This is a genomic window from uncultured Nitrosomonas sp. (assembly GCF_902826915.1).
Taxonomy (GTDB): Bacteria; Pseudomonadota; Gammaproteobacteria; order Burkholderiales; family Nitrosomonadaceae; genus Nitrosomonas.
Genome location: NZ_CADEGP010000001.1, coordinates 1 through 57,671 on the forward strand (window position 1 = coordinate 1; position 57,671 = coordinate 57,671).

The following is a 57,671-nucleotide window of genomic DNA, read 5'->3' on the forward strand; positions in this document are numbered from 1 at the left end:
CAGGCTACACCGCTTTCTCCTCACTTGTCATACACCAGAAATAATCATAGCTCGTATGTCGTGTCTGTTGTGTATAAAACAACTTTCTCCAACTCCCTGATCGGATTCAATCTTAAATAAAAATTGCCACAAATTATTTTTTATTCTGACAAATAATAAAAAAATTTGCAGCAATAAAATAATTTGTGGTGTACTATCGGTGCTGTGGTAATTGTCTTTAACCACTATATGTAGTGGTTTTATGAGAATCATACTATTTCATTGAATACATGGAAATTTGTATTTTCTTTGATGAATATTCAGTCAGGAGGAATCATCAATGCAACTTGCGACAGAACATACCAACCTCAAGCCTGTATCCGGAACTTCAAGTTTTAACGATACGCCGACACAAAATTCCCGCTTTTCCCAACATAGAGTTATTCGCCGTAATGGTGCCGTGGTCACGTTTGAGCCCGGTAAGATCTCGGTGGCTTTGACGAAAGCTTTTATCGCAGTCGATGGCGGTCAGGGTGCTGCATCGGTCAGGGTGCGCGAAGTAGTGGTCAGCCTAACTCAGGATGTGGTGAATGCCTTACTGCGCCGGCAGCCCGATAGCGGTACTTTTCATATTGAAGATATCCAGGATCAAGTTGAATTGGCTTTAATGCGCTCCGGCGAACACGATGTGGCGCGCGCTTATGTGCTGTATCGCGAAGAACGTGCGCGGGAAAGAGCTAAGCTGAAGCAAAAATCAACCGCAGAGACCGCGGCTGAAGTGTTGTATGTGATGGATAACGGGCAAAGAATGCCACTGGACGTGGCTAAATTGTCTGCATTGATTGAGTCTTCCTGCGCAGGATTGGGAAATACCGTTGATCCTTCATTGATTCTGAAAGCCACATTAAAGGATTTGTACGACGGCGTGCCTATTGAAGAAGTCAGAAAATCCGTGATTTTGTCGGCGCGCGTGTTGTTCGAGAAAGACCCGGCTTACAGTTATGTCACGGCACGTCTGTTGTTGAATAATATATGTCATGAAGTGCTTGGCGCAGAGGTTTCGCAGCAGATGATGGCGTCGCAATATAAAGAGTATTTCCCGGCTTTCATCAAGCGCGGTATTGAAGCCGACCTGCTGGATCAGCGCCTGGCGCAATTTGATTTGGCGCGTTTGAGCGAAGCGCTGGATGCGGATCGCGACCTGCAGTTTGATTATCTGGGATTGCAAACTTTGTATGACCGCTATTTTCTGCATATCAAAGAACAACGCATCGAATTGCCGCAAGCGTTTTTTATGCGCGTGGCGATGGGGTTGGCGTTGAATGAAATTGACCGGGAAGCGCGTGCGATTGAATTCTATCATGTGCTGTCGAGTTTTGACTTCATGAGCTCGACACCGACATTGTTTAATTCCGGCACCTGCCGCTCGCAATTATCATCCTGCTACCTGACCACAGTGCCGGATGATCTGGATGGCATTTATGAATCCATCAAGGAAAATGCGTTACTGGCCAAGTATGCGGGTGGATTGGGCAATGACTGGACAGCGGTGCGCGCCATGGGCGCACGGATCAAAGGCACCAATGGTAAATCGCAGGGCGTGGTGCCTTTCCTGAAAGTGGTGTCAGATACCGCTGTCGCGGTTAATCAAGGCGGCAAGCGCAAAGGCGCGGTTTGCGCCTATCTGGAATGCTGGCATCTGGATATCGAGGAATTTCTCGAGCTGCGTAAAAATACCGGTGACGATCGTCGTCGCACGCACGACATGAATACCGCCACCTGGATTCCCGATTTGTTTATGAAACGTGTCATCGAAGGCGGTGACTGGACCTTATTCTCACCTTCGGATGTTCCGGATTTACATGAAAAATTTGGCCGGCAATTTGAACAAGCGTATTTAGATTACGAAACCAAGATTGAGCGGGGCGAACTGGAGTTGTTCAAAAAAATTCCGGCGGTGCAATTGTGGCGCAAAATGCTGAGCATGTTGTTTGAAACCGGACACCCGTGGATTACCTTTAAGGATCCTTGCAATATCCGTTCACCGCAGAACCATGTCGGCGTGGTGCACAGCTCTAATTTGTGCACGGAAATCACGCTGAATACCAACGATAAGGAGATTGCCGTTTGCAATCTGGGTTCGGTCAATTTGGTCGCGCATTTGAAGGATGGCGCGCTGGATATGGACAAACTGAAACGCACCGTTCATGTCGCCATGCGCATGCTGGATAATGTCATCGACATCAATTTCTACGCCGTCGCCAAAGCGCGCAATGCTAACTTGAAGCATCGCCCGGTTGGATTGGGCATCATGGGATTCCAGGATTGCCTGCATCAACTAGGTATTCCCTATAGTTCGCAAGAGGCGGTGGAATTTGCCGACCGTTCCATGGAAGCGGTGGCTTATCAGGCTTACTGGGCTTCGACTGAATTAGCGCAGGAACGCGGTTGTTACAGCAGTTATCAAGGCAGCTTGTGGGATCGCGGCATTCTCCCGCACGATACGCTGACAGTCTTGCAACAGGAACGCGGCGGCTATGTCGAAGCGGATCTTTCGGCGACGCTGGATTGGGATGCATTGCGGCAGCGCATCAAACTGCATGGCATGCGCAATTCCAACTGCCTGGCGATCGCACCCACTGCGACGATATCTAACATTGTGGGCGTTTCTGCGAGTATCGAGCCGACTTATCAGAATCTGTACGTTAAGTCGAATCTATCCGGCGAATTCACGATTGCCAATCGATCACTGGTTAACGATCTGAAGAAGCTCAATCTATGGGATGAAGTCATGCTCTCCGACTTGAAATATTTTGACGGCGCGATCAGTAAAATCGACCGTATTCCAGAAAATATTCGCACCCTGTACGCGACCGCATTTGAGATGGATCCGCTGTGGCTGATTGAAGCGGGCGCGCGGCGGCAGAAATGGATCGACCAGTCGCAATCGCTGAATATTTATATGGGAGGCGTGTCCGGCAAGAAATTGGATGAAACCTATAAATTGGCATGGCTGCGCGGTCTGAAAACTACCTATTATTTGCGCTCGATGGGTGCCACCGCAGCGGAGAAATCGACCGTGCGTGCAGGTTCGCTGAATGCCGTGCCTGCCGATGGCGGGGTGGTTAAGGCGGCGGTGGAAGTATCCACGGTTGAAATTAAATATTGCGCGATCGATGACGAAAGCTGCGAATCGTGTCAATAATCTAAAAAGATCAAGAGAAAGGAGTCAATTATGCTGACATTTGAAGACGAATCAACCAAAGCTGAAATGCCATCAATTCCAGGTTTGGATGGACCACTACAAGGACTGTTTAAGGATTCTCACACTGTGGCAGCCAGTGATGCCACGGATGAGCAAGCCATTGCCGGCAGCGCCAATCGCCGCATTGCGGTGGAAGATAAGCAAATCATTAATTGCAATGCGGACGTGAATCAATTGGTGCCGTTCAAATATAAATGGGCCTGGGATAAATATCTCGGCGCCTGTGCCAATCATTGGATGCCGCAAGAAATCAGCATGAGCCGGGATATTGCGTTGTGGCGAGATCCCAACGGCCTGACCGAAGATGAGCGCCGCCTGGTCAAGCGTAACCTGGGTTTTTTTGTTACGGCCGATTCACTGGCGGCCAACAATATCGTATTGGGAACATACCGTCACATTACCAATCCCGAATGCCGCCAATATCTGCTGCGCCAGGCGTTTGAAGAAGCCATCCACACCCATGCGTATCAATATATCGTTGAGTCATTGGGCCTGGATGAAGGTGAAATCTTTAACGCCTATCATGAAGTATCTTCGATTCGCGACAAAGACGAATTTCTGATTCCATTTATTGATACGCTGACTAATCCACACTTCAAGACCGGCACCTTGGAAACGGATCAGCAGTTGCTCAGAAGCCTGATCGTGTTTGCCTGCATTATGGAAGGCTTGTTTTTTTATGTGGGCTTCACGCAGATTCTGGCGCTGGGGCGGCAAAATAAAATGACCGGATCGGCCGAGCAATATCAGTATATTTTGCGCGATGAATCGATGCATTGCAATTTCGGTATCGACGTGATCAACCAAATCAAAATGGAAAATCCACACCTATGGACCAAAGCATTCCGCGAAGAGATTGCCGGGCTGATGCAAAAAGCCGTGGCGTTGGAATACCGTTATGCGGAAGACACGATGCCGCGTGGCGTATTGGGAATGAACGCGCCGATGTTCAAGGAGTATTTACGCTATATCGCCAATCGCCGTTGCCAGCAAATTGGTTTGGATACGCTGTATCCCAATGCCAATAACCCGTTCCCGTGGATGTCTGAAATGATGGATCTCAAAAAAGAAAAGAATTTCTTTGAAACGCGCGTGACCGAGTATCAAACGGGTGGTGCGTTGAGTTGGGATTGATGGTTGCAGCAGCCGGTGCAATCAATTTATGCGAAATTTTTTGATGTATATATTACGTTAGCCCTTTCATATGCACATCCCAAGCGCTCGCGTATACAAGGAGATGCGATCTGAGGTCGCAAGCATCTGGTTTGTTCCGACCGTTGGGAATGGGGATGTCGCACTGCTCCTAAAAAGTACTAACGCGAGCCTAAAAGCACTGGTCGCAGGCTGCCCCATGTCCTTAATTTTTGGCACCCAGAACAACTTCTTGTGCGCTGGAGCCAGAATTCATGACATTCCAAATCATCCCCTGTTTGTTTGCGGCGTAGAACTTCACGAAGAAGATGTTCCGGCATTGAACAGAATACTCGACCTCCGCAACGTTCCAATATTTTTGTTTAACGAATTGGACGTGAACGTGGCTTGGAGCAATGTCATGTTGGCTGAAGCGGATGCGCAAAAAATAAGAGAATTTCTATCAAGCTCAAACTTCTACATTGGACCCTTCAATAAAGCTGCATCATATGCGCTGGACTGTTTTTGCTACAGCACCGATAGAACTCAGGGGGCAAATGGCGTCGCACTTATCGACTTTACAGAAGTACCTGTCACATTTGAGAAATGGCACGCGAACCACATCTCGTTTATTGGCGTGAATGATAAACAAACGGTAAAGATCAACGACCCAAATGAAGGCGTTGTTCTTGAGCGTGCCACTTGGGCCTCTTTGGAGTCTGTGTTCCCTTTGACCCTTCACATGTCGCCGCAAATAAAGGTCGGCGAAAAAGATAGAGAACTAACGGATGTATTAGCTTTTCATGAGTACGGCTCATTTTTAATAGAAGCAAAAGACCTATCAATTCTTCAATCTAGCATTTTCAGAGAGCAAACAAGGCGAACAAAAGGCGTACAAAAGCAGACCAAAAAAGCCATTACGCAACTTGTCGGCGCCGCCAAGGCAGCAAAGAGAGGCGATTCAATAACGGATAAAGACGGAAAATCATTATCAATCAATCTGGAGCAACCGTTTCACTGCATTGTTTTATTGTCCGAACTAATGTACGACGGCGATTGGCAAGAAGTCGAACAGCAACTCATGCAAGCGATGGTTGATACAGGCGATTTTTTTCATGTTCTGGATTTGCAAGAATTAATCACTATCCTGAAATGCAGCGGAGGTGACCCAAAGCTATTTGACTACAACCTAATTGATCGATGTACGCGCTTCGCTCAGTCGGGAACAGTCCTTATGCGTAGTCGTTTTGCTCCTCCTCAAGAAAATGATGACACCGGCAGCATTCCACCATCTTGACTCAGGGGCAAATTGGCGTTTCAACGCGGACACCAACATGGGTCATCGCTTCGCGATTCTAATGGTCGATGTTGGTGCCCTCCGCGCTTTGTGCTCCGGCACCGATTAACTTGGGCGTTATATATATGCAATGAATGAAATGTCAAATGGGAATCCTAGTAAACTAATACTCAAATTTATCCAAATTGACGAGGTAAGTACTCATGCAAACCCGTGAAGAACGCGATACGATGGGCGTGGTGCAGGTGCCTGCTGCGGCTTTGTGGGGAGCGCAAACGCAACGCTCATTGCAGAATTTCAAGATTTCCAATGAGCGCATGCCGGTGGAGCTGATTCATGCACTGACTAGGGTCAAGCGCGCCGCCGCCAAGGTCAACCATGATCTTGGGTTGCTTAGCGCTGCCAGTGCCGCGGCGATCATCGAGGCTGCCGACGAAGTCTCTGCCGGTCATTTTGACGATCAGTTTCCGCTGGTGGTATGGCAAACCGGTTCCGGTACGCAGACCAACATGAATGTCAACGAAGTACTGGCGAACCGGGCTTCGGAAATTCTCGGCGGCGAGCGCGGTGCCAACCGGATCGTGCATCCGAATGACGATGTCAATAAAGGGCAGTCGTCCAACGATGTGTTCCCGACTGCGATGCACGTCGCCGCGGTGCAGGAAATGCAGCAGCGGCTGATTCCCGCCATGCAGCAATTGCGCGGCACGTTGGCGGCTAAGTCCGAAGCATTCGGCAGCATTGTCAAAATAGGCCGCACGCATTTACAGGACGCCACGCCGTTGACGCTGGGGCAGGAGTTTTCCGGTTACGTGGCGCAATTGGATCATGGTCTACGTCATGTCGAAGCCGCGATGGCGCATGTGTGCGAGCTGGCCTTGGGCGGCACGGCGGTCGGTACTGGTTTGAATGCGCATCCGGAGTTTGCGGTGCGCGTGGTGGCGGAATTGTCGCGTTTGACCGACTTGCCGTTTGTGACCGCACCGAACAAATTCGAGGCCTTGGCCAGCAACGATGCCTTGGTGCATGCTCATGGCGCATTAAAGACGCTGGCCGCGTCATTGATGAAAATCGCCAATGATATCCGCTGGCTGGCTTCTGGGCCACGCTGTGGCATCGGCGAATTGCGCATTCCTGAAAACGAACCGGGCAGTTCCATCATGCCGGGAAAAGTCAACCCGACGCAATCGGAAGCCATGACCATGGTGTGTTGCCAGGTGATGGGGAATGATGTCGCAGTCAACATGGGCGGTGCGTTGGGAAATTTTGAGTTGAATGTGATGAAACCGCTGATCATCCATAATTTCCTGCAAAGTGTGCGCTTGCTGGCGGATGCCATGGTCAGTTTCAACGATCATTGCGCGGCGGGTATCGAAGCCAATCGGGAACGCATCGATATGCTGATGCATAACTCGTTGATGTTGGTGACCGCGCTGAATCCGCATATCGGCTACGACAAGGCCGCTGAAATTGCTAAAAAAGCACATCGTGAAGGCACTACCCTGAAGGCTGCGGCGATTGCGACTGGCTATGTGACGGCGGAACAGTTCGATGCCTGGGTGGTGCCGGAAACCATGACCGGAAAATAAACACGCTGCATTTATCGACTCATCTGCTTTTGCTATGGCATTAACCCCCCATCATTTCGATCCGGCCACGCGGCGTGAGCGTTTTGCCTGGTGCATGTACGATTTCGCCAACTCCGGCTATACCACGGTTATTCTGACCGCTATTTTCAATGCCTATTTTGTCGGCGTGATCGCTGCCGAGCATGGCAGTGGCGACGCGACGCTGCTGTGGTCACTCACCATGGCGGCCGCCAACGTACTGGTATTGCTGAGCGCGCCAATTGTAGGGGCGATCGCGGATTGTTCCGGCGCCAAGAAACGATTCCTGACGGTAACCACGATCGGTTGCGTGGTGTTTACTGCGCTTTTGTATTTTGCTGGCCCCGGCGATATCGCTTTAGCCGTGATACTAGTGATCCTGGCGACGTTCATGTTTGCCAGTGGCGAAAATCTGATCGCGGCATTTTTGCCGGAAATCAGTACGCCGCAAACGATGGGACGGCTTTCCGGCTATGGCTGGGCGCTGGGCTATTTCGGTGGTTTGCTGACGCTGGCGCTGTGTTTGGCCTATGTCACGTATGCGGAAAAGCAAGGACTGGAAGCCGCACACTATGTTCCGGTCACCAACTTAATTGTCGCACTATTATTTGGCATTGCGGCATTGCCCACTTTGCTTTGGTTGCGCGAGCGGGTGGACGTATCCGAATCTGTTGATAGCAGGCACATCATTCGCGCAGGATTTAGTCGTTTAGGCGACACCTTGCGTCAGGCCCGGCTACATATCGATTTATTCCGTTTTTTGTTGTCATTGACGGTTTATTATGCCGGCATCTACATCGTGATCGTGCTGGCGGCGGTGTATGCGCAAGAAGTGATGGGATTCAAGACGCAAGACACCATCGTGCTGATTATGGTGGTTAATGTCACGGCTGCCATCGGTGCTTTTTTGTTCGGTCACCTGCAAGATCGCATCGGCTCAAGCCGCTGCATTGCCATCACATTGCTGATCTGGATTGCAGCGATTGTCTGCGCTTATCTTGCCACCGATGAATGGTTATTCTGGGTCGCGGCCAATTTGATCGGTACCGCACTCGGTGGAGCGCAATCGGCAGGACGGGCCTTAGTGGGTCAATTCACACCAATTGGACGGCAAGGGGAGTTTTTCGGGCTGTGGGGCTTGGCCACGAAACTATCAGCGATCATCGGTCCGCTGACGTATGGCGGCATGGTCTACCTATTTGCGGGCGATCAACGCATCGCGTTACTCAGTACCTTGGTGTTCTTTGTTGTGGGTTTATTGCTACTGGCAACGGTGGATGAGTCAAGAGGGCGTAAATTAGCAGGAATAAGATATTAACTAACAGGCTGTTGAAAAACTATCTGCATTGCCGGAAAGTTTACCTGCTGTTAACTAAGAATTGACCAGCTCTGCTAATTCACAGTTTGGATGAAATCAAATGCAACAGAGCCAATTAAATCATTACAGAGTCAAGCTGCTTCACTTTATGCTGCGGCAATTTGTCGCATTGAAAAAGGATGTAGTCTGGTAAAACCAGAAACCTTTGGCTTGAGGTATGCTGATGATCAAGGAGTCCAAACCCAACACTAGCCCGCTAACGCAAAGGCGATTAAACATAACAGGGTATTAAACTTTCAACTGACTGAATTCCAACATTCAAATGAACGTGCATAAGTCTTTTTGCGGACAAAACCGCTGTCCGTTCCGGTTTCTGTCATCAGGTGTAAATTACGCTTGTGATAAATGGTTTCTTGAAGCAGAATCATTTCCAGTCTCGAGTAGAACTTATTACTGAATATCAATCAAAGTATTGTCAATGCGTCATCATGGACGATGCGAGAATCTCAATATTGAGAATTTATTCTGTCTATTAACTGCCTGTTTGTAATAAGCAAGCAGATTCTCGACTAAACAATTTATTGAAAGAAACAAAATGACCACTAATCAAACCATAATTCTTATTATTCTAGTGTTCACAATGGCGATGTTCTTATGGGGGCGTTGGCGTCACGATATGGTTGCAGTGGCCTCGTTGCTTGCTTGTGTGCTTACCGGATTGATTGCGGCGGCTGATGCTTTTGCTGGTTTCGGCCACCCAGCGGTGATCAGTGTGGCTTGTATTCTGATACTGAGCCGGAGTTTGCAAACCTCGGGGGCGGTCAATGTGCTAGTCCGCCATACTTTGCCGAAAAATGCTGGTCCGACGTTGAATTTGGTGGCTCTGGTTGGATTGGGCGCAGCACTTTCCGGCTTCATGAATAATGTTGGAGCAATGGCGCTTTTGATGCCGGTGGCGATTCAGTTGGCTGAGCGTCTTGAACTGCCTCCCGGACGAATATTAATGCCATTGGCTTTTGGTACCATTCTCGGCGGCATGACGACTATGATTGGAACACCACCCAACTTGATTGTTTCAGGCTTTCGTGCCCAGAGTGGCGCTGGCAGCTTTGGTATGTTTGATTTTACGCCTGTTGGTTTGGCTGTTGCCTTGAGTGGAGTAGTTTTTATAGCAGTTGTCGGCTGGCGACTGGTTCCCATGCGTAAACAAACTGGCATGGAAGGTTTTGAGACAGGTGCTTACATCACTGAAGTGCGTGTGTCGACCGATAGTAAAGCTGCCGGGATGGTCATGCACGAGCTTGAAACTATACTTGATGGACATGCCGCACAAGTCGTAGGTTTAGTGCGAAATGAAGCACATTTCACTGCGCTTCGAGCTGGGTTCAAGATATTGACTAATGATATCCTGATAATTGAAGCTGAAGCTGAGGTTCTGGCGCACATTCTATCGGATCTTGGGCTAAGTCTGGAGGAAGCGGATACTCAACACAACGATAGTGAAAAGGATCAAAGTGAGGCGGATCATACTCCGCGGCATGATGACATTAAAGTGAGTGACAAAAAGGCTGATGCTTTAGAATCAGATGAAGCAGAAGAAGAATCTTCGCAAAGTGATGAGATCATTTTGATGGAGTTTGTGGTTCGCCCGGAATCAACGATCTCAGGTCGATCGGCTGCGGACATGCGGCTACGCACCCGCTATGGGCTCAATCTACTGGCAGTATCACGCGAAGGTTCACGTGCTAAGACGCGGTTGAGAACGCTGAAAATTCAACCTGGCGACTTGTTGTTGCTTCAGGGTACCGCAGAAGTATTAGCTGAGTTTGCAGCTGATTTCGGTTGTGTGCCATTAGCCAGTCGCGAGCTACATATTCCGGATAAGCGCAAAGCACTAATTGCCGGCGGTATCATGGCTGCCGCAGTCGGTGGCGCAGCTTTTGGTTTGTTGCCGGCAGCCATTTCATTTGCTCTCGGCGTGTTGGGCGTAATGGTTTTTCACATCATCGCGCCCCGAGCGGTTTATGACGCAATTGATTGGCCGGTAATCGTCTTGCTCGGAGCACTTATTCCCGTGGCCGGCGTATTAGAATCTACCGGAATGGCAGATCTGGTGGCACGATTCATGATCGACAATATTGTGCAAGGTCATGCCATTATGGGACTTGCACTCATTCTGATTATTACCATGTTTCTATCCGATTTAATGAATAATGCAGCCACTGCAGCCGTGATGTGTCCAATCGCTATTGGTACCGCGACTGCGCTTGGAGTGAATGCCGACTCTTTTCTAATGGCGGTGGCGATCGGTGCTTCTTGTGCTTTCCTGACACCAATTGGGCATCAGAATAATACCCTCATACTGGGCCCTGGTGGTTTTCGCTTTGGTGACTACTGGCAACTTGGATTGCCGCTCGAGATATTAGTAATCGTTGTCAGTATTCCGCTGCTATTGATCTTTTGGCCACTCTAACTGACAACGTTAAATAAAACCGGAGGCTGAGCGAGAATGACTTTTGAGATCGTGTTGGTACTTGGGATTCTCTTTTCGTGCCTCATTCTTTTTGTCACTGAATGGGTGCGCATGGATGTGGTGGCGCTGATGGTGTTGTCAAGCTTGGCGATTTTTGGACTGGTATCGCCAGCGGAGGCAGTTAGCGGCTTTAGTAATCCGGCGGTGATCACGGTATGGGCGATGTACATTATGAGCGAAGGACTCACTCGTGCCGGTATTGCCGATCAAATCGGCGGTCTGGTGATGCGCGTAAGCGGACGAAGCGAAGTACGTATCATTACAATTTTTATGATCGCAGCAGGCGTACTATCAGCTTTTATGAATAATATTGCTGTTGCGGTATTAATGCTGCCGGTGGTAATCGAGGTGGCTCGACGTTCCGCAATTGCACCGTCTCGAGTGCTGATGCCGTTGGCTTACGGCACATTGCTCGGTGGGCTCATGACGCTCATCGGAACTCCTCCGAATTTGCTCGTGAGTAGTGCATTGCGCGAGGCTGGAGAAGTAGAATTTGGTTTCTTCGATTTTGCCTATATCGGGGTGCCAATCTTGTTGATTGGTACCGCTTTTGTCGCACTATTGGGTCGTCACTTGCTACCGACAACTGATACCACGAAGTTAATTGAAAAGAAACGAAACTTACAGGCTGAATACGGATTGCAGGAGCGTAACTTTGTTTTGCAGGTTCCCACCGATGCTCTGCTGATTGGCAAGACGATCGCTGACTCCGGTATGACCTGGGCTGCAGGTTTGGTGATCATTGCACTAACTCGCGCAGGCCGGACAGAAGTGCTGCCCAGGGCAAATACTGTGTTGCAAGCGGGTGATATTTTGCTTACCCAAGGTCGTTTTGATCACTTCGAGCGATTACGCAGTTGGAGTACGCTCAAGATTGAGCGCGAGGCACCAATCCTGCATGAGAGATTGTTGGTCGACAACAAGCTTGCCGAATTGACGGTGGCCGACAATGCTTCCCTGATTGGTAATCCGCTGCGCCACCGCGCATTTCGCGAGCGTTTTGGAGTCAATATATTGGCAATTCGACGTGAAGGATTATTGCGTCGTACACGGCTAGCGGAGATGGTGATCGCTACAGACGATCGTTTATTGGTGCAGGGTACGCCACAGGCGCTGGCAGCATTACATGATGTAGCGGAATTTTCCACTGTGGGGCCGGTTACGCCCGAGGAAATGCGGGAAAGCTATCAGCTCGACGCACGCTTGTTCGTATTGCATGTGCCGAACGATACGCCATTGTCTGGCTCTACATTGGCCGAGAATCAGTTAGGGGATGCTTTTGATTTTCGTTTGCTCGGCATTTTTCGAGAGGGTGAGGTGTTGGAGTCGCCGGTCTCAGAAGAGATTATTCAAGCGGGAGATTTATTACTGATCCAGGGGCGGGAAAGTGATTTGGATATGTTGCGCGGTTTGCAGCAACTGGAGCGGCTGGACGATGTATCTCCTTATCTGGATGTATTCAAGCAAGGTGAGCTCGATTTAGTCGAAGCAACGTTATATCCACATAGTAAATTTGTCGGCCGCCGCGTGGAAGATCTGCAGTTCGATGAACATTATCAGGTGGAATTGGTTGCCATTTGGCGTGCAGGAAAACCGCACCGATCAAGCCTGCGTGCAATGACACTGCAATCGGGTGATGGGCTGCTCTTTGTAGGGCCGAAGGTACGTTTGGCCGGACTTAATGACATTGAAGATTTATTGATTCTTAATCCGATACAAGTCAAACCAATCAACACACATAAGGCACCGCTTGCCGGTGCGCTGATGTTGCTAGTCGTTGCTGCGGTAATTATGGAATTACTGCCCATTTCGATTGCAGCTATTGCGGGAGCCACCTTGATGGTGCTGAGCGGCTGTCTCAGCATGGAACAGGCACACCGCGCAATTGAGTGGCGATCAATCTTTCTGATCGCTGGTATGCTGCCACTTGGCATTGCAATGCAACATACCGGCGCAGCCACTTTGCTAGCTCAAAACATGCTCGATCTACTAGGTCCTGGCGGGGCGTGGGTCGTTATCGCTGGGCTCTATATTGTCACTACACTCGGCGCGCTAATCATGCCAACCGTAGCACTTGTACTCATCATGGCACCGATCGCTTTGACGCTCAGTTCAACGCTGGGTGTATCCGCGCAAACTGTTATGATGGTGGTTGCAATTGCCGCAACCAGTCTTGCTAGCCCGGTGTCACATCCAGCCAATACCCTGGTAATGGGGCCGGGTGGATATCGATTTATCGATTACTTGAAGCTTGGCATCCCGCTCACTATAGTTGTGTCTCTGGTTACGGTTTTTCTACTGCCAGTATTTTGGCCACTGTAGATTCAATAAAGATCCTCCAATAACAGTACTTGATAAAGCGCTGTTATTGGGATGAATAATTTATAATACGACCTGAAGAAATCGAACTCACAGTTTTAGAATGATCAGGTGCACAATAATGTAGTTATAGCAATATGCTCAAACCTAATAGGATCCTATATAAGTTATTTCATGATTATGGAATCGGGAGCAAGATAATTCTTGTTCTAGTCTTAAGTTGCACTTTTTCTGTGCAGGCCGCAAGTTCCCTGCATATACAGGATATCATCCAGCAACTTGGAATTTGGCAGCAAGACCTCGTAAATTTGGAACAAGGGAAAGTTGTTTCCTTTCAGATTACTGAGAATGACGAAAAAGAATTGGCTGCCGGTGTTGCTATCTATATTTCGTCAACACCAGCCAAGGTTATCGAATTTCTCAAGAATCGGGGCATGGCATCGGTGGATACTGAAATTATTTCTCAATCCATTATTTCTCCGCAAACAACGTTGAATACTTTCAATGAATTATATTTTAAGTTGGGTCGTAAAGAGGAAACGGATCTTCTGACGGCCAAACCGGGTAGCAAATTCAACCTGTCCACTCAGGAATTCAAGACTCTTCAAACCATAAACTCAGCACAGATTGATTTGATATCGCGGACTTACAAAGAGATTTTATTCGATCGATGGCAAATTTATCGTACTGAAGGTTTGAAGGGAATCGCGCTGTATGATCGCGGTGCTGGCAGGGTTTCTGACCCAGGTAAAGAACTGCGTGCTGCCATATTAAACAACAAAGTATTAGTCAATCATTTACCCGAACTGTATCAGACCTGGCTTAATTATCCTGCAGCCATGTCTACAGATGCTGAAGAACGATTTTTCTTGATTAATCGTCAAGTTGAGAATCGCCCAACGGCAGTTCTGCTGCATCGCATCATATTAGCTGAGGATGCCGGCGGGATAATTCTTTCCCGGCAGTTTTATGTCGGACACTCCTATAATTCAAACCAGTTAATTATTGGTTGTTTACCCTATCGTGGTGGCTCATTAATTTTTTATACTAATCGGACTTTTACTGATCAAGTTACCGGTTTTGGCGGTGGTTTAAAGCAGTCAATCGGACGTGAACAAATGCGTCGCAGAATGGACAGGCACTTAATAAATCTAAGAAATGCCTTAAGATGAAAGTATGAATGATTGGCAATTTAAGGCGTCAAAGAAATCGATTGCTAATCATTGTCGTTATTAGCATATAACTTTGGGGCTGCACAAAAATATTGCTTAAACTATGTCTGAGAAGGCTTTCTTTCATGCGTATAATTGGTCTTGATGCTGATTCTTCGTATATTTTCATTTAACACATTGTGCTAGAGTAATTATCAAGAGTTTTATTCGTAAATGAATTCTAAGGTCATCATTCGGAACACCGGTGTTTGCGATATCAAGCCACTTATAGATCTGCAGAAAAGAGTCTATCCAACCATCCCTTCCTGGCGTGAAGATTTGTTGAGACACCAACTCGAGGTGTTTCCACATGGGCAGCTGGTGGCAGAGATAAATGGTCAGTTGGTTGGCGCAGCTAGCTCGCTAGTAGTGTCGTGGAATGAGTGGGAAGTGCAACATACGTGGCAAGAGATCACTGCGCGCGGCAGTTTCGATACCCATAATCCGCATGGTTTGACGCTCTATGCTGCGGAGGTTTTTGTCAATCCACGACTGCAAGGTTCTGGGATCGGTCACGCTCTTTATCAAGGACGGCGGAGGCTGTGTCGGAAGTTTAACCTCAAACGTATCATTGCCTGCGGTCGCTTGCCAGGCTATCATCATTATGTTGATCAGACGCCGGTCGAGCTTTATGTGCAGAAAGTTATATGGGGCGATATTCATGATCCTGTGCTCAGCTTTCAATTACATGAAGGTTTTAATTACTGCGGTATAGTCAGCGGGTATATTCCAGAGGACCAAGAGAGTCTCGGTTATGCCGCGTTAATTGTCTGGCTCAATCCTCGCTACAACAGAAAAAAACCTACATTGATTTCTGAAGGAAATAGCTTATGAAAGTACGTATCGCTGCAGTGCAATATTTGTTAAGGTCTATCGATGGCTGGGGTGGTTTTGAAAACCAGGTTCGTTTCACTCTCAAAGCTGCTGCCGAATATAAACCCAATTTCGTCATGCTGCCGGAAATTTTTACCAGCCAATTGTTGTCCTTTCTCGATACCGATAATGATATCAAATCTGCCGTGCGCCGCATGCATGACTATACGCCGCGTTACCTGGATCTAATGACTGAGTTAGCGAAAAAATATAATTTTTATTTGATTGCTGGCACCCATCCCAATCTGCGGGATGGCTTGCTTTATAACACGGCGTTTATGTTCACACCTAACGGCGAGATGTTTACCCAGGACAAAATCCACCGTACTCGCTGGGAAAAAGACAAGTGGGATACTGCCGCTGGCAATAAATTGCATCTGTTTCAAACTGACTACGGCGCCATCGCCATCCTCATCTGCTACGACATTGAGTTTCCAGAGTTGGCTCGTCAGGTATGCGAAGCGGGTGCAGATATCCTGTTCGTACCTTCATCCACTGATGATCGACAAGGCTACCTGCGTGTGCGCTACTGCGCTCATGCGCGTGCGATCGAGAATCAAGTTTATGTGGCAGTGGCCAGCACTGTAGGCAACCTGCCGGTAGAAGGGCTGGGCCTGAATTATGGTCAGTCCAGCATCATGACTCCATCTGATTTTCCGTTCTCGCGTGACGGCATTGCGGCAGAAGGAGAAGTGAACTTGGAGCAGGTGGTTATCGCCGATGTCGATCTTGATACACTGGCGCAGAATCGCATCAACGGTACAACCATTCCTTTATATGACAAGCGGCGAGAAGTGTATCAAAACCCGGTGGAGATTGTGACCTCACTGTGCGACCCCAGGAAATCGTAATCTTTTCTTGGAAGGGGTTCGAAATATAAATCGCGGGATTTGGGTTTTTAGATTACCATTTATCTTAATGTGATCTGCATTAGGATTTATCTGACATTTGTCAGAGTTTCTTGGCAACGGTATGCTAATCTCTTTAAAGATTAGCATCTCGATTCTGCATGTTTTTGCTATATTTATCAATCTTATGGATACATAAAGACCGATGCAAAATTTAATCAACAAACCCATTCATATTCTGGGAATAGGGGGTATTGGCGCAGCACTTGGCTGGGCGCTGGCGCAGCAAGGTTATGTCGTGATTCTGGTGGACAGTGACCGCAGTAAGGTGGCTGAGGGTAAAAAGCATGGTGTGACGGTGGTTGCATTAGGGACACAAGTCGTTCCGTTCGTTTCATTTGATGACTGGATACCACCGGAGGAGGGATTCATTCTGCTTTGTACCAAAACCTATGATAATCCAGAAATATTGGCCCGCTTATCGGCAGATGCTTTCTTGGTTCCGGTGCAAAATGGTTTTGACCCGGAACTTGATCGGCGCAATCATGCGTGTGAAGGTATTGCCTCTTTCGTGTCGGAATGTCAGCGTGATCGCCCGATGACACGAATCACCCGGCCTGGCAGTCTGCACATTGGGAAGCGGCGCCCCATTACAGATGAAGAGCATGTTGAGATAATATCATTGGTGCTGGCTCTGGGAAAAGCCAAGTTATTTCCTGTTGAATATGTGGCGGATATCCGGCCTTATAAGGCAACAAAGCTTATGTACAATGCCGCTATATCACCACTTGCTGCTGCGGCTGGTGTGGATAATGGAGAATTGCTGACCGATAAATTGGCAAAACTGCTTTTTTTTGCATTGCTGCAAGAGAATTATGCGATTCTTCAAAATGCCAAAATATCCCTTGCCCGTATTGGCCCTTTTCATCCAAATACCGTGTCTTTAATTTTACGCACGCCTTGGTTGCCGGCAGTGATGGCTGTGTTTTTCCGCCCATCGTTGCGTGGTACCTACTGCTCTATGGCTCCGGATATGCACGTTCATCATGCGCGCACTGAAATCGATGCGTATACTGGTCATCTGATTCGGCTTGCGGGAGAATTTCCATGCCCCTTGAATCGCGCCGTGCTTGCACTCATTATGAAGATCACCACTGAAGATCTGAAACCACAGTATCAGCATTTACAACATTTGGCAGGCCATTTGCCGGAAGGGATTCGCTCTTGATTTTAGTCACCGGCGGTGCTGGTTTTCTGGGTTCACATTTAGTCGCGCAATTATTGGATGCGGGTCAATCAGTTCGTGTTCTGGAACGACCGGGAGCCGGCGTTGCCCATCTGCCACTGAACCAGATTGAGTTGATCAGCGCTGATATTCGTGATGAGTACGCGGTTAGGAAAGCCACACATGATTGTGAATATGTTTATCATTTGGCTGCAGATCCCAATCTCTGGCGCCGTGACCGGCGAGAATTCGATAGTATTAATCGCCTCGGTACGCTTCACGTCATGCGTGCTGCACTTGAGAGCGGCGCCAAACGAATCTTGTATACAAGTACCGAAAGCATTTTGACATCCCGTAGTCCTAAGGGAGGCGCTGTTGAAACACTTCGGTTCAAAGCAAGCGATATGCTGGGTCCGTATTGTCTTAGCAAGTTTCTAGCAGAGGAAGAAGTATTTAAGATGGTGTCAGAAGGCGCTCCCATTGTGGTGGTTAGCCCCACTTTGCCGGTAGGGCCCGGAGATCGATTGCAAACGCCACCCACTCGATTATCGTTAGCATTCTGCAGAGGAGAGTTGCCAGCCTTTTTGGATTGCCAGTTTAATCTCATTGATGCGAGAGACGTAGCGACGGGTATGATTGCAGCAATGGAAAAAGGTAGGCCGGGAATTCGTTATTTGCTGGGAGCAGAAAATCTTTTGCTTTCAGATTGGTTACGCATTTTAGGCAGGGAGACGGGGCAACCTTTGCCACGCTGGCGGGTTCCTTATTTGCTTGCCCTGCTTGCGGCAGGAATTAGTGAAGCATGGGCCGATTATGTTAGCGGTAAAATGCCGTTAGCTACGCTAACCGGGGTGCGCTTGACTCGCCGCAGCATGTTTTTTGATCCTTCTGTCAGTCTGCATGAACTCGGATTGCAGCCACGTTCTATACATGTGGCTGCTCATGATGCCATAACTTGGTATCGCTCCCAAGGTTGGCTCTAGTTAGCAACGAAGATTGTACCGACTATGTTGTGGAATCGGGTTAGAATTAATTCAAAATTGATGGGTTGTCAGTAATTAAAATACTCGCAAGTAAGTGTCATGATTTCTTGTCAGGTCAACAGAGTCGTGGCAAATTTCCAGTTTTGTTCATACCATGTGATAAATCAAATAGAATTAATAGCGCTGAGGAAATTTCTAATATTTGATCAAATCTTCAAATCCAGTTTTCAGTTTTCCGTTGATCGTTTTTATATCCGAATCTGGGTACTTATCTTGTTACTCCTTAACCTTAATCCGGGCATCGTTACAGCGCAGGAAGCACAGAGTATTACAAAGAATTCGACGGTAATTATCTTGTCGGCACCTGATAACATCAAAGAATTTCTTGTTAAATATTTTAAGCTTCCATCAGAACCTTTTGCTGATGCTGCTGCTGAAGAAATCTTTTTGTACCGTGCGCAAAAAGAAATCCGCGATTTGTTGGCAACCGAAGGTTATTTTTCTCCATCGATTTCAGTGTTGCATCAAATTCAGGATAATGTTGCTACACCTGAAATCAAAATTGATCCTGGCGCATTGACGCGTATTGGCAAGGTTTTGATTACATTTCAAGGCGAGGTTGCTCGCGAAGAAACAAAATACCAGGAGCGTATCAAGCAACTTCGTGCCACATGGCCGCTGAAAGTAGGCTTGCCCTTTCGTTCTTCCGAATGGGAGAAAGCAAAAGCGACTTTGTTGTCGAAGGTAACAGAAGAAGAATTTGCTGCGGCGCATATTGTGAGTAGTCAGGCTACTGTTGATCCCGATAATGCGCGCGCTGATCTTTCTGTCATTATCGATTCCGGACCTGCTTTTTACTTGGGTGAAATACAGATCACTGGATTGGAGCGTTTTGATTCCACATTAATCACCAACCTTGCTCCTTTTAAAGCGGGCGATATTTATCGGCGGGATGTATTGCATCTTTATCAAATTACGCTGCAGAAAGGGTCGCAATTTAGCTCTGTTTCGGTCAGTGTTACGCCGGATGTCGCGCAACATCAGTCCGTACCCGTTCAGGTTATGTTGACGGAAGCTCAATCGCAGCGTTTTGCCTTTGGCGTTGGTTACAGCTCGAATAATGGCGCACGCGGTGAGATCAATTACCGCAATCACAATCTCATGGATCGCGCCTGGAATTTAGCCAGTATGCTGCGTCTGGAACAAAAGCGGCAAACTTTTTTTGCCGGGATTGATACCTTGCCTAATCAGAATCATGTCAATTATTCGTTGGGCGCCAGTCTGCAAATGACGGATATCGAGAGACTAAAGACTATTGAAGAAAAAGTTGGTGTTACGCGCAATTACCAAACACAAAAAATTCAAATGCATTTTGGTTTGAATTGGCATCATGAAAACAAAAAGCCTGACGGTGCAATTAACCAGATTAATGAAGCACTCGTTCTCGATTGGCGCTGGAGGCGCCAGGTTTTTGATGATCCAGTTAATATCCGGCGTGGTGACGTAACAGAGCTGCGTGTCGGCGGCGGTAGTCAGCTACTTTTGTCAGATCAGGATTTTCTTCGTACCTATGCGCGACATCAGACTTGGTGGCCCGTTGGTTCTAAGGATGTCTTTTTTTTGCGCGCAGAAGTTGGCTATACGTTAGCCTCGTCACGCTTTGGCATTCCGCAGGAATATCTATTCCGCGCCGGTGGAATTCAATCGCTGCGCGGGTATGATTTTAAAGGCATAGGCGTGCAAGAAGGCAATGCGGTTGTGGGCGGTCTCGTTATGGTTACAGGTACCGCTGAATATACGCATTGGTTAACGCAGCAGTGGGGCGCTGCCGCCTTTGCAGACATCGGTGGTGCTGAGGATAGTTGGCAAAAGATTCACTCTTTTTTAGGCTATGGCGCTGGTGTCCGCTGGCGTAGTCCGGCGGGGCCAGTCGCACTTGATTTGGCCCGGGGGCATGAAACCGGTTCGCTACGCGTGCACTTCTCAATGGCTGTGGCATTCTGAGCGTACATGACCAACCCATCCGTTGACAATCAGATGCCGGATAATCGCCAACATCGGCTTAGATGGCTTACAGGTTCGATGTCTGTGATGCTAATTATTGTTTTGCTTGCGGGATATTGGCTTGTGAATAGCCAAGCCGGGCTGCAATGGACTTTTTCCATCATTCAGCGGCTGAGTTCCGGTGCAATCCATTTTGCCGATGTTCGAGGAACACTACATGACATGCGGATTGAGAATGCCCATTTTGCTGCCGATGAATTTGAGCTGGAAGTGCAAGATATCCGTATCGTTTGGAGCCCAAGTGAATTATTTCACAAGCAGATAACGATTGATCAGTTGACAGTGGGGGCATTAAAAATTCGTCAATTGACTTCTGAAAAAGATACTTCGCCCAGTACATTACCCGAAAGTTTGGATCTTCCATTTGCGTTGTCGATTGGTGCATTGACGATCCATTCGATGTATCTAACCATGGCAGAAAATGAAACCGCCGAACCCATCATAACCAATCTTACATTGGCATTGGAAAGTGATGGTCATACCCATCAACTGAAGCACCTCGATTTCCATACTCCGTGGGTTTCTGTCAACGCATTAGCAGAATTTAACGGTGATTCTCCGTTTGACTTGTCAGCGCAAATCGGCTTGTCGGGCGCTGATCCGTGGGGTGATACCCAGATGGTCATCGCAGGCAGCCTGGAACACATGAAAATTCAAGTCAATGGGGTACAACCGGAGATCACAAGAGATTTGCAGATGCATTTGCGTCCTTTTGCAGATAATCCGGTGACACAACTGGATGCAAATATCGAACAGCTGAATCCTGCCAGTTTTATTCCTGCAGCACCCAATGCCAATCTTTCGCTATCCGTGCATTTTACGCAAAATGATTCCGGGCAACTGGAGGGCAATGTGCGGATCAAGAATCATGCGGCGGATACATACAATGCTGGTGGCCTTCCTTTGACCATGTTCAGCACGCAAGCATCAATTACCTCAGAATCTTTGAGATTGCAGGATATTCACGCGCAAATCGATGATGACGGATTTCTTCGCGGCGATTTAATTTGGCGTTGGGAGGAACAATTCGTATCAGCCGATGTGTTCGTCGAACAGGTAAATCCACACCATATTGATAGCCGCCTGCAAGCGGCGCAGGTTTCTGGGAAAATTGGCTTGTCTGGTAATGCACAAAAACAATCTGCGCGTATTCATCTCAAGGATAAATCGGTAAATTTAGCAGCCGCTATCGCTCGGTCTGGCGAGAATGTCACGCTTGAACAATTTAATCTGCAACGCAACAAATCTCGATTAACCGGACAAGGGAAGCTTACACTGGGTCATGAGCAATTGTTTGAACTGTCAGGTGAGCTGGCAAATTTTAATATTGCGGATTTTATCCAGATGGCAGATTCAGATCTGAATGCAACTCTTCAACTATCGGGGCAATTGTCATCACAAATCTCTGGTGCATTAAAATACACGATCCAAAATAGCCGCTTAGCGAAATCTCCGGTAAGCGGTTCTGGTGAAATCGTATTTAACGGTTTTGATGCATTTGACGGTAAAGCAGAGCTAAAAGCAGGATCCAATCATTTACTGGTGCAGGGTGGTATTGGCAAGACGGGAGATATATTTCATCTAAATCTCACCGCGCCAGATTTGGCGCAACTGGGAGTCGGATTGGCGGGGGATTTACAAACAAGCGTGAATTTTAGCGGTAGCCTGGAAGCGCCTAATCTTGCTTTGAAGCTTGCCAGCAAGCATTTGCGTTTGCAGGAAAATCACAACATTGCGGGCGTTGCGGCCGATGCACGTTTACACGAGGATATAATCTCACTGAAAGTTTCGGTTGATCATTATGCGGTAGATGAAAAAACTGCCGTCAAACATCTGGCGATCGATACCCAGGGAAAAATTTCGGACCACATCCTATCGGTTAAAGCACAGATCAATGAGGATGTTACCTTCCGGCTAGCAGCAGCAGGTGGAGTGAATCCTAAAGTGCCTCGGCAATCGTTGCGCTGGGATGGTCAGCTTACTGATTTTTCGACTGCCGGTGAAATGCCGATACACTTGCTATCACCTGCGACATTCTCAGGCAGTGCCCAATTGATTTCTTTAGATCAGGCTAGATTCTCCATATCGGGTGGATTTATCAACATTGATCAGTTGCACTGGACACCGAAGAACTGGAAGACTCAGGGTGACTTTTCCGGTGTTACTTTACTTCCTGGTTCGCAGCAAGCTATCAATCAACCTCACTTGCAATTGGGTGGTCACTGGAATTTTGTTTCTGCTGCACAATTAACTGGCAATTTAAAAATCTTTCGGGAGCAAGGTGACTGGTATTTTCCCGGCGAAGTGCCGCAGCCATTAGGTTTAGAAAAACTGCAGTTGGAGGCGACTGCTGCACAGGGAAAATTAATTAGTGCATTCGAATTCTTCAGCCAGTCTATCGGCTCCGCCACAGCTGATTTAACAATACCGCTTCAACCATCCGATTCCAATTGGTCTATTTCCCGTGATTCAACACTGCACGGCAAGGTGGACGTGGATGTCAGTACCTTAAAGTGGCTTGATGTCATGCTTGGCGATAGCATCAATACAGACGGGCAGATTGAGGTTCATGCCGATATTCAAGGTACGCTGAAGCAGCCAGATTTCAGTGGAACAGTATCCGCTAAAGAATTGAGCGTGGCATTACTGGATCAGGGAATCAATTTGCAGCAAGGTACGCTGGCGGCAAGATTTCAGCAGACGGATTTAAAGATTGATCGACTCCATTTTATTGCACCTCATGAAGCTCCTCCAGACAAGCGCTTATTTGATGATTTCGACGTGGATAGCATGCTGGGATCGTTAACAATTGCCGGTAATATTGGGCTCGTTGGTAATGAAAGTCAGATCAATTTTACAATCAATCAATTACCGTTGGGGCATAAAACAGAGTACTGGGTAGTCGCATCTGGTTCTGGAGAAACTAGGTTTCAGCACAACCGCTTGCGTGTGAAAGGAGATTTATGGGCCGATGCTGGATTGTTGCTGCAACCGCGGGAAAACCGCCCGGAATTATCAGAAGACATAGTTTTTGTGAACGCCCCGGAACAGGCTAAGCAAAACCTGTCGGTACTGTTAGACATGAACCTCAATTTAGGTGAGAAATTTCATATCCGAGTAGCCGGTCTGGAAGGACGCCTGACAGGCCAATTGAAAATGCAGAGTGATAAAAACAATAAGTTAAGGCTCAATGGCGCCATTGTGGCGCAAGATACCTCGTTCAAAGCTTACGGTCAGAATCTCTCGGTAAAACGTGGTATTGTTAGTTTTCAAGGTCCATTGGATGATCCGGGTTTGAATATTCTAGCGGTTCGGGAAGATTTGGCAGTTGAAGCCGGAGTTGAAATTATGGGCTCAGTGCGTCATCCGCGCGTAAAATTGATATCGACTCCAGATGTTCCTGATACTGAGAAGCTTTCATGGATCGTGCTGGGAAGAAAACCGGATGCAGGTGGTTTGGATACATCGGTCTTACTGGCAGCTGCCGAATCGGTATTAGGCGGTCAATCTGGGGGAGGCATTACGGAAAAAATCAGTACTGCTTTGGGTGTTGATGAAATCTCGTTCAGACAGGCCGGTGTCGGCAGTTCATTGAGTGGACAAATTGGTGTGGTTGGGAAACGCATTTCATCGCGTGCGTATCTGAGTTATGAACGAGGATTGACTGCAACTACAATGGGTATCACAAAATTAACCTACAATCTTATGCCTAAAGTGACTGTTGTCACCCAAGCAGGTGAGGACAGCGCAATTGATCTGTTTTATACGATCCAGTTTGATTGAGCTGGTTGCACGTTGCTAAGCTTTATGATTTTCGTCGCGCTCTTCAGGGTCGTTCCGGGCACAAAGTTATGGACATTGATTTTTTATCATTCCCCTGGCTGCAAAGTGACGGCTACTTCGATGGTTTCATTTTTTCGCAATACCGTGATCTTGATAGTATCTCCGACCTTATAGTGATCAATACGGGCGAGTAATTTGTCGACTGAATCAATGGGTTTATCCTCGACGGCTACAATAATGTCGTTCGCGATGATATTGCCTTCCGGCGTGATCGTTGCGCCCTGAAGCCCGGCAGTATCTGCTGCGGATCCGGGGCTGATGTTCAAGATGACAACACCGGTTAGTTTCAGATGCTGGGTCAGGCGGTCATTGAGTTTGCTGTCGACCGTAATGCCCATCGCCGGGCGGATATATTTGCCGCGACTGATGATTTGTGGAACTACGCGGTTGACGGTGTCGACCGGTACAGCAAAGCCAATCCCAGCACTGGCGCCACTGGGGCTATAGATGGCGGTATTAATGCCAATCAGGCGACCTGCCGAGTCCAGCAGAGGTCCGCCGGAATTGCCCGGATTGATGGCAGCGTCAGTCTGAATCAGATTGTCGATAGTGCGGCCGTCACCGCCAGGGAGTGATCGGTCCAACGCCGAAACAATACCCGTAGTTAAGGTCCAATCCAGGCCGAAAGGATTACCGATTGCGAATACTTTTTGTCCAACTTTGAGGTCGTGGCTGGTACCCAAGGGAACCGGGGTCGGTCTTTGGAAACCGATACCTATTCGCAAGACTGCGATATCATGCGCCGGACTTGCGCCTACCAGTGAGGCTTTGTAATCGCGCCCATCGGCCAGACGCACGGTAGCTTCGCTGGCACCCTTGATTACATGGAGATTAGTAATAATGTGGCCGTGATCATCCCAAATAAAACCTGAGCCAGTTCCGCTAGGGACCGAGAAGATATTGCGCGTCCAGGCATCCATTACACGTTGGCGGGTAGTGATAAATACCACTGATGCGCGTGAGTTTTCAAATAACTCGATCGTGCTTTTCTCGTCTTCAGCCAGATTGCCGCGTGCTTGGACTACCCGTGGCTCAGCGCTTTGATGTTTGTTGTCAGCGGAAAAATAACCCGGCTGAAGCGCATCTGGAAAATAGTGGTACAGAAAGCTGTGAGAAAACAGTACCAGCAATACGATAATGAATGAGATCCAGATAAAGCGGGGCAGCGTGGGCATGAATGGTTGCTCCTGTAGTTTTTTAATGTTTGCGTCATTGGATTGTGGATTTTGCCCAGCGTATTATATCCTGTTCGCCCATTGCGCCGGATTGTCGGGCAATTTCTCGACCGTCTTTGAACAGTGCCAGAGTTGGAATGCTGCGAATCTGGTAACGAGTAGCCAGAGTTTGTTCTTCTTCAGTATTTACTTTGGCTAGACGTATTCCTGGTTCCAGCATAGCAGCCGCGTTCGCAAAAGCCGGGGCCATCATGCGGCATGGGCCGCACCACGGCGCCCAGAAATCGACCAGCACCAGGATATCATTGTTGGAAATATGCCGGTCAAAGTGATCTTCTGTCAATTCAACTGGGAGTGCGGTGAACAATGCCTGATGACAGACACCGCATTTTGGCGCTGCAGTCAGACGGTCTGATGGTACGCGATTGGTCGCATGGCAGTGTGGACACACGATGTGTAACGACATGAGTGGCTCTCCTCGCTAATTCGGTAATATAAAATTAATTGCTAGCTTTCGTTAGGTCCAGATGCTTTCAGGCGGGTGCGCAGCAGTTCAACTTCTTCGATCAGATCGGCAACCAAGCCGGCCAATTCGGGATTGCATTCAAAATCGCGTTCAATGGCAACAATCCTTTTAATGCGTACGAAGCTGCGACTATCAAATATCCACACATTCGGATCCGCTCCAATGAGGTTTTCATTTTGCAATAAGCCCCATTGAACGTGTTCAATGACCCATTCCCGGCTAACCCGACAGCTTCGTGCCAGTTCATCCAAACTGAGCCTAGCATCTTCGAGTAAAATGGCATCGATTTCTTGTGACATAGTTTAGACTCCAAGATTCTGGCGCGGGTTGAACGCGAGTTCCTGCGCCATGGTTTGGTAAAATTCACGCGCTTTTTCTGTCGTAGCGGATGGCAGCACTACTTCCAACACTAAATATAAGTCACCAGGCGTTGTCGCGGGAATACCGCGACCTTTCAAACGCAGTTTGCGGCCTGTTTGAGAGTTTTCCGGTACTCGTACATCGACCAGACCATCGGGGACTGGTATCTTAACTGTAGCACCCAACGCAGCTTCCCATGGAGTGACGGGCAATGCGGCATAAATATCCTTGTTCTCGATCCGGTAACGTTGGTGTGGTTTAAAATGGACTTCCAAAAATAAATCCCCTGGGGATTCTCCAGCATGGCCGGGGCCGCCTTGTCCGGCGAGACGGATCACTTGTCCGGCATGCACTCCTTTGGGAATACGCACATTCAGAGTATGCTCCACGAGTATGGTGTGCCCCTGGTTGTTCAGTTTGGGCATGCGCAGTGTCAGACTGCGCGTTGTGCCGTGATAGCTGTCTTCCAGGTCGAGCATAATTTTGGCGTGATGATCTTCACCGCGCATTTGACGGGCATGCCGGGTACCCGCGCCCATTTGATTTTTAAATAGTTGTGAAAAGAAATCACTGAAATCGGCTGTCTGCGCATCACTAAACCCTTGTCCTGTGAATTCAAAACCCGCGTCCCAACCGGGGGGCGGTTGAAAGTCGTTGCCAGCCTGGAATCCTTGCCGTTCCAATTGATCGTAAGCAGCACGTTTCTCCGGATCAGATAACACGGCATTAGCCTCATTTATTTCTTTCATTTTTTGCTCGGCATCTGTCTCTTTGGAAACATCGGGATGATATTTGCGCGCCAAACGACGGAATGCTTTTTTGATTTCATCAGCGGTTGCATCGCGCGAGATGTCAAGCGTTTTATAATAATCCTTGAATTCCAAGTTAGTTCTCCCCCGGTTCAATGCGTTGTTACGTTATGAACATTATTGCTGCTTTGAGCTAAATAGTGAAGTTCTGGTTGCGAGAAAATCTATTGTATTGATTTTATTTCATGACGACATATAGCACGATTTAAAAGTCACATAACCAATATATTTGATCGCTCAATCCAATTGCATCAACCAAGAATTATATGGCAGGATCATTTCAGATTGATTATGTGCGTTCAATAATCAATTAAATTTTGACGGATGCGGCAATTTGCCACATTCCATGAATCTTGCGTATTGTGCATAATCGATAGGTTTATTCAAAAAGTTTGTAGCTCAGCGATTTAAATTAAGATAATACGTTTTCTCAGATTAACTCTGTTTCCATTTTTATTCTAAGAATAATCGTGTTACCTAGATTCTGAAAAGAATTTGAAAGATGTCACTCAGAATTGACAGTTATTGCTTTTAACAGCAGCAAAGAGCTAAGCAATGCAGCTTAACCGCAACATACAATAAAAGTGGAGTTGTTATTATGAAGAAACAGTCGTTAAAAAAAGCTGTCGTTCTCATCGGCATCGTCATGGCCATTTGCCAGGCAGGTGTTGTTTCGTCCCATCAATTGATTAATAGCCTTACCGCAGTTGATGCTGTCGATCATTTCCTGGTTACTTGTAGTGAAGCAGATAATCATCATCTGTATGCGCAGATCGATGATCTCAGGGTGGTTGATAATAGACAATTCAATTTGCTGGTTGCCAAAGACAAGGTGGCTTCCAGTGCCACTAATCCCGATGGAGAATCAAGCCCTGTCATTCGACTGGCAGGAGGTGTAGGTGTTTATCATGTGTACGTCAGTCAAATCGTGGGTGGTGATAAAGCAGCTAATTATCAATTAATTTTTCATTGCGAAGATGTCGATAATGCGCATTTTGAAACATCGGTGCTAACTAAAATTGACCAACCATAGTATGTCTGAGTCTATTGATTGCTGTCGTCATCGGATTGCCTGATCGGAATTAAACGAAAGCCGGTATCCATACTGTTCCAGGATAGAAAAATTTGCTTGCCGTCAGTGATCAGTGCAGGATGAGCGGACTGAGTTGCTGTTTCGGCAACTACTTGCGGTTTTGACCAGTGCAATCCACCATCTGTAGAATACATAGCTTCCACGCGGGTCTGAGTGCCGTCAAACACCTTCCATGCAAGCGCTACCTGTTTGCCCAAAGCCAGCACATCGGCTCGACCGGGTAGTTTATCTTGATCGCCCACTTGCATTGGATTGGAGAAGGTTTTTCCTTGATCATCGGACCATGCATAAAAAATTCCGCTACGTTTTTCTCCCTGAGTAAACCAAACCATGTGATACCGTCCATCAGCGCCGATCGACAAGGCAGGTCCGTGCGCAGGACAGCCTTCAATTTCCCAGTCATCGAATGTTACTCGCCACGGTTCGCTTGTTTTTCCGTCGGGTGATAGCTTAAGTAAACCATGATCGCGGATATTTCCGGGATAGACATAACGGGCCAGCATGACCAGACTGCCATCGACATCCTCAGCCATGGCTGTACGGCAGCAGGAGCAGATGTTTTTCGCAATGCGTTGATCCGTAGGAAGGTTAATTATTCTGCCGGTTTTTGCAGATACATGGTAGATCGATAGATCTCCATCGCCCTGTTTTTTGTATTCGGCCCGATCACGCACATCGTGCCAAGTAAAATGCACGCGATTGTTCGTGTCTATTAGCATCTCCGCCTGATAGTGATACCAGGTATTGGCTTCAGAACTAATTTTGACCGGTGTGCTGAACTGGGTGCCGTTGTCGGAATGGCTGAAAAAACTGGTGCTGGATTGTTTATCATCGGCAAAGTAGAGCACATACACTCTTCCTGTTTGATCAACGGCTAAGGTGGGCGGATTTTCATCCCATGCATGTATCGGCATACCTGCCGAGTTGACGCGAACCGGTTGACTGAAAGACTGGCCAAAATCGATTGAATAATCAACAGAAATGGATTTCTGGGCAGAAAGAATGCGCCAAAGCCGCCCATCTGGCCCAAATGTCGCTGCGGTATAGATTTTTTGTTCAGGCAGTAATTTTTCGGTTTCAGCAACCAGATTATGCGATAAAGCTAGTAATAATAGAGTGCTGCAGATCAAAGCAAAATGATTCATGTGAGTATATTTTGTGTAGGCGCGATTCTGAGTTAACCTCTCCTATTTGCTTGGGACAAGTATAGTAAGGGAAGTGCATCAAATTAAAGAGAGTGAGGGGGATTCCTGTTTCAATTTACACTACCTTAATAGAAAGAAACTCCGAACAGAAGCAGGTCTAATTGATAATTGTCTTGAGCATGGCTTCGAGCGTTTCGCGTGATACAGAACCACTGATGCCGACACGCTGGTGATCTTTGTCGAGAAAATAGGTGCGAGGGACTTCACCATACCATTTAGGATCAATTTCATAACGAAGTTTTTGGGAGTTGGCGTCAGCAAAGATCCAGTTATCTGCATTATTCAGTTCATTTCCAGTCAGTATAGACAGCGCTTGATTAGAAGCTGAAGCATCATCAGTTGCTAGCATGATCAGGTTAATATCCGGCATATTTTTGCGAAGCTCACTAAGTAATGGCATCTTTTTTTTGCACGAAGTGCAGTTGATAGACCAAATCATCAATACGAATGGCTTGTCGGCATATTCATTCAGTAATTGTTGATAGCTGCCAGAAGTAAAATGCTTCAAATTAACTTGCTCAGCGCGAGCGGGGAAGGCAATGCTGCACGACAAGAATAGTAAGTAAGTAATTAGAATTTTAGGTGATTTCATGATGATGCCTCTTAATGTTTGCGATATCGGGATCCCTAAGTATCAAAATTTCAGTGTGAAATTGTGTAAAACCAGATTGCTTGATCAGTGTTATTGTTTTCTGCGAATAGGGTATGAAAAACTATCCGTCAATTCTTTTATGATTATCTACAAAATTTGATTGTTTGAACATGCGACTAATTGTCGCAGCTTCTTTTGTTCGAAAACTGTCAGCGATTACTTAAGAGTAATGTAGTTGAAAGGGTGGGGTGGGTTGATTTCATTTCATTCTGTAAACGAGACAATGAAATTTGATTCGCATAAGTTGTTGAAACAGACATCATCCCCAGAATCTAGATACTATTTCTGAGGGGAGGCCGCTTAAAAACTATCTGTACCGCCACTGCGGTGTTAAAAACAGGCTTAAAATGCTCATTTATTATGCATAAATTGCGCTTTTTCACCTGTTTTTGCCTTGCATCAGCTGCTTCGAAAATGTTTCTTAACGGCCATATGCCGCAATTTTATTTTTTCAAGGCATCACATTGATCAAGAAATGCTTGTCGTGCAGCTTCGTCGTCCTTCAAATCAGAAAGTGAGGATTCCAATCCTTTTCCCGCGCAATTGACCGAACTTGCTTCGGGTACTCCACCGCAACCGAACAGAGCGAAACAAAGGCCAATCATACAAACGATGCTATATTTTTTAAAATTCATCTAAAATCTTCCTTTATAAAATATTCATTATGGCTTGATGGTGATATCCGATTTTTTAATCGTTTGACGTCGGCTCGGCCACACGAACCTAACGATTTATTTTACCTGAATCTATGCTTTTTGTATTTTTACTATGTTTTGAACCATGCAGGGTGCACTGATGACGCATCGAATATGTTCATTAGCTGTAGCTTTGTGCATTGCTACTCGGTATATTGTGCTTAATGTGCGCAGCAATCCAAAAAGCTAAACCAAAATATGATAATCTGCCTTCAAATCTGTATACTTCATAATATTTTGAGAGATTCCTATCGACTATAAGCAGTATTCAAACCCACTGGAGCAGGCCAATGAAGTTTTCGATTTACCGCTATGATCCCGATAAAGATGAAAAACCATACATGCAGGATTATGATGTTCAGTTGGCAGCGACCGATAAAATGCTATTGGATGCATTATTGCGTATCAAGTCGATTGATGACAGTTTGAGTTTACGCCGCTCCTGCCGCGAAGGTGTGTGTGGATCGGACGCGATGAATATCAACGGGCGCAACGGATTGGCGTGCATTACACCGATTAAAGGCCTGAAAGATCCGGTGGAAATACGTCCATTGCCTGGATTGCCGGTTATTCGCGACTTGATCGTGGATATGACGCAATTTTTTCAGCAATACCATTCGATTAAGCCTTATTTAATCAATAATGACCCGCCACCTGAAACGGAACGGTTGCAGTCGCCGGAAGAAAGAGCTGCTCTGGATGGCGTCTATGAGTGCATTTTATGTGCTTGTTGTACAACATCCTGTCCTTCCTTTTGGTGGAATCCAGATAAGTTTGTCGGACCAGCTGGACTACTACAGGCCTATCGTTTTCTAGCCGATAGCCGCGATCAGGCAACCGCTGAGCGATTGGATAATCTGGAAGATCCTTATCGGCTGTTTCGCTGCCATTCCATCATGAATTGTGTAGATGCGTGCCCTAAAGGCTTGAATCCTACCCAGGCAATCGGCAAAATCAAGGACATGATGGTCAAGAGAATGGTGTGAAAGAATTCGAGCGCGCACTCTGGCGCTGTCGGCGTGGTATGCTTGAATTAGATATCGTGTTGCAGCGATTCATGGATCATAATTACCGTCAACTTGATGAGACGGGGTTGCTGCAATTTGAACGATTATTGGCATTGTCGGATAATGATTTATGGGATCTGATCAGCGGAAAGCAAGTCAATTGCGACACGCAGTGGCGGTCGGTATTGGAATTACTGCAAAAGAGCTAGGTTTTGAGTGTTATTCCTTAACACTATCAATCTATTAACCATGCATACTGTTAATATTGCAATTTGTGGAGATGTATTATGGCACAAGAAGGCACAGCGACTCTGAATTTGAATAATGGTAGCGACCTTATCGAGCTGCCGGTTTTATCCGGAACCATGGGTCCGGATGTGATCGATATTCGCAAGCTGCACGGACAGAGTGGTTTGTTCACTTATGATCCCGGTTTTTTGTCAACCGCTAGTAATAATTCCGCGATTACTTTTATCGACGGTGATGAAGGTATTTTGTTGTATCGCGGCTATCCGATTGAGCAATTGGCGCTGCATTGTGATTTTATCGATGTATGTTACTTGTTGTTGCAGGGTGAATTACCAACACCTGAGCAAAAAAAAGAATTTGATCTTGCAATAAAAAGCCATTCCATGTTGCATGAGCAGCTGGTGAAATTTTATAGTGGTTTTCGTCGCGACGCTCACCCGATGGCGGTGATGGTCGGAGTGGTCGGCGCTTTATCAGCTTTTTATCATGATGCTTTGAATATTTCTGATCCGGTGCATCGTGAACAATCCGCATTGCGACTGATTGCAAAGTTGCCAACGATTACTGCTATGGCGTATAAATACAATATCGGACAACCATTTGTTTATCCATATAATAACTTGGGTTACGCTGAGAATTTCTTGCATATGATGTTTTCTGTGCCGACAGAGAAATACGAAGCCAACCCGGTGATTGTGCGTGCGCTAGATCGGATATTGATTTTGCATGCAGATCACGAACAGAATGCTTCTACCTCCACTGTGCGCTTGGCGGGATCCAGTGGTGCTAATCCATTTGCCTGTGTATCTGCCGGTATTTCTTGCTTGTGGGGCCCGGCACATGGCGGGGCAAACGAAGCTTGCTTGCGCATGTTGGAAGAAATCGGCGATGTTTCTCGCATTGATGAGTTTATTCAACGCGCAAAAAGCAAAGAGGATAACTTTCGGTTGATGGGTTTTGGCCATCGCGTCTATAAAAATATGGATCCGCGGGCAAAGCTGATGCGTGAAACTTGTCATGAAGTTTTGAACGAATTGGGATTGCAGAATGATCGGTTGTTCAAACTTGCGCTACAACTCGAAAAAATTGCACTGGAAGACGATTATTTCATTTCGCGTAAGCTCTATCCTAATGTCGATTTTTATTCCGGCATCGTGCAACGTGCATTGGGTATTCCAACCAGTATGTTCACCGCGATTTTTGCGATGGCAAGAACGGTCGGTTGGGTGGCGCAATGGAGCGAGATGGTTTCTGATCCTGATTATAAAATCGGACGTCCACGTCAGTTATATACTGGCGCAGCCATGCGGGATATTCCCGACTCGTTTTCCCAAAAATAGTTTTTATTAAGACTGCCATTTTATGAAAAAACTGTTGATGGAAGAAACTCTTTTGTTTGGAACTAATGCGAGTTTCATAGAAGCGGTTTATGAAGAATATCTGCACAATCCTCATTCTGTTACATTAGTGTGGCGGGAATACTTCGATAAGTTGACCCAGCAACCGGAACACATAGCTAGTAAGGTATCAGTCACTGCTTCAGCTACTAAATCTTCCGGCTTAGGAATTCAAGCTGCGCTTCCTGAGGTAATGTCGATTGATTCAGATGATCGCAAGCAAGTGGCGGTGTTGCAACTCATCAACATGTATCGCAGCCTAGGGCTGAATCAAGCCAATCTTGATCCGCTGGGACTCAAGCAACAATTGACCATTCCCGAATTGAATCCTGCGCATTTCGGATTGACCGATGTGGACATGGATAAAGTGTTTAATACTGGTTCATTAGTTGGACCTGATCGTGCTTCGTTGCGTGAGATTTTGCAGATCCTGCATGAGACCTACTGCGGTTCGATTGGTGCCGAGTATATGTACATTTCTTCGGTTGAACAAAAGCGCTGGATACAAGCACGATTGGAAGGGCAGCGCTCTAACCCGGGTTTTTCGACTGACGTTAAGTATCATATTCTTGAGCGACTCACTGCAGCAGAGGGATTGGAAAATTACCTACATACTCGTTACGTGGGGCAGAAACGTTTCTCGGGAGAAGGTAACGAGAGTCTGATTCCATTGCTGGATAGTTTGATTCATCGTGCAGGGAAAGCGGGCATTCAACAAATCGTAATGGGAATGGCGCATCGCGCTCGGCTTAATGTGCTGATAAATACTCTGGGAAAAATGCCAGCCGAATTATTTCGCGAATTTGAAGAAAAACAGCCGCAAGACTTGCCGTCGGGCGATGTGAAATATCACCAAGGTTTTTCTTCTGCTATCAAAACATCTGAGGGTATCGTACGTCTAGCATTGGCTTTTAATCCTTCACATCTTGAAATTGTTAATCCAGTGGTTGAGGGCTCGGTGCGTGCCCGTCAACATCTGTTAAACGATAAACTTGGGGATCGCGTATTGCCAGTATTGATTCACGGCGATGCGGCGTTTGCAGGGCAGGGCGTAGTGATGGAAACGCTGAATTTATCCCAAACTCGTGGCTATGGTACTGGTGGTACAGTGCATATTATCATTAATAATCAAATCGGATTTACCACTTCAGATCCGCGTGATAGCCGCTCCACGTTATATTGTACCGATGTTGCCAAAATGATTGAAGCGCCGATCTTTCATGTCAATGGCGATGATCCAGAAGCGGTCGTGATGGTGGCTGAACTGGCGTTTGATTTCCGCATGCGGTTTCATAAGGATGTCGTAATCGATATGGTGTGTTTTCGTCGCCTTGGCCATAATGAGCAGGATGAGCCGATGGTGACGCAACCCAAAATGTATCGGATTATCAACCAGCACTTGGGTACTCGCAAGTGCTATGCCGATAGGTTGGTTGCCGAAGGGGTGATAAAGTCGGAGGAAGCGGACAATCTCGTCCAAGCTTATCATGGCGCTATGGATGAAGGGGTTAATCCGAACAAGACAGTTTGTTATGACTATAAATCTCCGTATTCCATTAACTGGGAGCCTTTTTTAAAACCATTCAAATGGAATAAACGGATTAAAGCCGGTGTTGCGATGCAAACGCTGAAACAGCTTGCCATAAGGCTGACCGATATTCCTCAAGGGTTCAAATTGCATTCGCGCGTGGAAAAGATTATTGCCGATCGGCGTTTGATGGGCACAGGGGAATTGTCGCTAGATTGGGGAATGGCGGAGAATCTGGCTTACGCGACTTTGCTGAAAGAAGGATATCCAGTGAGATTGTCTGGGCAGGATTCGGGCCGTGGTACATTCTTTCATCGTCACGCGGTATTGCATGACCAGGTAGCAGCGGATCAGAATGAACGTATTTATGTGCCGTTACGCCATCTTTATCCCGAGCAACCGGATTTTGTTGTGATTGATTCGATGTTGTCGGAAGAGGCGGTGTTGGGCTTTGAGTATGGGTATGCAACAACGCAACCTAATGAATTGATTGTCTGGGAGGCACAGTTTGGCGATTTTGCCAATGGTGCGCAGGTGGTAATCGACCAGTTTATTGCCTCAGGTGAAGCCAAGTGGGGCCGTATCTGCGGTTTGGTGATGATGTTGCCGCATGGCTATGAAGGGCAGGGCCCCGAGCACTCTTCTGCGCGCTTGGAGCGTTTTCTACAATTATGCGCGGACTACAATATTCAGGTTTGTGTACCATCGACACCGGCACAGATGTATCATTTGCTTCGTCGACAAATGATCAGACCGATACGTAAACCGTTGATCATCATGAGTCCAAAGAGCATGCTTCGGCACAAAGAATCGGTTTCGAGCCTGGACGAGTTGGCGCGTGGATATTTTTATCCGGTTATTTCCGAAGTCGACAAATTAGACCCGAAAAATGTTAAGCGGATTATTGTTTGCAGCGGAAAAGTATACTATGAATTATTGGCTTACCGTAAGGAACAGCGCATCAAGGATATGGCAATCATTCGACTGGAGCAATTGTATCCATTCCCGCACGAGGAATTTCAGGCCGAAATCGATCGTTTCAGCAAGGCCAAAGATGTCATTTGGTGCCAGGAAGAACCTGGCAACCAGGGAGCATGGCATCGCATTCAGCATTATTTGTTGCGCCATATGCGATCCGATCAGGAGTTGGGTTACGCGCTGCGCGCTTCTGCAGCTTCACCGGCCGTTGGTTATCTGGCAAGGCATAAATTTACGCAGAATGAATTAATTGTGGCAGCATTCAGAGATAAAATATAGAAAGAGGACACCATGTTAGTTGAAGTCAAAGTACCCGTGCTATCTGAATCCGTAGCTGATGCTACATTAATCTCTTGGCATAAAAAAACAGGAGATTATGTTAATCGATCAGAAAATTTGATTGATATCGAAACCGACAAAGTCGTGCTGGAATTGCCTGCACCCAATGCGGGTGTATTGACTAAAATTCTAAAAAATGACGGCGCTATCGTAACCAGTGGTGAAGTTATCGCCATGATTGAAACCGAATCTACCGATACTAAACCTAGTCAATCGGATAATCAATCAACTACTGTTGCTGAAAAAGAAACAAAGGTTGCTCCTGAAAAAGACACAGAAGATCGTGCTGCTGAGGATATCCATCAAGAAAAACCCATGTTGATGCCGGCTGCGCGTAAGTTGGCAGAGGATAACGATCTGAAAGCCACAGAAATATCTGAGATAAAAGGCACCGGCTTAGGTGATCGTATCACCAAAGAGGATGTGCAAGCCTATATGGAACGCAGATCCAGCGTGTCCTTGAAAGTTGAATCCAAACCTGAAGCCAGTGTTACTTCCACATCAGGAGCGCGTACTGAACGTAGAGTCGCCATGTCACGACTCCGGCAACGCATTGCAGAACGTTTGGTTGAATCACAATCTACCGCAGCGATTTTGACCACCTTCAATGAAGTGAACATGCAGGCGATCATAGACTTGCGTGCACGCTACAAAACTGAATTTGAAAAGGAATATGGCGTAAAATTGGGTTTCATGTCGTTCTTCGTCAAAGCTGTTATTGCCGCGCTCAAGAAATACCCGGTTATCAACGCCTCGGTTGAGGGCAATGAGATCATCTATCACGATTTTTATGATATCGGCATTGCCATTGGCAGTCCACGTGGACTGGTAGTGCCGATCATCCGCGATGCAGATCGTTTAACGCTGGCGGAAATCGAGCTGCAGATCGCTGATTTTGCCAAGCGCGCGCAAAACGGTAAACTCAGCATTGAAGAACTTAGCGGCGGTACTTTTTCAATTACCAACGGAGGCGTATTTGGCTCTATGTTGTCGACTCCAATCATTAATCCCCCGCAAAGCGCTATTCTCGGTATCCACGCTACTAAGGAAAGGCCCGTGGTGGAGAACGGACAAATTGTGATCCGCCCAATGAATTATCTCGCCTTGTCCTACGATCACCGGATCGTCGACGGTCGAGAAGCGGTTTTGTCGCTGGTAGCAATGAAAGAAGCGCTGGAATATCCGATGAGTCCGTTACTGGAAGAATAAATAGTGCATTGCAAGTGCAATGTCCACTAGCTCACACGAGAACTTTAACCGCGTGAGATCAATTTTACGCTTGTGTTAGTAACGTGAAGTTTGACTGAAGAGTGTGTTACGTTTCAATAAGCTGATGTGGCGCAACATTTCAATTTCTTGCAGTTCCTCATTGCAATGGATTGACCGCAGTGCAGTGTTCGCCTATCCAGCGCCCTGATGTTTCAGCTGATGCATGTACCGGATTGCCGCCGATAGTACTATCGAATTCGGTATTTCCCACGAAGCTTTCCGGGCTAGTAAAACTGCCTTGGGCAAAGCCATCTCCTTGAAAATGTTGATTGGAGCATACCAAATCGAGCTGATAGCGATTGCCAGTGTGAGTGGCATTTTTCACCGCGCAGCCGGAACGGTTCTCATGAAAATAAGTAGGAATTTCTTGCTTTGCCATTTCCTCGGTGATACAGACTTTTGACGTGGCCGCGCCATTTTCTATTGCGGGTAGTTTAAGGCCGTAGCGGTTGGCGATGGTGCTGAGTTGCTGCATCTGTTCTGACGGAATATGTGGTACTAGTGCCAGAAGATCGGAGCGAGTAGTAATTTCCCATAAACCTGGACGAATGTGCTCATGTGCAACAACAGGTGTTGTGATGGTGAGTGTCAACAAACTTGCAATAAGAATTTTACGCATTAAATGTCCGTAAAGTATTTCTTGAAAAGATTAGCTTGGCAAAAGTTTTTTTAAATTGCGCCGATAAATAGCGGCTTGGATAACCAATATTGATTGCCAATTTTAGTAAGTTTAGCCGATTCGCGATTAGCTTCCCAGTATAAAAACAAGATATCCAGATTACTTGGCGGTACGGCATATAAATTGTGGTCATATCTTTATAATAATTGATTATTTATGTTCATACTATCAACTGCTGTATATTTCACACTTTTGTTTGGGATGTAAAACATATGGAATGGCAAGGCTGGTTTACATTGGGTTTATGTGTTGCGGTGCTGGCGACACTTATTTCTACTCGAATTGGTCCTCATTTGGTCATGATTGGAGCGCTGACGATATTGAGTGCAACTGGGATCTTGAGTAGTTCCGATGCATTGAGCGGTTTTAGTAATTCAGGTTTGATTACAGTTGCGGGTATGTTTGTGGTGGCGGCTGGTATGCATGCTTCCGGTGCGATTGATCTGCTGGTCAACACATTATTGGGCAGACCTGCGACTTCGCGCGCAGCGCTAAATCGCATGTTTTGGCCAGTTGCATTTTTGAGCAGCTTTCTTAACAATACGCCAGTGGTAGCCACGATGATTCCAGCAATTTATAGTTGGTCGCGGAAAATCGGAATTTCACCTTCCAAGCTTATGATCCCGCTGAGTTATGCGGCAATTCTAGGCGGCACGGTGACGCTGATTGGAACGAGTACCAATTTGATTGTCAATGGTCAATATCAGGCACTGACCGGTGGACCGGGCTTTTCTTTATTTTCGATCACTGCGGTTGGAGTACCGGTTGCGATAGTGGGTTTTCTATACATGTGGTTATTTTTCCCTAAATTGTTGCCGGACCGCACGCAAGGCCAGGCTTTCTCCAATTTGCGTGAATTTACATTGGAAGTGTCCATTGCGCCGGACGGTCCCTTAGTCGGGAAAACAATCGAGCAGGCTGGGCTAAGACATTTGCAACGGGTTTATTTAATTGAAATTGAGCGTAACGGCATTATATTGACCGTTGTAACCGCGGATGAAGTGCTTCAAGGTGGGGATCGTTTGGTATTTGCTGGCGACACCGACGCAATTTCTGATTTGCTCCGTATTAAGGGAATTGTGCCATCTGCCGAGGAAGGGCAAACACAAACATTTGCTGAGCGGCATCCTGAAAGGCGTCTGGTCGAAGCAGTAGTGTCACCGCATTGCACTGCGGTGGGATATGCCATCCGCGACGCGCGTTTTCGTGCCCGTTATGGTGCTGCTGTTTTGGCTGTAGCAAGACATGGCGAGCGTATCAAAGGTAATCTCGGAAGCATTACTCTGCAAGCGGGGGATACGTTACTGCTAGAAGCAAGACCAGCCTTTGTCACTCGGCAGCGCTACAACAAGGATTTTTTGCTGATTAATGACCTGAACACAGAAGCGCCACGCCATGAACGAGCTTATGTTGCCTGGATGATTTTATTGGGCGTGATCACAGCTGCTAGCTTCGAAGTGATTACCATGCTTAATGCCGCGCTGATTGGCGGCGGATTGATGATTCTTGCCGGTTGCTGTACTGCCAATCAAGCTGAGAGAAGTCTTGATTTAAAGGTCATCATTACGATCGCAGCATCATTTTCACTGGGCATGGCGTTGGAAAAAACCGGCGTTGCTAAATTTCTTGCTGAGAATATTGTTGATCTAAGTGGAGGTACACCGTGGCTGCTGCTGATTCTGACGTACATAACCATTTCATTGTTGACCGAAGTCATTACCAATAATGCTGCAGCGCTTTTAATGCTGCCGATTGTGTTGGAGATCACCGAAAAAGCCGATTTGAACAATACACCCTTTGTATTTGCCATCATGATGGCAGCTTCTGCTAGCTTTGCAACGCCTCTAGGATACCAAACCAATATGATGGTCTATGGGCCTGGCGAATATCGTTTTACTGATTTTCTCAAAGCTGGCGTTCCGATGAATATTGTCGCAGGTATTGTCACTATCACGGTTTTATTGATTGGGTGGCCGTTGACTAAGTGATTTGGATGAAAACAATTAGAGAACGAAAAAAGTGTATATTCCGTTTATTCCAAGCGATGCTGATGAATGCTTATCTAAGCTATAGGAGATTAACTGTATATGTCATTAAAAAGATCCATTAAGGAATTTGGTGCTTATTTAGGCGATAAAGAATCGCTGCTGGATAAGAATCACCCAAGAATTGCAGAAATGATCATATTACACTGGGGATATAAAGAGATTTATCAATATATCAATAAATTGCTCATTGTTGATAAGGATAGAGACCGACAGGGATTCCCCGTAGAAGTGCTGCAGGAAATCTATAAATTACAAGAGATACATGAAAAGCTGTTTCCCGGCTTAAAAACGTTATTAAATGGCTAATTGCAATATTGTTCTTGAACATGCAAATGAAAACGCAATCTTTTAGCTATTTCTCTACCAATATCAATCACGATAGCGGATCTTATTTTTTCAGTGACTGCTGTTTCTCTGAATAAGATGAGTTTCGTATTCTGACTGATAGAGCTGCCGAATATTGCGGTAAGGCGTACTACCGAAACAGCCCTGCAAACATTAATTGACGAAAAAGAGATATAACACGGTAGAATCACTACTTTGAGCAGCCGAATCTGATTTGACAGTTATTTTGTCAAATCGGGGCGCGATTACTACAAGTAAGTGAATATACTTTTCAACTAATGTTAGTTGCATTTCTGATTATAACTGTAACATTTGCCATTCTGACAATGTTGCCACTCAGCCGCCATGAGGCATGGTGGATACGCGGACTTGATTTTCCACGACTACAGCTTTTTATGGCATTGCTGTTTACACTTGCCTTGGAATTGCTGCTACTCGACTTATCATCGAAGCAAACATGGGGATTCGTGGCGGTTGCATTGGCTTGCTTAGTCTATCAAGCATGGTGGATTGTGCCCTATACGCGGGTTTTCCCACGAGAAGTAAAGGCTGCAAATAACTCTGATAGCAGAGGCCGAATCAAAATTATTACCGCCAATGTCTTGATGACAAATCGAGAGGCAAAGGCATTCATTGCGCTGGTTCGCGAATTTCAACCGGATATTCTGGTAACTCTAGAATCAGACCTGTGGTGGCAATCGCAGCTGGATATTCTGGAAACTGATTACCCTTATACGATCAAATGTCCGCTGGACAATCTTTATGGTATGCATGTCTATTCCAGATTTCCAATGATGAATAACCAGATCGAGTATCTGGTGGAGATGGACAAGCCATCAATGCACGCGCTTGTTCTCTTGCCATCCGGACACAAAGTTCGGGTTCATTTTTTACACCCGGCACCGCCCAGCCCAACTGAGAATGCTGAATCTTCGGAGCGTGACGCAGAGCTTTTGATTATTGCTAAAAGTGTAGCTGAAACGAATGTGCCGGTTATTGTGACTGGGGATTTGAATGACGTAGCTTGGTCTGAAACGACACGGTTATTCAGGAAAATAAGCGGATTGCTTGATCCAAGAGTGGGGCGCGGTATGTTTAATACTTTTCATGCAGATTACTGGTTTTTGCGTTGGCCGCTAGATCATCTGTTTCACAGCAAACACTTTACGCTCCAAAGTATAAAAAGACTCAGAAGCTTTGGTTCGGATCATTATGCACTTTTTACTGAGCTCGTACTTACAGCTGACACCAATAGTGAACATAATGGACTGGACGCAGATGCTGATGATTTGGCCTGGGCTAAACGCAAAACAGAGGATCAGAATGTCGATAAGAGCGCTGTTCCCCAACCTGAAAAACATTCAGTGGCCTAATCATTGAATGTTGCTAACATTTATACAAACGGTAAGTGCTTAGATGCTTTTTCTTACACAACTTCTTTCAACTAAGTTAGGATGTCGTAATCCTTAGTCCGGCGTACCTTCCCGGTCACGAATGGACCATGGTTGCAGTTTTTGTAGCTGTCTTTCTTATTTACTGTGCTGTCGGCAGATTGCGAAACCGGAAATGAAGATTCTTATCAACGCAGGTTTAGCTGAACATGACCATTCGTAATTATATCTAACAGCGTATCTTTGGCTAAACTGGTATCAGCATTGTTGGATGAATAAAATCTGATGTTTTTTGGCTCCGATCAAGAAACGTTGGCTGGAGATTGAGAATAATTTGCGATTGTAAGGCAGGAAAGATTCACGCTCATGTTTTGCATTGCTCTTCTGGAAAGCCGAGTGCTGGATAAAATTACAGAATGTCAGATGGTTATGGACTAGTGTCCCGAAATACCTAAATTAGGTATATACTAAAAGGGCATTGGTGGTTTTAGTAGATATTTGAGAGTTATTTTGAAGCCAATCCAGTCGCTGAGATTTCTCAGAAATATTCGTGCTAGTAACGTATTGTCATAAAAAAGGAGAAATGATTATGAAATCTATATCAACTGCAATCGTAGCAGGAACATTCGCACTTTTCATTGGTACCCAGGCTTGGGCATCCGATGCCGGACATACCTCGGAAGCCATGGAGCATGCAGGAAAAGCTCAGGCCCATGGTGAAATGGGGCATGCTAAAGAATCACTTTCGCATGCGAAGGAAAGTTTAGCGCATGCAAAAGAAGCTGGTAAGGAGCATGCTGAAGCCCATAAGCATATGGATGAAGCGATCAAGCATCTTGAGGAAGCAATTAAGCATGCTGAAATGGGACATGGCGAGGAGTCTGCTAAACATGCTGAAGAAGCTATGAAACATATGCGTCAATCCGGTCATTAATGAGTTAAAGTCATTTCCCCTCGAATTATCGAGGGGAAAAATTTTGTTGATTAGTTTTTTGCTCCCATTTCCAAAGCTAGTTTTCTTGATAACTGAGCCGCTACTTCGGAAACATCACTATCCAGCCACCCTTGCAAATGGGTACAAGTAATATCCGACAATGCTTGAATCCAGTCGTTTCGCTCATTCAGACAAGGAATGTAATGAAATTCCTTGCCACCTGCTTGAATAAACGTGTTTTTTGCTTCAATCGCAATTTCTTCGAGTGTTTCTAGGCAGTCAGATACAAATCCAGGGCATATTACATCAACCCGTTGTGTTCGTGCTTTTCCCAATTGCTCCAGGGTGACTGCGGTGTAAGGAGTTAGCCATTTAGCTTTACCAAAGCGCGATTGGAAGCAAACAATATATTGGCTTGCGTCCAAAGCCAATGCTTCAGCCAATAATCGTCCAGTTTTTTGGCACGCGCAATGATAGGGATCTCCCTTGTCCAGGCTTGAGCGTGGCGTGCCGTGGAAGCTGATGATTAATTTATCAGGTCGTCCATGTGTGCTCCAGTAATCGCGCACATTGTGTGTCAGTGCTGCGATATAAGCCGGTTCATCGTGGTACTGCTTGACGGTGCGTATAGCCGGTTGATTCCGCATTCGGTTTAATACTGTGAAGACATTGTCCATCGCCGCTGCAGTGCTGCTGGCGGCATACTGGGGAAAGAGTGGAATAACAAGAATGCGTTCGCAACCCTGCTCTTGCATGTTGTGCAGAATAGCAGCTACTGAGGGTTTGCCTATATTCATTGCGTATTCGACCATAGGCGGGTTTTTTAACCGAATCTGCAATGCTTCTCGTAGCAGTTTCGTTTGTCGTTCAGTGTGAATTTTAAGTGGCGAGCCTTCGGGCATCCAGATTTTTGCGTATTTCTCTGCTGATGCTTTAGGTCTGAAAGGTAGTATGAAGCCATGCAGAATTGGCCACCAAATCACCCGAGGTACTTCAATGACGCGAGGGTTGCTTAGAAATTCCTTGAGATAAGGACGTAGCGCCTGAGCTGTTGGCGCGTCAGGTGTTCCTAAATTAATTAACAGTACGCCAGTTCGATTACGCGAGCCATGTTGATAGAGAGATTTTGAGGTCATGAATTCTAAAGTTTGCCTTCATTTGAGAAAATAAATTAACGGTTTAACCAGATTTGCTAACTGGTAAAAAGTACGCAATTGCATAATGTGTGATTGCTATTGATGACAGTAAAAAGTTTGCTTAGTATAGTTCAATGCTGCGATAGACTATTGGAAAGCAGTTTTGCAGTAATTTCGACAATTGGGATAATGCGTTCATAAGCCATACGCCTGGGGCCGATTACGCCGACAGTGCCGACAATTGCGCCCTCCATTTCATAGGGTGCGGTCACCACGCTGAATTCTTGCAGCGATTCGACATCGGATTCGCCACCAATAAAGATTTTGACACCATGTGCTTGTCGACTTAATTCGAGTAATTGCAATAACTTGGTTTTGCGCTCAAATAACTCAAATAAATTTTTCAAGCTATTCAGATTATCTGATATGTCATTTATTTTTAATAAATTATGCTCCCCGGCTAGAACCACGACCTCGCTGCTTTCATTGACTGCATCGCCACCTACTTCAATCGCTGCACTCATGAGACTAATCATTTCACTGCGCAATTGTTTTAATTCGTCATCCAGGCGGCTGCGAATCTGGTCCAATGTACAGCCTGCATAGTGCTGATTGATGAAATTTCCGGCTTCGATCAGATCGGATTGACTGTAAGGGGTATTGGTAAAGAGAATCCGGTTTTGCACATCGCCTTCGGGTGTCACGATTATTAGCAAAATACGTTTCTCGGATAATGCCATAAACTCCACATAACGAAATACTGCGCCTTTTCGTTTGGGTGTGATTACGACACCGGCAAAACGAGTTAATTCTGACAACAATTGTGAAGCTGCACTGATCAAGCGTGATGGATTGTCAGGATGAAGTTGATTTTCCAGGTGATTCAATTCCATTTTATCGAGTTTTTCTACTACCAACAGCGTATCGACAAAAAGACGATATCCCTTGGGAGTTGGAATTCTTCCTGCTGAAGTATGCGGGCTGGCAACCAGCCCCATCTCTTCTAGATCTGCCATTACATTACGAATAGTCGCTGGGCTGAGATCAAGTCCGGAAAACTTTGACAGTGAACGCGAGCCAACTGGTTGGCCTTCGTGGATATATCGTTCTACCAGCGTTTTCAATAATATCTGTGCACGTTCATTTAACATGGTGTAATTCTACACGAATCAGTAGGATTCATAGTTTGGTTGTAAGAGTAATTTGTCGAATCTCATCTATGCTAAACTTCGTCGATAATGTTATTGCCCTAATGGTTTGACGCTTGCATGAGTAGTATAGGTATTTTGGGAGCGATTGGTATTGTGGATTAGCTATGTCCAATTTGGCCATTTTCAACTTTGCTAAATTTGTTTTGAGACTAACCTGTTTAATTTTAGAGATAACTTTAGTATTTAATTTAATTCTGCCGCGATACTATAAAAATAGGCTATTTTCCTAAGTTATGAACGCTTCATTTTCAACCATTGCACTGATCGGTAAGCATAAAAATCCTGAAATTGGGATGCCGCTACTGAAATTGGCCGAATATTTAACAGCGAAGAATTATACCGTTCTGCTTGATCACCTTACGGCATCACAGATTGATAGTGATAAATATCCAGCATTGACTTTGGAGGATATCGGCGCGCAGGCCGACTTGGCGGTAGTTATGGGGGGGGATGGCACCATGCTGAATATTGCACGGATGCTAGTCTCTTATGATGTGCCCTTAATCGGGATTAATCAGGGAAGACTGGGCTTTCTCACCGATTTATCGGTAGATACAATGTTTGAATGCCTTGATGAAATACTGGCTGAGAAATATATTACCGAGCGACGCATGTTGTTATATGCTGAAATTATTCGTAATGGTGTCAGTGTCTTCGGCAGTTTGGCATTTAATGATGTGGTGCTCTATCGCGGCATGAGCAGTGGCATGATTGAATTTGAAGTCAGAGTCAACAGCGAATATGTGAATACACTACGCTCTGATGGATTGATTGTAACTACACCGACCGGATCTACTGCTTATGCTCTGTCCTCCGGTGGTCCGATTTTGCATCCTGGTCTGGATCTGATAGCACTGGTGCCTGTCTGTCCACATACCCTCAGCAATCGTCCGATCGTGATCGGACCGGAATCTGTTGTTGAAATTCAGATGCAAAGTTGCGCGAACGTGCGCATCAATTGTGATAGTCATTCCTGCTTTGATTTGGAACTTACGGATAACATTATCGTGCGGCGTTTTCCCAAGACAGTACGATTGTTGCATTCGGATAATCACAGTTACTATCGTATGCTCAGGGAGAAGCTGGGTTGGAGTGAGTTTCCCTGATGTATGTACTGAATGCACGTCTATGCTAAGGCATTTGAGTATTAAAGATTTCGTTATCGTTGACGGGATTGAGCTTGATTTTATGCCCGGCTTTATAGTGCTGACTGGAGAAACGGGAGCAGGAAAATCAATTTTGATTGACGCATTGGCACTGGCCTTGGGGGAGCGCGGTGATGCCAGCCAGATAAGGTTGGGTTGCGAGCGCGCTGAAATCAACGTGCTATTTGAGATTAATCATTTGCCGGAGTTATTGCACTGGTTGAACGACAATGATTTGCAGGGTGATTCCGATACTTGCCTGATGCGTCGCATTATTGAAACCAATGGCCGGTCGCGCAGTTATATCAACGGGCATGCGGTTACACTCCAGCAATTACGTGTTGCCGGAGAGTATCTGGTGGCCATACACAGTCAGCATGCGCATCAATCCTTATTGCAGAAAGATGTGCAACGCGAATTGCTTGATGCTTTTGCAGGAAGTAGCGACTTGACACGAGCGGTTAAGGTGGCTTATCAACACTGGCAAGATTGTTATCAGCAAAGAGTAGCTATGAAACAACGTGCTACGGAATCATACGGCAAGCGCGAGCAACTCGAGTGGCAGTTGCAAGAATTAGCGACGTTAAATTTTACACCGGAAGAATGGCAAGTCCTACAAACCGATCATAGCCGGTTATCACATGTGGCAGCTTTGCTTGCTGCTGCGGAGACGAGCATTGATGCTTTATCTGAAAGTGAATTTTCCGTACTGACACAAATTAATGCTGCAAAAAGTGAATTGCAGGATCTATTGGAATTTGATCATCAACTCAAACCCATTACCGATTTGCTTGATTCCGCACAAATCCAATTGCAGGAGGGAATATACGAGTTGAAACATTATCGCCAGAATCTGGATCTGGATCCCCAGTTGTTACAGCAGATCGAACAACGAATGTCAGAGATTCATACGACGGCAAGGAAATTTCGTGTCACACCGGAAGGATTACCGCAATTGCTTGAGACAATCACTCAGGAACTGGAATCCCTGAATTCAGATTCGGACATTGACCATTTGCAAACACTCGAAGCTGCGGCGTTGACTGATTATCTCAAGCAAGCTAAGGCATTGAGTCATAATCGAAAAAAAGCCAGCGAAGATTTGTCAGTGCAGGTGACTGCGGCAATGCAAACGATTGCGATGGTTGGTGGTGAGTTTTCAGTGTCATTGATTGCATTGGAAACAGGCAATGCGCATGGTTTGGAGCAGATTGAATTTCAGGTGGCCGCACATCAAAGCCTGCCGTTGCGGCCTTTAGCCAAAGTAGCTTCGGGCGGTGAATTGTCACGCATCAGTTTGGCGATTCAAGTGATTACCAGTAAAGTGGGGGTTGTGCCCACACTCATTTTTGATGAAGTTGATGTCGGAATAGGTGGGCAAGTTGCAGAGATAGTTGGTCTCTTATTGAAGAAACTTGGAAAAGATCGGCAAGTTCTGTGCATTACACATTTACCGCAGGTTGCTGCGACCGGTGATCAACATTTGCACGTAATGAAGTGTATCAATAAACAAGCGAAGAATACGCAGGTGGTAAGTCACATTACGTTTCTGGATTCGCGGGAACGCATTGAAGAAATTGCCCGTATGCTGGGTGGTGTCAATATCACGGAAACCACGCGGCAGCATGCGGCGGAAATGTTGCAAAGTGGTAGTGGTAATTAGCTGTTTTATCTGCTCAAAAAGACGATCAGGTAAGAAGTAACTCAGTGACGATTTAATGCTGCTTCCAACATCATTAAAGCAATGCTCTGCTGCATGGCGATTTGTTTGGGGTCTTTTTCTTTGAGTGCACCGTTCTGGATCTGTTCTCTGGTTATGTCGTAGTAAATTTTCTTTCCGTTTCGCGAAAGTAGTACCTTGTGTCGAATCCCGCAATCAGTCAATAATTTCAATGCATGGTTGCGGCTGACGCCTCCGAGCGCTTCCGATATTTCTTTTAGGCTAAGCATGGTTTATTTTCCATTCTCATAGATTGATTTGGCCTTCCTCAGACACAGAATTATTGACACTACCGATAACTCAAAGGATTTCTGGTTAACAATGGTTAAAAATTCTGATCTCCAGTTCTTTTATGGTTTTTTCCGTTCTGACAATGTGAATGACATGTGTTTACCGGATAAAGTGATGGGTGCCGATTGAATCAACAATCATCCGTCGATAGTGCTCTGATTTACGGATTTGTAACAGTTCGAGATTGCTTAGGTTGTCGGTCAGGATTGTTCCATGCGCTGGGTCAATAGTTAATAATCTCTGATTTAACCAGGTGCGGTTGGAGAAAGGTATTGAATCATCGCCCAAATTGATGACATGATTTGTGGCGAGAAAAATGAAATCATTAAAATCTGCACCCGGATCGGAAATGAATACGTGTTGATGCGGGAAGACTTGCGCCAATGTTTTCGAAACAGAGGCCAGCGCCGCATTTTGACCATTATCCAGGAAAGAAACAAAATTCAGAGCAAGAATTCCGTGCCTTGAAAGCAAGCCGTGCAATTGCGCTAATGCTTCAACGGTCAATAAATGGGTTGGTTCGGTGCCGCCAGTGAATACATCCAGAATGATTAAATCATAAGGGCCTTTGAGCTGACGAATCTCATAACGCGCATCGCCGATGATTCTACGACCTGTTGGCATAAAGCCGAAATATTCGTTGGCCGCTTCGGCAACGGCAGGGTCAATTTCCAGCGTGTCCGTTACAATTCCTGCCTTATTCAAAGTCATAACCATATGTCCGGCGCCCTGGCCAATTAATAAGGCTTTCTCCATATTCGGTACGAGAAAAGGGATTTGCCCCACGATTTTCTGGTAGGTGAGGAGATTTTCTCCATGGCTGATACTGGCTGCGCCAATGGTGGAAGCGTCTGAAGTGAGCAAACGAATATTTTCCTTGGGCTTGTCAATTACGCGAACCCAACCGTATAAGCTTTCTCGTTCGAATCGGGTTTGGAAGGTATCACTGAATTCTGCTTGCCCTGAGCTGACGATTTGTGGAAACAAGCCAAATCCAATCACCAATAATAGGGTTGCCGGTACGATGACCGTTGTGGATTTTAGATATTTTCGTTCTATCCATGCCACTGCCATCGCTAATACCAATAGTGCAATCCCCAGGCCCACAAAAATTTCACGAGAGCCGATCAAAGGAAATAAATAAAAACCGAGAAATAGCGTGCCGATGACGCTGCCGACGGTACTGACCGCATAAATAGAGCCCGTGCTGGCGCCCACATTAGCCAGTGCGGAAGTGGATAATTTAACTGCAAAAGGCCCAACCATGCCCAGCATAATCAAGCTGGGCGAGAATAGGATCAGTGTGCTGATGAAGCTACCCAGACGCAAACCCAGCGGATCTGTGGCCAGTAAAACCGGCCCTGCCAGCCAGGGAATGATGAGTGTTAATAGTCCTGCCGTTGCGATAATGAGAGATAATCCAGATCGTGCCCGGTCGGCCCAGATTCCGCCCAGATAATAGCCAAGCGCCAGTGCGATCAGTGTGACAGCAATCAGTGAAGTCCAGACATACAGGCTGGCGCCATAGAAAGGCGCGATCAGCCGTGTGCCCAGCAACTCAATAACCATAACCGCTGCACCGGTGAGAAATACGGTGCAGTAAAGCCAGGCTTTGTCAAAAATAGTTGAAGATGAAGGAGTGTTCATGGATACCTTTTAGTGTTTTAACTTATTTTTCTTGAAATCGTTGATGATGATATGGCCATCGGAGATGACCAGATCGGGATATTCCAGCAATTTAAACCGTTCAAACGGATTGCCGCGGACGGCGATAATATCTGCCGGAGCATGTTTCATCAATGTGCCGAGCAACGGATAATTCAAATGCATTCCCGCTTCGGAAGTTGCTGACCTGAATACCCGCAGCACATCTCCAAAATCAATCCCGTCCGGACTGGTTAAATTCAACATCAAAACCATTTCTTCTGCGTTGATGCCCCAGGGCACATTGTCATGGCCAATTTCAGATCCATAGATAAATTTTGATTTTGAATCTGGACTATGAGACATGATGTGCGCAAGCTTATGCGCATTGGCGTGAATGCCAGTGCAACCTGATAGGGTATCCACCGTGGTTACGAAGGTTACGTTTTGTTCTACCGCACGATGTAATAAGTCCTCCCGAATTTCTGCGCAGGGGATATGTGACCATTCATCCACATCGGCATCTAGAGCCAGCTCAACCCCGGTATTTTCTCCGACATGGGCGGCTACCTTGCGGTTCAATGCATGCGCCTTGGTCACTATCACCTTGACGATATCCAAAGAAAGTAGTGGCCATGGTGTTTGCGGAGGCTCTCCGTGACCGTGGCTTGACATCCATGGCGCACCGGCTTCGCCTCCGGGTTCCAAAGCAATTTTGATCATGCTTGAACCACCAGCCACCAAATCGATTACGGTTTTCTCAGCTTCTTCAATGGTGGCAACCGCTACACCAATGGTACCGTATTTGTCATGACCACCAGACGTCTCGGTTCCGTGATTGCCGAAAATATTCAATGGATAACCATCTACTGCCTGAATGATAGGGCCAACGCTCAATATACGTAATGTGCCATTACCTCCCATCGGTTTCAAAAGCGGCCCGCCGGTATCACGGACAGTTGTGATGCCATGTTTCAATACTTTATCGCTAGGAATTTTTTGAAAAGTAATGTGTGCATGAGATTCAATAAAGCCTGGCAGAATAGTCGCATCACCTAATTTCATTTTCCTGCTGCATAATTCACCCAGTTGGTTTGGGTCACCGACTTGAACAATCTTATTGCCTTTAATCAAAACGGCTGCATTTTCGTGCAGGTCGAAGCCGTCAAAAACGCGATCGGCACTTAACACATAACATTGATTATTTGCAGCAGATTCTGCTGAGTCATTCTGTGCAAAAACATGCAGGCTGAGCGAGGCTGTCAAAGCCAAGATAATGAGTTGTATGATGGTTTTTAATTGATCAGTTCTGATTTTCATGTTTTTTGTCGGTAATTTTTTTATAAATTCTTCGATGGGTTTGCTGTGGTTTTACAACGCGCTTGTGAAGAATGATGTTCTAATTATCTTTGCAGTATGTTGATGATTTCTATCCGCATGGATTAATTATTTGCCATTTTAAGTAAAAAAAACAATATTGGTAATGCGACAAATTGTCGCAGCCGTGACAAGAAGAACCTGAAATAATGCCGGTTAATATTTTTTTAATATATTGTTTAATAATAGTTAATGTTCTTTTGTGAGATGCGCATTCTTGCTGTAATGCTGACCTGCGGCAATTTGTCACATTGTTTTTCTATGGTTTGATCAATAGTATCCATTCCTGAAGAAATTGCTGTTTATCTCCTAGCGATTTTTTTAAATGATGTCTCGTTGAATAATCTCTTGTGGTGCGAGCACTTGTATCTCTGGAAGCCTATCTTCTTACTGTAAGAGGAAAAGAAGTTAAACAACCGGTGGATAATTAAGCGCAATTAATACCCCGCAGCTTGCTGCGGGGTTTTTTCTTTTGGAGATAGACAGTTGGGGTGCGACAATTTGCCACATTGCTTTTACGTGATAAGCAAAATAACATCGCGTCCTGAAATAAGTTCTTTTCTCTAGGGAGTAAAGGTATCTGGGTAGGTGGGAAAAGAATGGTTTCAGTTGCCCTTTGAGATCCACCTCAAAAGGCAACTATAGTGAGAAAGTATAAAAAATTCTATTAATAAGTTAAAAAGAGGTCTTTACAACATGTTAACAAAACAATTTAAGTCTTTTACCCATACTGCGTTAGCGACTGCTCTGCTGTTGGGTCTCTCACAAAACGTATTATCGCATACTCGCCTGGAAATTCCTGCAGGAACCGAAGGGGTGAGAATTACTAATAATGTGGTTATTGGCCATGGTTGCGGAGATAATACTTTTGTAACTAAAAGTTCAATAGTTTTTCCAGATGGTGTGGATTCAATTGTCAAAGTCAATGGCGCAGTTTCATCTGACACCATTGATGTACACGTTGCAAATTGGGGTAATTTATTTCAGAAAGTGTTGGAGCCAGTTGTTTTTAAAGCAGAAGATGAGAAGACTGATGGTAGCGGTAATGTCGTAGGGTTTTATGTGAAAGATGGCAAAATGCCGAATCATTATGCAAGCTATCTTAAATTTAGAGCCGGTGCGGTTTTGTTTGAACCGACCTCCTGTGCTTCTAGCTTAAAAATTGTTATACCAATTGCGGATATTTGCAAGCAAACACCGATATCAGGCTTTGCCGATGGGAAGCTTAATCTCTGGACACCGGCGGTAGGATCTGATTATGACGGTCCTGGATTGCATGGTTACGATTCTCCAGCAACTTACACGGTAAATCGTGATCTGGTTGTCAATCCACTACCCGGAAGTTGTTCGGCGACAGGAGATGTGGTTGATTTGGTTCCATCCGCAGCGCAGATCAACCGTGATATGCCAATCAAAAACAAGAAGGGTGTGCAGATTTGGCCAAAACCATAAAATGATGGTGATGTATTAGCTTTCTGTTGTAAGGGGAGGTGAGCGGTGTGGGAGCTCTTGTTCATCTCCTAATTTTTGAGGAGCCAAGATGTTGAAATTACCAAATCATAAGAGTGGCATAGCCATGCCGCTCGTTATTTCTTTTATTGTAATGGCCGGATTTGCGAATCATGTGTTTGCAGACAATGCAAAAGCGAGCTCGCCTTCCAGCTTGGATTCCATCCAGATTTATTGCATGGCGGAACAGGGCAGTGCAGCGGAGCCTGATGCTAATTTTACCGAGACTATAATCGACCTTGCGGCATCGAATGATCCGGCACAAAGAGTAAGCGCCTTGTCGCAACTGGCAGAAAAAGGATCGATTGACGCCGGCGTTGTAGAGAAAATTCTGCAAACCGCGATTCAAGATGCCGACCCGAACGTCAGAGGACAGGCAGTTTATGCCTTTGCACAGCAAGGTTGCGGTGATCTTTTTGTAGTACTTGAACAAGCTTTGCAAGACACCGAGCTTTCAGTACGGCTGATGGCGTTGGATAGTTTGGGTGCTGATGAAAGAAGCGTAGCGCTACTTAAAGAAATCGTTGAAGACGAAGACGAAACTGAAGCTATCAAAGATCTGGCTGCGATGAAATTGGAATCTTTGAGCACAAGTAGTAATTAAGGCTTAAGGCTTAAGGCAGTGGCATTTAATAAGCTGCTTATGCTATCGATGGAATTGTAAGATTATCTTATTTAAGAGGGTTGAAGATGAAATTCTCAAATTTGAAGGGAATATTTGTTTCGGTTTTTGGATTAATGGCGTTATATGCAGGCACTGTTTCGGCGCATAACCAAGCGGGCAGCTTTACCACCGGCTTAGCGGCTGCGGTTGACTTTTATCAGGCCACTTGTTTTGACGATGGAAGTGGTGCGCCGTCCTATCTCGAAGCGCAAGTCAAAGATATGACAGCCAGCACCGCCAAAGCCAGCATACTCGTGCATAAAGGAACCAGTTGCACCACCAATAAGTGCGCGCAATTTAGTGTCGACACTACGGATAGCAACACCACCTACAGTCCTTTAGTGACCGTAAAGCAAGGTGCCGGGGTATATAGCATATTCGTGATGCATACGGCAGCAGGCACGGATAGTTATGATGTGGCGCTCCATTGTAAAACCGCAGCCGGTGTACATACGGGTACCAGTGTCGTATCAAGACAGCAGCAATGATGCGTATCAGTTTCAATCGAATGGTTGTGCGTTTTTGAAAATAAGGGCGTTATCGGGTTTGTGCTGCAGATACTCAATCCTAACCACAAACAAAACAGACGGTAACGCTTTAATTTTGATGTCTTTAAGTGGTACTGGATTTGCATGAATCATTTGTTCACAGAGTATGTGAAAGCAAATTGGGTTTTCAGCCTGAGTCCAGCGTACATTGATTGTTTAGCCGGGAATGGTCATTTAGCTTTACGGTATCGAACAACCCCACACAAAGGGTAAGCACATTCTCGCGATTGGCCATGAAGGGTCGATTGGTGCTGGAGCCCTACAAAATTCCGCGTACAGCGATTCAAGATAACGATATCCAATAAACTGCTCGCGGTGTCGGCAGGATTGTAAAGTTATATCAGATGATCACTCGTGTTAAAGAGAGTGACAAAAAGATTGTTGATTTAAGGAGGTGTATGATGAAATTCTCAAATTTGAAGGGAATGCTTGTTTTATTGTTTGTATTGATGGCACTGAATGTTGGTACAGCTTCGGCGCATAATCAAGCGGGTAGTTTTACCACTGGTTTGGCGGCTGCGGTTGACTATTATCAGGCTACTTGTTTTGACGATGGAAGCGGCGCGCCGTCCTATCTCGAAGCGCAAGTCAAGGATATGACAGCCAGTTCAGCTAAAGTGAGTGTGCTCGTGCATAAAGGAACCAGTTGTGCCACCAAAAAGTGCGCGCAATTTAGAGTCGATAGCGGGGATCGCAACACCACTTACAGTCCCTTAGTGAAAGTTCCGCAAGGTTCTGGTGTATATAGTGTATTCGTGATGCATACGGCAGCAGGCACGGATAGTTATGATGTGGCGCTCCACTGTAAAACCTCAAGCGGTATACATACGGGAACCAGTGTCGTATCGAGACAACAACAATAATAATGAGCAGCATCTGCTTTAACTAAATTGTTGTAGCTACTTGAAAGTAAGAGTGTTGCCGTGTTCGTTAGTTTCAGTCTGCTGATCACAATCAATCAAACGGTAATGCTCGAGCTTTATGGAGATAGCCAAAGTGTGGTTCATGCATTACTTGTATGAGCTATATTTTTATTGAGGGATCTATTTTTTAGGTGGTTATTGATAGGGGTTAAAACTTATATCCACGATGGAGCGCTACAATGCCTGCAGTCAGATTAAAATATTCCACGCGCTCAAAGCCAACTTGTTCCATGAGCTCTTTTAATTCATCTTGCGAGGGATGCATGCGAATGGATTCCGCTAGATATTGATAGCTTTCCGCGTCATTAGTTATCGCTTTTCCCATGGCCGGCAGTAATTTGAATGAATAGGCATCATAGGCTGGTTGCAGCGGTTTCCAAATTTTGGAGAATTCCAGTACAAGAACAGTTCCGCCTGGTTTTATGACACGTAGCATTTCTTTGAGCGCAATATCCTTATGGGTCATATTTCGCAAACCAAAAGCCACACTGACACAGTTAAAATAATTGTCAGGGAAAGGTAATTTTTCGGCATCACATTGTGCAACCGGAGTCGGCGTACCTTCATCAATTAGGCGGTCACGCCCGATGGAAAGCATGGAATTGTTAATGTCTGTTAGCCATACTTGCCCGGACTTTCCTACTTTTTGCAAAAATAATACGCTTAAATCTCCAGTACCTCCTGCGATATCCAATACCTTGTCACCGGGTTTTATTCCGCTGGTTTCAATGACAAAGCGTTTCCATAACCGGTGCATTCCAACTGACATGAGATCGTTCATTAAATTGTAGCGTTCTGCGACAGAATGAAAAACCTCAGCGACTTTGCCTGCCTTTTCATCTTCTGTGACAGTATTAAAACCAAAATGGGTTGTTTTAGTCATGACATTAATTTTTGAATTCGATTGGATAAAGCGTATAGGTAATTGTAATTGTTGAGATTCAGTTATTCGCAGGAATGATTAGATTTTTGAGGTTTAATTTCGTGTTCGCGGCTGGCACCGGCTGCTTCTAAGCGCTGCAAGTAACGTGGCCACATTGTATCCTGATTAAGGCCAAAGTTATACAACAGATCCCATGAATAAAGTCCGGTATTATGACCATCGGTGAAATTGAGTTGTATGGCATAATTACCAACAGGCTCGATTTTGCTGATATTGACCGTCTTCTTGCCGGTTTGTAGTGTCTCTTGCCCCGGGCCATGACCACTCACTTCGGCAGAAGGTGAATGAACGCGCAAAAATTCACACGAGAATTGGAAAAATTTGCCATCGGAGAAAGTAACATCCAATATTCTGGATTGCTGATGTAATTTGATTTCAGTCGGATGTGGTGTGTTTTTGGTTAAACCGGCCATGATTATTGTTTAATATGATGAGTTAAAGTTAAGGGTATTCAATGGCTCCATTGTAACAAACTGTGCAAACAATTAATCGATGCAGGAATGCAAGCATGAGCGCAAAAATACTGATCGTGGAAGACGAAGCGGCTATCCGTGAGTTAATTGTTTATAATTTGCAGCAAGCCGGGTATGAAAGTATTTGTGCTGAGGATGCGGAGAAGGCAATGGCGATCATTCATGATGCATTGCCAGATTTGATTTTGTTGGATTGGTTGCTGCCGAATATGACGGGCATAGATTTTGCCAGAGTGCTGCGGCGCAATGAACGTACCCGTCTTATCCCGATTATTATGCTGACAGCACGAACCCAGGAAGCGGATAAAGTAGCCGGTCTGGAAATAGGTGCGGATGACTACGTAACAAAGCCTTTCTCGCCGCGTGAATTGATTGCACGAATTAATGCGGTTTTGCGTCGATTAATCCCGGAAGCTTCTGCACAAGTGGTTGAAATCCATGGATTGCGTTTAGATCCGGTCAATCATCGTGTTACAGATGGGAATAGAGAAATTGCACTGGGGCCTACTGAGTATCGTTTGCTGCATTTTATGATGTCACATACCGAGCGTGTATATTCGCGTAGTCAATTGTTAGATCGAGTATGGGGCGATCACGTATTTGTCGAAGAGCGCACTGTCGATGTGCATATCCGCCGGTTGCGGAAAGCCCTGCAATGGACCGGTAAAGACAGCTGGATACAAACTGTCAGAGGAGCAGGGTATCGGTTCTCGGCTGTTGCCGTGGTTCCCGCTAATGGTTCAAATAAGGAAATCTGATAATGTTTGCTGTGCATAATGTTACAGTGATGAAACTGATCGGCATAGAATGTTGATAAATGTGCATCGGTATCGTTATGATTCTGCAGAGCGAGTCAGCGAATTTTAAAAAAATCACAAAATTTTTCAGATAATTGTTTTATTGTAGGATAGT

At 45.9% G+C, this 57,671-nt stretch carries 47 protein-coding genes; 31 read left to right on the forward strand and 16 right to left on the reverse strand.

Features of this window, described 5'->3' with window-relative positions:
- Window positions 1–319: 319 nt before the first annotated feature.
- The 4 genes from QZV86_RS00005 (at window position 320) to fumC (ending at window position 7,261) form a co-directional block, all read left to right on the forward strand.
- Window positions 320–3,184: a ribonucleoside-diphosphate reductase subunit alpha gene (locus QZV86_RS00005; protein WP_295623201.1), complete on the forward strand. Its 2,865-nt coding sequence runs from the start codon at window positions 320–322 to the stop codon at window positions 3,182–3,184.
- A 30-nt stretch (window positions 3,185–3,214) separates the two neighbouring features.
- Window positions 3,215–4,378: a ribonucleotide-diphosphate reductase subunit beta gene (locus QZV86_RS00010; RefSeq protein WP_295623203.1), complete on the forward strand. Its 1,164-nt coding sequence runs from the start codon at window positions 3,215–3,217 to the stop codon at window positions 4,376–4,378.
- A 217-nt stretch (window positions 4,379–4,595) separates the two neighbouring features.
- Window positions 4,596–5,672, forward strand: a complete 1,077-nt coding sequence (locus tag QZV86_RS00015; protein ID WP_295623205.1) for a hypothetical protein — start codon at window positions 4,596–4,598, stop codon at window positions 5,670–5,672.
- Window positions 5,673–5,875: 203 nt separating this feature from the next.
- Window positions 5,876–7,261 (forward strand): class II fumarate hydratase, encoded by a 1,386-nt coding sequence (gene fumC, locus QZV86_RS00020; protein ID WP_295623207.1) that lies wholly within the window; start codon window positions 5,876–5,878, stop codon window positions 7,259–7,261.
- A gap of 40 nt (window positions 7,262–7,301) precedes the next feature.
- Here the strand turns inward: fumC and QZV86_RS00025 are convergent, their stop codons facing one another.
- Window positions 7,302–7,445, reverse strand: a complete 144-nt coding sequence (locus tag QZV86_RS00025; protein WP_295623313.1) for a hypothetical protein — start codon at window positions 7,443–7,445, stop codon at window positions 7,302–7,304.
- Between QZV86_RS00025 and QZV86_RS00030 the strand changes: the two genes are divergently transcribed.
- The 10 genes from QZV86_RS00030 (at window position 7,404) to QZV86_RS00075 (ending at window position 24,436) form a co-directional block, all read left to right on the forward strand.
- Entirely contained in the window at window positions 7,404–8,597 is a 1,194-nt protein-coding gene (locus QZV86_RS00030; protein WP_295623311.1) for an MFS transporter, read from the forward strand. The genes QZV86_RS00025 and QZV86_RS00030 overlap by 42 nt on opposite strands.
- 595 nt (window positions 8,598–9,192) lie before the next feature.
- Window positions 9,193–11,070: an SLC13 family permease gene (locus QZV86_RS00035; protein WP_295623209.1), complete on the forward strand. Its 1,878-nt coding sequence runs from the start codon at window positions 9,193–9,195 to the stop codon at window positions 11,068–11,070.
- A 36-nt stretch (window positions 11,071–11,106) separates the two neighbouring features.
- Complete coding sequence (locus tag QZV86_RS00040) at window positions 11,107–13,452, forward strand: SLC13 family permease (protein ID WP_295623211.1); 2,346 nt, start codon at window positions 11,107–11,109, stop codon at window positions 13,450–13,452.
- A gap of 305 nt (window positions 13,453–13,757) precedes the next feature.
- Window positions 13,758–14,621 carry a hypothetical protein gene (locus QZV86_RS00045; RefSeq protein ID WP_295623212.1) on the forward strand — a complete coding sequence of 288 codons (864 nt, stop codon included), beginning with the start codon at window positions 13,758–13,760 and terminating at the stop codon, window positions 14,619–14,621.
- A 213-nt stretch (window positions 14,622–14,834) separates the two neighbouring features.
- Complete coding sequence (locus QZV86_RS00050) at window positions 14,835–15,494, forward strand: GNAT family N-acetyltransferase (protein WP_295623214.1); 660 nt, start codon at window positions 14,835–14,837, stop codon at window positions 15,492–15,494.
- Complete coding sequence (locus QZV86_RS00055) at window positions 15,491–16,384, forward strand: carbon-nitrogen hydrolase family protein (RefSeq protein WP_295623216.1); 894 nt, start codon at window positions 15,491–15,493, stop codon at window positions 16,382–16,384. Before QZV86_RS00050 ends, QZV86_RS00055 begins: the two co-directional genes overlap by 4 nt.
- A 202-nt stretch (window positions 16,385–16,586) precedes the next feature.
- Entirely contained in the window at window positions 16,587–17,609 is a 1,023-nt protein-coding gene (locus QZV86_RS00060) for a ketopantoate reductase C-terminal domain-containing protein (RefSeq protein ID WP_295623218.1), read from the forward strand.
- A complete protein-coding gene (locus QZV86_RS00065; protein ID WP_295623219.1) occupies window positions 17,606–18,589 on the forward strand; it encodes an NAD-dependent epimerase/dehydratase family protein in 984 nt (327 codons plus the stop codon). Before QZV86_RS00060 ends, QZV86_RS00065 begins: the two co-directional genes overlap by 4 nt.
- A gap of 273 nt (window positions 18,590–18,862) precedes the next feature.
- Window positions 18,863–20,593 carry a BamA/TamA family outer membrane protein gene (locus tag QZV86_RS00070; protein WP_295623221.1) on the forward strand — a complete coding sequence of 577 codons (1,731 nt, stop codon included), beginning with the start codon at window positions 18,863–18,865 and terminating at the stop codon, window positions 20,591–20,593.
- Window positions 20,594–20,599: 6 nt separating this feature from the next.
- Window positions 20,600–24,436, forward strand: coding sequence for a translocation/assembly module TamB domain-containing protein (locus QZV86_RS00075; RefSeq protein WP_295623223.1), 3,837 nt, complete (start codon window positions 20,600–20,602; stop codon window positions 24,434–24,436).
- Window positions 24,437–24,522: 86 nt separating this feature from the next.
- Here the strand turns inward: QZV86_RS00075 and QZV86_RS00080 are convergent, their stop codons facing one another.
- The 4 genes from QZV86_RS00080 to QZV86_RS00095 are packed head-to-tail and all read right to left on the reverse strand — an operon-like array spanning window position 24,523 to window position 27,441.
- A complete protein-coding gene (locus QZV86_RS00080) occupies window positions 24,523–25,671 on the reverse strand; it encodes a trypsin-like peptidase domain-containing protein (protein WP_295623242.1) in 1,149 nt (382 codons plus the stop codon).
- Between the two features lie 34 nt (window positions 25,672–25,705).
- Window positions 25,706–26,137, reverse strand: a complete 432-nt coding sequence (gene trxC / locus QZV86_RS00085) for a thioredoxin TrxC (RefSeq protein ID WP_292919633.1) — start codon at window positions 26,135–26,137, stop codon at window positions 25,706–25,708.
- A gap of 41 nt (window positions 26,138–26,178) precedes the next feature.
- The gene (locus QZV86_RS00090; RefSeq protein WP_295623245.1) at window positions 26,179–26,496 is read right to left on the reverse strand and encodes a chaperone modulator CbpM; all 318 of its coding nucleotides are present in this window, start codon (window positions 26,494–26,496) and stop codon (window positions 26,179–26,181) included.
- Between the two features lie 3 nt (window positions 26,497–26,499).
- On the reverse strand, window positions 26,500–27,441 hold the full coding sequence (locus QZV86_RS00095) for a DnaJ C-terminal domain-containing protein (protein WP_295623247.1): 942 nt from the start codon (window positions 27,439–27,441) through the stop codon (window positions 26,500–26,502).
- A 523-nt stretch (window positions 27,442–27,964) separates the two neighbouring features.
- On the opposite strand from QZV86_RS00095, the gene QZV86_RS00100 reads away from it, so the two are divergent.
- Entirely contained in the window at window positions 27,965–28,399 is a 435-nt protein-coding gene (locus QZV86_RS00100; protein ID WP_295623249.1) for a hypothetical protein, read from the forward strand.
- Between the two features lie 11 nt (window positions 28,400–28,410).
- Here the strand turns inward: QZV86_RS00100 and QZV86_RS00105 are convergent, their stop codons facing one another.
- From QZV86_RS00105 to QZV86_RS00115, 3 genes are all read right to left on the reverse strand, one after another.
- Window positions 28,411–29,604: a sialidase family protein gene (locus QZV86_RS00105; RefSeq protein WP_295623251.1), complete on the reverse strand. Its 1,194-nt coding sequence runs from the start codon at window positions 29,602–29,604 to the stop codon at window positions 28,411–28,413.
- 157 nt (window positions 29,605–29,761) lie between these two features.
- Entirely contained in the window at window positions 29,762–30,256 is a 495-nt protein-coding gene (locus QZV86_RS00110) for a redoxin domain-containing protein (RefSeq protein ID WP_295623253.1), read from the reverse strand.
- Between the two features lie 503 nt (window positions 30,257–30,759).
- Window positions 30,760–30,951 carry an entry exclusion lipoprotein TrbK gene (locus QZV86_RS00115; protein ID WP_293005814.1) on the reverse strand — a complete coding sequence of 64 codons (192 nt, stop codon included), beginning with the start codon at window positions 30,949–30,951 and terminating at the stop codon, window positions 30,760–30,762.
- A gap of 350 nt (window positions 30,952–31,301) precedes the next feature.
- Between QZV86_RS00115 and QZV86_RS00120 the strand changes: the two genes are divergently transcribed.
- The 5 genes from QZV86_RS00120 (at window position 31,302) to odhB (ending at window position 37,718) form a co-directional block, all read left to right on the forward strand.
- Window positions 31,302–31,997 (forward strand): succinate dehydrogenase iron-sulfur subunit, encoded by a 696-nt coding sequence (locus QZV86_RS00120; RefSeq protein WP_292920430.1) that lies wholly within the window; start codon window positions 31,302–31,304, stop codon window positions 31,995–31,997.
- Complete coding sequence (locus QZV86_RS00125; protein WP_295623255.1) at window positions 31,994–32,227, forward strand: succinate dehydrogenase assembly factor 2; 234 nt, start codon at window positions 31,994–31,996, stop codon at window positions 32,225–32,227. Before QZV86_RS00120 ends, QZV86_RS00125 begins: the two co-directional genes overlap by 4 nt.
- Before the next feature lie 78 nt (window positions 32,228–32,305).
- On the forward strand, window positions 32,306–33,607 hold the full coding sequence (gene gltA / locus QZV86_RS00130; protein ID WP_295623256.1) for a citrate synthase: 1,302 nt from the start codon (window positions 32,306–32,308) through the stop codon (window positions 33,605–33,607).
- A gap of 22 nt (window positions 33,608–33,629) precedes the next feature.
- A complete protein-coding gene (locus tag QZV86_RS00135) occupies window positions 33,630–36,449 on the forward strand; it encodes a 2-oxoglutarate dehydrogenase E1 component (RefSeq protein ID WP_295623257.1) in 2,820 nt (939 codons plus the stop codon).
- 12 nt (window positions 36,450–36,461) lie between these two features.
- The gene (odhB, locus tag QZV86_RS00140; RefSeq protein WP_295623258.1) at window positions 36,462–37,718 is read left to right on the forward strand and encodes a 2-oxoglutarate dehydrogenase complex dihydrolipoyllysine-residue succinyltransferase; all 1,257 of its coding nucleotides are present in this window, start codon (window positions 36,462–36,464) and stop codon (window positions 37,716–37,718) included.
- Window positions 37,719–37,875: 157 nt separating this feature from the next.
- Here odhB and QZV86_RS00145 read toward each other — a convergent pair whose 3' ends face one another.
- Entirely contained in the window at window positions 37,876–38,397 is a 522-nt protein-coding gene (locus QZV86_RS00145; protein WP_295623259.1) for a DUF3617 domain-containing protein, read from the reverse strand.
- A 272-nt stretch (window positions 38,398–38,669) separates the two neighbouring features.
- On the opposite strand from QZV86_RS00145, the gene QZV86_RS00150 reads away from it, so the two are divergent.
- The 4 genes from QZV86_RS00150 (at window position 38,670) to smbP (ending at window position 43,175) form a co-directional block, all read left to right on the forward strand.
- Window positions 38,670–40,445: an SLC13 family permease gene (locus tag QZV86_RS00150; protein ID WP_295623260.1), complete on the forward strand. Its 1,776-nt coding sequence runs from the start codon at window positions 38,670–38,672 to the stop codon at window positions 40,443–40,445.
- 99 nt (window positions 40,446–40,544) lie between these two features.
- Complete coding sequence (locus QZV86_RS00155) at window positions 40,545–40,811, forward strand: hypothetical protein (protein WP_295623261.1); 267 nt, start codon at window positions 40,545–40,547, stop codon at window positions 40,809–40,811.
- Between the two features lie 317 nt (window positions 40,812–41,128).
- Window positions 41,129–42,223 (forward strand): endonuclease/exonuclease/phosphatase family protein, encoded by a 1,095-nt coding sequence (locus QZV86_RS00160; protein ID WP_295623262.1) that lies wholly within the window; start codon window positions 41,129–41,131, stop codon window positions 42,221–42,223.
- Window positions 42,224–42,830: 607 nt separating this feature from the next.
- On the forward strand, window positions 42,831–43,175 hold the full coding sequence (gene smbP, locus QZV86_RS00165) for a small metal-binding protein SmbP (RefSeq protein ID WP_295623263.1): 345 nt from the start codon (window positions 42,831–42,833) through the stop codon (window positions 43,173–43,175).
- 50 nt (window positions 43,176–43,225) lie between these two features.
- On the opposite strand, the gene hemH is transcribed toward smbP, so the two are convergent.
- Entirely contained in the window at window positions 43,226–44,311 is a 1,086-nt protein-coding gene (gene hemH / locus QZV86_RS00170) for a ferrochelatase (RefSeq protein WP_295623264.1), read from the reverse strand.
- 131 nt (window positions 44,312–44,442) lie between these two features.
- Window positions 44,443–45,462, reverse strand: a complete 1,020-nt coding sequence (gene hrcA / locus QZV86_RS00175; protein WP_295623265.1) for a heat-inducible transcriptional repressor HrcA — start codon at window positions 45,460–45,462, stop codon at window positions 44,443–44,445.
- Between the two features lie 293 nt (window positions 45,463–45,755).
- Between hrcA and QZV86_RS00180 the strand changes: the two genes are divergently transcribed.
- Together QZV86_RS00180 and recN are read left to right on the forward strand one after the other, a co-directional pair.
- Window positions 45,756–46,628: an NAD kinase gene (locus QZV86_RS00180; RefSeq protein ID WP_295623266.1), complete on the forward strand. Its 873-nt coding sequence runs from the start codon at window positions 45,756–45,758 to the stop codon at window positions 46,626–46,628.
- 22 nt (window positions 46,629–46,650) lie between these two features.
- Window positions 46,651–48,330: a DNA repair protein RecN gene (gene recN, locus QZV86_RS00185; RefSeq protein WP_295623267.1), complete on the forward strand. Its 1,680-nt coding sequence runs from the start codon at window positions 46,651–46,653 to the stop codon at window positions 48,328–48,330.
- Between the two features lie 41 nt (window positions 48,331–48,371).
- Here recN and QZV86_RS00190 read toward each other — a convergent pair whose 3' ends face one another.
- From QZV86_RS00190 to QZV86_RS00200, 3 genes are all read right to left on the reverse strand, one after another.
- Window positions 48,372–48,617, reverse strand: coding sequence for a hypothetical protein (locus QZV86_RS00190; RefSeq protein ID WP_295623268.1), 246 nt, complete (start codon window positions 48,615–48,617; stop codon window positions 48,372–48,374).
- Between the two features lie 160 nt (window positions 48,618–48,777).
- Window positions 48,778–50,325 carry a fused MFS/spermidine synthase gene (locus QZV86_RS00195; RefSeq protein ID WP_295623269.1) on the reverse strand — a complete coding sequence of 516 codons (1,548 nt, stop codon included), beginning with the start codon at window positions 50,323–50,325 and terminating at the stop codon, window positions 48,778–48,780.
- Window positions 50,326–50,334: 9 nt separating this feature from the next.
- Entirely contained in the window at window positions 50,335–51,642 is a 1,308-nt protein-coding gene (locus QZV86_RS00200; protein WP_295623270.1) for an amidohydrolase, read from the reverse strand.
- Window positions 51,643–52,395: 753 nt separating this feature from the next.
- Between QZV86_RS00200 and QZV86_RS00205 the strand changes: the two genes are divergently transcribed.
- From QZV86_RS00205 to QZV86_RS00220, 4 genes are all read left to right on the forward strand, one after another.
- The gene (locus QZV86_RS00205) at window positions 52,396–53,151 is read left to right on the forward strand and encodes a hypothetical protein (protein ID WP_295623271.1); all 756 of its coding nucleotides are present in this window, start codon (window positions 52,396–52,398) and stop codon (window positions 53,149–53,151) included.
- Between the two features lie 88 nt (window positions 53,152–53,239).
- Window positions 53,240–53,812, forward strand: coding sequence for a HEAT repeat domain-containing protein (locus QZV86_RS00210; RefSeq protein ID WP_295623272.1), 573 nt, complete (start codon window positions 53,240–53,242; stop codon window positions 53,810–53,812).
- Between the two features lie 86 nt (window positions 53,813–53,898).
- Window positions 53,899–54,360, forward strand: a complete 462-nt coding sequence (locus QZV86_RS00215) for a hypothetical protein (protein ID WP_295623273.1) — start codon at window positions 53,899–53,901, stop codon at window positions 54,358–54,360.
- Window positions 54,361–54,821: 461 nt separating this feature from the next.
- Window positions 54,822–55,283 (forward strand): hypothetical protein, encoded by a 462-nt coding sequence (locus QZV86_RS00220; RefSeq protein ID WP_295623274.1) that lies wholly within the window; start codon window positions 54,822–54,824, stop codon window positions 55,281–55,283.
- A 208-nt stretch (window positions 55,284–55,491) separates the two neighbouring features.
- Here the strand turns inward: QZV86_RS00220 and ubiE are convergent, their stop codons facing one another.
- Window positions 55,492–56,226 (reverse strand): bifunctional demethylmenaquinone methyltransferase/2-methoxy-6-polyprenyl-1,4-benzoquinol methylase UbiE, encoded by a 735-nt coding sequence (ubiE, locus tag QZV86_RS00225; protein ID WP_295623275.1) that lies wholly within the window; start codon window positions 56,224–56,226, stop codon window positions 55,492–55,494.
- Window positions 56,227–56,288: 62 nt separating this feature from the next.
- On the reverse strand, window positions 56,289–56,699 hold the full coding sequence (locus QZV86_RS00230) for a DUF971 domain-containing protein (RefSeq protein ID WP_295623276.1): 411 nt from the start codon (window positions 56,697–56,699) through the stop codon (window positions 56,289–56,291).
- Between the two features lie 95 nt (window positions 56,700–56,794).
- On the opposite strand from QZV86_RS00230, the gene phoB reads away from it, so the two are divergent.
- Window positions 56,795–57,517, forward strand: coding sequence for a phosphate regulon transcriptional regulator PhoB (phoB, locus tag QZV86_RS00235; protein ID WP_295623277.1), 723 nt, complete (start codon window positions 56,795–56,797; stop codon window positions 57,515–57,517).
- The last annotated feature ends 154 nt before the right edge of the window (window positions 57,518–57,671 follow it).

Excerpts from the sequence above, each read along its gene's own strand:
- QZV86_RS00005 (WP_295623201.1), top strand. The coding sequence starts at position 320 with ATGCAACTTGCGACAGAACATACCAACCTCAAGCCTGTATCCGGAACT.
- QZV86_RS00010 (WP_295623203.1), top strand. The coding sequence starts at position 3,215 with ATGCTGACATTTGAAGACGAATCAACCAAAGCTGAAATGCCATCAATT.
- QZV86_RS00015 (WP_295623205.1), top strand. The coding sequence starts at position 4,596 with ATGTCCTTAATTTTTGGCACCCAGAACAACTTCTTGTGCGCTGGAGCC.
- fumC (WP_295623207.1), top strand. The coding sequence starts at position 5,876 with ATGCAAACCCGTGAAGAACGCGATACGATGGGCGTGGTGCAGGTGCCT.
- QZV86_RS00025 (WP_295623313.1), bottom strand. The coding sequence starts at position 7,445 with ATGCTCGGCAGCGATCACGCCGACAAAATAGGCATTGAAAATAGCGGT.
- QZV86_RS00035 (WP_295623209.1), top strand. The coding sequence starts at position 9,193 with ATGACCACTAATCAAACCATAATTCTTATTATTCTAGTGTTCACAATG.
- QZV86_RS00040 (WP_295623211.1), top strand. The coding sequence starts at position 11,107 with ATGACTTTTGAGATCGTGTTGGTACTTGGGATTCTCTTTTCGTGCCTC.
- QZV86_RS00050 (WP_295623214.1), top strand. The coding sequence starts at position 14,835 with ATGAATTCTAAGGTCATCATTCGGAACACCGGTGTTTGCGATATCAAG.
- QZV86_RS00055 (WP_295623216.1), top strand. The coding sequence starts at position 15,491 with ATGAAAGTACGTATCGCTGCAGTGCAATATTTGTTAAGGTCTATCGAT.
- QZV86_RS00060 (WP_295623218.1), top strand. The coding sequence starts at position 16,587 with ATGCAAAATTTAATCAACAAACCCATTCATATTCTGGGAATAGGGGGT.
- QZV86_RS00075 (WP_295623223.1), top strand. The coding sequence starts at position 20,600 with ATGACCAACCCATCCGTTGACAATCAGATGCCGGATAATCGCCAACAT.
- QZV86_RS00080 (WP_295623242.1), bottom strand. The coding sequence starts at position 25,671 with ATGCCCACGCTGCCCCGCTTTATCTGGATCTCATTCATTATCGTATTG.
- trxC (WP_292919633.1), bottom strand. The coding sequence starts at position 26,137 with ATGTCGTTACACATCGTGTGTCCACACTGCCATGCGACCAATCGCGTA.
- QZV86_RS00090 (WP_295623245.1), bottom strand. The coding sequence starts at position 26,496 with ATGTCACAAGAAATCGATGCCATTTTACTCGAAGATGCTAGGCTCAGT.
- QZV86_RS00100 (WP_295623249.1), top strand. The coding sequence starts at position 27,965 with ATGAAGAAACAGTCGTTAAAAAAAGCTGTCGTTCTCATCGGCATCGTC.
- QZV86_RS00105 (WP_295623251.1), bottom strand. The coding sequence starts at position 29,604 with ATGAATCATTTTGCTTTGATCTGCAGCACTCTATTATTACTAGCTTTA.
- QZV86_RS00110 (WP_295623253.1), bottom strand. The coding sequence starts at position 30,256 with ATGAAATCACCTAAAATTCTAATTACTTACTTACTATTCTTGTCGTGC.
- QZV86_RS00115 (WP_293005814.1), bottom strand. The coding sequence starts at position 30,951 with ATGAATTTTAAAAAATATAGCATCGTTTGTATGATTGGCCTTTGTTTC.
- QZV86_RS00120 (WP_292920430.1), top strand. The coding sequence starts at position 31,302 with ATGAAGTTTTCGATTTACCGCTATGATCCCGATAAAGATGAAAAACCA.
- gltA (WP_295623256.1), top strand. The coding sequence starts at position 32,306 with ATGGCACAAGAAGGCACAGCGACTCTGAATTTGAATAATGGTAGCGAC.
- QZV86_RS00135 (WP_295623257.1), top strand. The coding sequence starts at position 33,630 with ATGAAAAAACTGTTGATGGAAGAAACTCTTTTGTTTGGAACTAATGCG.
- odhB (WP_295623258.1), top strand. The coding sequence starts at position 36,462 with ATGTTAGTTGAAGTCAAAGTACCCGTGCTATCTGAATCCGTAGCTGAT.
- QZV86_RS00145 (WP_295623259.1), bottom strand. The coding sequence starts at position 38,397 with ATGCGTAAAATTCTTATTGCAAGTTTGTTGACACTCACCATCACAACA.
- QZV86_RS00150 (WP_295623260.1), top strand. The coding sequence starts at position 38,670 with ATGGAATGGCAAGGCTGGTTTACATTGGGTTTATGTGTTGCGGTGCTG.
- QZV86_RS00155 (WP_295623261.1), top strand. The coding sequence starts at position 40,545 with ATGTCATTAAAAAGATCCATTAAGGAATTTGGTGCTTATTTAGGCGAT.
- QZV86_RS00160 (WP_295623262.1), top strand. The coding sequence starts at position 41,129 with ATGTTAGTTGCATTTCTGATTATAACTGTAACATTTGCCATTCTGACA.
- smbP (WP_295623263.1), top strand. The coding sequence starts at position 42,831 with ATGAAATCTATATCAACTGCAATCGTAGCAGGAACATTCGCACTTTTC.
- hemH (WP_295623264.1), bottom strand. The coding sequence starts at position 44,311 with ATGACCTCAAAATCTCTCTATCAACATGGCTCGCGTAATCGAACTGGC.
- hrcA (WP_295623265.1), bottom strand. The coding sequence starts at position 45,462 with ATGTTAAATGAACGTGCACAGATATTATTGAAAACGCTGGTAGAACGA.
- QZV86_RS00180 (WP_295623266.1), top strand. The coding sequence starts at position 45,756 with ATGAACGCTTCATTTTCAACCATTGCACTGATCGGTAAGCATAAAAAT.
- recN (WP_295623267.1), top strand. The coding sequence starts at position 46,651 with ATGCTAAGGCATTTGAGTATTAAAGATTTCGTTATCGTTGACGGGATT.
- QZV86_RS00190 (WP_295623268.1), bottom strand. The coding sequence starts at position 48,617 with ATGCTTAGCCTAAAAGAAATATCGGAAGCGCTCGGAGGCGTCAGCCGC.
- QZV86_RS00195 (WP_295623269.1), bottom strand. The coding sequence starts at position 50,325 with ATGAACACTCCTTCATCTTCAACTATTTTTGACAAAGCCTGGCTTTAC.
- QZV86_RS00200 (WP_295623270.1), bottom strand. The coding sequence starts at position 51,642 with ATGAAAATCAGAACTGATCAATTAAAAACCATCATACAACTCATTATC.
- QZV86_RS00205 (WP_295623271.1), top strand. The coding sequence starts at position 52,396 with ATGTTAACAAAACAATTTAAGTCTTTTACCCATACTGCGTTAGCGACT.
- QZV86_RS00210 (WP_295623272.1), top strand. The coding sequence starts at position 53,240 with ATGTTGAAATTACCAAATCATAAGAGTGGCATAGCCATGCCGCTCGTT.
- QZV86_RS00215 (WP_295623273.1), top strand. The coding sequence starts at position 53,899 with ATGAAATTCTCAAATTTGAAGGGAATATTTGTTTCGGTTTTTGGATTA.
- QZV86_RS00220 (WP_295623274.1), top strand. The coding sequence starts at position 54,822 with ATGAAATTCTCAAATTTGAAGGGAATGCTTGTTTTATTGTTTGTATTG.
- ubiE (WP_295623275.1), bottom strand. The coding sequence starts at position 56,226 with ATGACTAAAACAACCCATTTTGGTTTTAATACTGTCACAGAAGATGAA.
- QZV86_RS00230 (WP_295623276.1), bottom strand. The coding sequence starts at position 56,699 with ATGGCCGGTTTAACCAAAAACACACCACATCCGACTGAAATCAAATTA.
- phoB (WP_295623277.1), top strand. The coding sequence starts at position 56,795 with ATGAGCGCAAAAATACTGATCGTGGAAGACGAAGCGGCTATCCGTGAG.